Below are 57671 nucleotides of genomic sequence, written 5' to 3'. Positions count from 1 at the left end.
GTGAGCAGGAGGCGTCGGGCCCCGAACAGGTCGGTGGCGCGGCCTCCGAGGAGGAGCAGGCCTCCGAAGGTGAGGGTGTATCCGCTCACCACCCATGTGAGGGTTCCCCGCTGCAGTCCGAGGTCCGCGCCCATGTGTGGCAAGGCGATCGCGACAACGGTGACGTCCAGGATCAGCATCAGCTGTGCGATACCGACGAGCCCCAGGATCTTCCAGCGCTGCGGGTGGGGTTTGCGGGGCGGACTGGCTGCGGTCAAGGACTCGACCACGACGATTAGCTCCTTCAGTAAGTCGAACAGATGTGTTCGAGTTGTGCGCGCTACGATAACTCGTACATGCCTGTTTGACTTGAAGGGGTTGCATGTCTCACCCAGGGACCCGCAGAGCCGACGCCCGCCAGAACGTGGACAAGATCCTTGGCGCAGCCGTGGCCTGCCTGAGCCGAAACGCCGACGCCAGCGTGAGCGAAATCGCTCAGGCGGCCGGGGTGGGCCGGGTGACTCTGTACGGGCACTTCCCGTCACGAGAGGCCCTGGTTGAGGCCGCGGTCATGCGGGTTCTCTCCGAAGGGGAAAAGGTTCTCGGGGGCCTGGACCTTACGGGCGACCCGCGGGAAGCGCTCAACGTCCTGATCAGATCAAGCTGGCTGCTGCTCGCCCAGGCCACCGCTGTCCTCGAAGCGGCTCAGACGTCGCTACCGCCCGGACGGCTGCAGGAACTCCACGCCAAACCCGCACAGCGTGTCGACAACCTGATCCGACGCGGCCAAGCCGAAGGGGTCTTCCGCACCGATCTCCCAGCCGACTGGCTGGTCAACGTCCTGCACCACGTCCTGCACGGCGCAGCCCTCGATGTGGCCGCCGGCCGACTGGACCAGGCAGACGCTCCACACTTCATATCCGAGACGATCCTGGCCGCCTACACACGCAGCGCCAAATAGATGCCGCGGCCAATCACGGTGCAGATCGGTGTACCCGCTATATGGCCGACCCTGCTGGAGCCGGTGGCGGTCCCGTCTGAGCCGGGTGCTGTCACTGGGCGGCATCGGTGCCTCCGATTCGGGCATGGGGTACACCACCTGACCGAGCACATCCCCCGCCGTGTCGATCAGCCAGCCTCCATTCCTCGGTGCGTTGGTGCAAGCGCGGACGGTCCGCTTGGGCTTCGACCTGAGGGTCGGAGGCCCAGCGGGTCGCGGGTTCAGTTGTCGGGGTCGAAGGCGCCGTCGAATTCGAAGACGGGGTTGGGCACGTCGTGGCCGTGGCTGTCGGTCAGGGTGGCCTGGCCGATGAGTTTCGAGGGCCCGCCGGCGACGTAGGTGGCGTCGGCTTTGACCTGCACCTCGAACTTGCCGTCCTGTGGTTGGCCGTGGTCGTCGTTGAAGTGGATCATGCAGATCCAGTCGGGGCCGGGACCGACATCGGCGACCTTGGGGCCGCCACGGTCGCAGGCGGTGGAAGCGCCGATGCTTGTGACGGTGACTCCGCCTCGCGGCCATAAGGGGGCGTTGCTAAGGCCGGCGACCACTCCTGTTCGAGGATGGCGTAGCCGACCGTGTCCAGCCAGCGGCCGGACCGGTGCAGTGACTCGCGGACCGCGTGCAATTCGCGGCGCATGCCGACGCGCTCCATGAGGCGCCAGGAGGTGTCGTTGCCGAGGAAGCAGTTCGCGGTGACCCGGCGCACGCCGAGGTCCTCGAAGCAGTAGCGGAGGAGCTCACGTACGGCTTCGGTGGCGTAGCCGTGGCCGGTGAAGGCGGGATCGAGGACCCAGCCGAGCTCTGCCTGCATGTCGCGCGCCTGGTCGGCGACATCGAGCTGGGCCCAGGCGTCCTCGCGGCGGAGCATGAAGTCGCCGATGGTCGGGGCCTCGGGGTCGTGGCCGAGGGTGACGATGACAGTGGCCGCGAGGCGGGCAGGCTTCGAGAACAGCTCGCGGTAGCCCTCGAGGTCCGCGGGGCAGCCAGTGAGCCACTCGTTGACCGACTCGAGCTGACGGAACGCCCAGGTCGGGTCGGCGTCGTCGGCGGCGGCGGGACGAAGGGTGAGGCGCTCGGTCTGCAATGGGCGCTCGAGCACCGACGGGCAGATGGGAGCCGGCGTACCGGTGGTGCGGAGCTCAGTGAGGACGGCGCCGATGTCGCGCAGTCCGGCGAGTACACCGTGGAGCTGCGCTTGGTCGGCGACCGAGACTGTGACGGTGGTGGTGCCGTCGTCGTCGCGGGTCAGGTCGAGCTGGCCGAGCCAGGCGGACCAGTGGTCGTCGAGGTGGCCGTCGACGCGGATCGCGTACGTCGTGGGGGCGGTGTTCATGAGGGCGCTCCAGCTTGCTGAGGACCTGTGGGGAGTGCGGGGCGCGGACGGGCGGGACTTCGAAGAGCCCACTCGGCGACGGCCAGGTTGATCACCCAGCCGGCGCCCTTGGCGAGATCGGCGGCGAGCACGCCGGCGCCGAAGATCGCGCCGCCGATGCCCTCGGTGAAGGCCTGGGTACCGGCGGCCAGGCCGATCGCGTACGCCCGGATCATCCACGCCCGGTGGGCCGCGATGTCGCGGCGACGTACGGCGGTGAAGCCGAGCACAAGGCAGGCGGCCATCGCGGACCCGAAGACCAGGCGGAGCACGTAGAGCAGGCCGCCGGTGCCGGGCTGCGCCTCGTAGAACAGCGTCATCCAGAGAGCCGAGGTCGCCACCAGCAGGCCGGCCACGGCCAGGACTCGGCCGGCACGGCGGTGCCAGGCCAGGTGTCGGCGGCGGAACCGTGGCACGAGCTGCAGGATCCCGAGGAGGGCGTACATCGTCGCGCCGACGATGTGCACCACGAGCGGGAGCGGGAGGCCGGTGAACCGGTGGTCAGCGGGGATGACGGCCGGGCCGCCGGCCAGCTGGATCAGCCGCAGCGTCCCGGCCGTCAGAGGGATCGCGCTTAGGGCGACCAGCGCCATCGGCACCGGCCAGCTCCGTTTCCGGGTGCTCACCGGACCGCGGCGACGTCGGCGTGGACCGTGGGCCGGGCGTCGACCGCCTCGGCGGCGTCGACCCGCCGGCGCCCGTCACGCCACAGCGAGATGCCGAGGCCGATCAGCGCGACGCCGGTGGGCACCGCGAACGGGCGGTCGAAGGACTCCGGCAGCAAGGACAGCGCCAGCGCGGAGACGGTGCCATAGGCCAGCAGCAGGGAGGCCCAGCGGGGCAAGATGCCCGCTCGGAACAGCGCGATGCCGAAAAGCAGGCCGCCGAGCGAGTAGCCGATGCCGGTGATGCCGAACAGGACGGTCATGCCGCCGATATCGCCGCTCGGGCTGCCACCCATGGCGGCGTCAAGATAGTCCTGGACGTAGCCCGGGCGCGTCTTGGCCACGGTCGGCAGGACGCAGGCGACGATGACCTGGTTGGCGAACATCGCGAGGTATCCGACGGTCAGCAGCACGTAGCCGGCGACCCCGAGGACCCCGAACCGGCGGTGGTTGCGGAGGAACATGCCGGCGAAGCCGGCCAGCGACAGGACGGCCATCACGGCCTTGGCGGTCTCACGGACCGCCATCTCGGTCGTCACGATGTGCGCGACGTCGGCCGGTGGGTGGTTGACCTGGACGCCTGCGTAGATGGCGCCGGCGGCGGCCGCGCACAGACCGGCGGCTGCGGTGATGCGGTGGGTGGTGATGCTCATGTCGGACTCCGTGGCGTTCGATGCCGGGCGGGCTGTCCGGCGATGTCCGCCACGTTAGGAATCGACGTGGTGAGGACACGTCACCATGTGATGTGACCGGGGTGGTGATTCGGCCGCGGTGACGGTCAGAGCAGGCCGAGGTCCGCGGCTCGGCGTACCGCGGCGCGGCGGGTGTTCACGTCGAGCTTGGTGAAGATGTGCTTGGTGTGCGTGCGCAGCGTGTTCACCGATACGAAGAGCTGTCGCGCGATCTCCGGCCCGCTGCGCTCGGTCGCCAGCAGGCGCAGCACCTCGAGCTCACGGCCGCTGAGTCCTTCCTCGCAGGCGGGTCTGGCGGGTGCGGGTGCCGACGGTCTTTGTGCGGCGGCCAGCAGGTGCTCGGCGTGCGTCCTTACGTCGTGCGCCGCGGCGCGGGCGACCTGCTCGAGCAGCTCCGCCATCGGCTGTCCCTCGTCGAGGAAGAGCCGGCAGTAGCCGGCCGGCACCCCGTCGGTGAGGGCGGCAGCGAGGTCGGGCGCCGCCGAGTCCGCGTTGCCGTTCGCGTGGTGGGCGAGCGCCCGCACCAGGCCCGCCTCGACCAGGCTGCCGTCGCGGCCCGCCGCCTGCGCGGCGTCCAGCACGCGGTCGAGCAGGTCGAGCGCCCCGCGCGGGTCGCCCTCGGCGATGAGCAGCCGGGCGAGGGTGAGCTGGTCGTACTCGGCCAGGTAGGTCGGCGGATCCGTCGGGGTCACCCCGCGCTCGCGGGCCCACGCCCGCGTGTCATCGAGGCGGCCCTGGATGATCCGCACCCGTGCTCGGGTCGCGGCGATCGGCCGCACGTCCGGGAAGTAGCCGGGCAGGAAGAGCGGCTCGGCCTGGTCGAGCATCGCGATAGCGCCGTCGAGGTCGCCTTGCGCCTGCAGCAGTGCGGCCATCGCGGTGTACCAGCGGTGCCGGTTCTCCAGCAGCGACGCCCGGTCGCCGAGCTCGCGGGCGACCTCGAGGTGTTCCGCGGCCGCGTCGAGGTCGCCCTGCTCGCGGAGAACGTCGGCGAGGCCGACGTGCAGGTCGCCGGTGGTGGGGAGCACCGGGCCGGGGTGGCTCTCGGCCGCGGCCAGCGCGCGTTCGTAGAGCCGGCGCGCCTCGACCGGGCGTCCGCGCGCCAGCCACATGTTCGCCAGCACGACGGTCGCGCCCAGCTCGTCTGCGGCCATGCCGGCCGCGTGCAGGCTGGCGACCGCCTTGGTGAACGTGTCCACCGCGGTGCCGAGGTCGCCGGCGGCCCATGCCGCCAGGCCGACGAAGCCGGCGGCGGCACCGCGCGGGAAGTGGTCCTCCGGCCCGGACAGTACGAGTGCCCGGCGGGCATGCGAAACCGTACCGTCGACATCGCCCCTGGCCTGGGCGACCGCGGCGCGGTAGACCGCGATCATGGCCGGGAGGGAGCGGAGCTCGCCCTCCCGGTCCCGGGCCGCCTCGGCCAGCGAGCCGGCGGTGGGAACGGTCGATGGCGGCATCGTGTCGAGACCAGCCTCAGCGGCGTCGAGCCACGCCTCCACCCCGTCGAAGTCGCCCGCGGAGAGCCGGCTCCACCCAACGAAGGTGGCCAGCAGCGGTCGGCGACAGACGACGTCGCCGGGCAGCGCAACCAGCCAGTCGCGGAGGGTGCGGTCCTGGCGTCGTCGGCGCATGTCGGCCTCGGCGAGCTCGACGAGGTCGGCAGTGTGCTCGTGGTCGCCGCTCGCGATCGCGTGCCGTACGGCGTCGGCAAGCAGCCCGTTCTCGGCGAGCCATCGGCTGGCCGCGGCGTGCAGCTCACCGACCTGGTCGGCCTGCCGGGCAGCCAGGCGGGCACGCAATGCGTCGGCGAAGAGTTGGTGGTAGCGGTACCACCGGCGCTCGTCATCGAGCGGGACGACGAACAGGTGCGCGCGCTCAAGGGCCTCCAGCATCGGCTGACCGTCGGAGCGACCGGTCAGGGCGTCGCAAAGGCCGCCGGTCAGCTGGTCGAGCACGGAGGTGTCGAGCAGGAACGCACGCACCTCGTCCGGCTGCCGGTCCAGAACCTCCTCAACGAGGTAGTCGAGGACGAACCGATGGCTCCCCGAGAAGGCCTCGACGAACCCAGCGACATCTCCAGGCCAGCCGGCGGCGGCATGGGCCCGGGCCGACAGCGCGGCCAACTGCAGCCCCGCCGCCCACCCCTCGGTGCGCGCCTCGAGCGCGGCCACCAGCGCGGGCTCGAGCTGCAGCCCCATCACCTCGTTGAGGAACACCTCCGCCTCGTCGGTGGTGAACCTGAGGTCAGCGGCCCGCACCTCCACGAGCTCGCCCCGCGCACGCAGACGGGACAGCGGGAGCGGCGGGTCGGCCCGAGTGGTCACCGCCAGCGTGACCTGCGGAGGCAGGTTGTCCAGGAGGAAGGTCACCGCCTCATGGACGGCGGCCGCGTCGATGACGTGGTAGTCGTCGAGCGCCACCACCGTGGGACCGGCGAGGACGTCGAGATCGTTGATCAGGCTGACCAGGACAGCGTCGGTTGGCGTGGCGCCGCCGACCTCCAGCAGGGCGAGCGCGTCGACACCAGCCTCAGGCTCGGCGGTCTGAATCGCGGCCACGAGGTGGGTCAGAAACTGTCGGAGGTCGGCATCGCCTGTGTCGAGAGCCAACCACGCAACTCTGCGCTGCGACTTCTCGGCCCCCGCCAGCCACTGCACCAGAAGTGTGGTCTTGCCGAACCCAGCCGGTGCCGCGACGAGGACCAGCCGCGGCCCTTCGCCTCCGTCCGTGCGCAGTTGGTCGGTGAGGCGGGCGCGCCGCACCAGCCGACGACGCGGCGAAGGCAGGTGCAGCTTGGTGCCCAGCACAGGCATTCGACCATCGTAGGCCCGCTGTGAGGCGGTGTTCAGTCGGTACTGGTCTGCGAGCAGTAGGTCAACATGCCCGCGCCCGAGGCGCAGTCCTGCCCACCGACCGTCTGCTGCGCTACCGCAACGGGCAGGCGATCAACAGCCGCCGCTACGACCACCTGTGGAAACGCATCGGCCGGCAGTTGCCTTGGGTGGCCGCCCAGGGCATCTCCTCCCACTGGCTGCGCCACACCACCCTGACCTGGGTCGAACGGCACTTCGGCTACGGGGTCGCCCGCGCCTATGCCGGGCACACCGACTCCACCGGGCCGGCCACCACCACGTACATCAGAGCGGACCTCCACGCCGTGGCGGCCGCGTTAGCCGCCATGAGCGGCAGACCACACCCGCTCGCCGCCGCCGCGGACCGCGCCTGCGGGCCGTGACGGCCACCGGAACTGCCGCCTACGGCCGGCCGGAGTCGAACGGGTCAGGTCACGCCGGTTGGAGGAACTTCAGCAGTTGGCTTGTGAGTTCGGCGGGGCGTTCCTCGAAGATCCAATGGCCACAGTCCTCGATGACGCCGCCGCTGACGTTGGAGGCGTAATGGGCGGCCTGTTGGGATACGGCGTCCCCTAGGCTCGCCTGGGCGCCGAGGGCGAGCACCGGCATGGTGAGTTTTGTCTTGGCGTACTCGGCGTTGTCGGCGATGTCCTGTGGAAGGGCGCGGAAATACTCGAAGCTTGCCCGCAGGTGGGCATCGTCCTGAAGGTGCCGGGCGTACTCCGCGACCTCGTCCTTGCCGATGCCGGTCTTCTGCACCTCCATCGAGTCGGTGAACCGATCCACCCAGAGTTCCTCCCGGCCGGCCACGATCTGCTCCGGCAGCCCGTTCGGGAGGCTGAAGAACCCGAAATTCCACAGGCCCGGCCCGTTCGGAGTGAGCGACGGAGCCTGATACAGGCCCTGGTCGGGGATGGGCGCCTCGGTGAGGACGAGCTTGCTCACCTGATCGCCGTAGGCGGCGGCGTACGCGTACGCAACCATGGTGCCGATGTCGTGGCCAACCAGGCAGATGTCCCGTTCGAGCCCGAGTTGGGCGAGGAGGTCGTGTACGTCCCGGGCGAGGGTCTTCTTGTCGTATCCGCTTGCCGGGGCGTCGCTCCCGCCAGCGCCGCGCAGGTCGGGCGCGATGACGGTGTACTGCTTGGCGAGCTCCGGCAGAACCTTGCGCCACATGAACCACGTCTGCGGATAGCCGTGCAGCAGGACCAATGTCCCACCCTGACCGCCCCGTACGTAATTGATCGTGATTTCACCGACCCGCGCCGTCTGTTCCGTGAATCCGGGTGGGATCCGTGCGCCGTCCATGCCTCTCCCTCGAGTCGTCAGTCCGTTTCGCGTACCCAAGACCCCCGAATCGCCTCGGCTAGCGGAGCGGCCGGAAACCGGCACGAAGCTCTTCGGCGAAGAGCTGCGGTTGTTCCCAGGCCGCGAAGTGACCGCCCCGGTCGAGCCGGTTGTAGTGGATGAGATTGGGGTACGCCCGCTCCGCCCAACTCCGCGGCGCCTGATAGAGCTCGTCTGGGAAGACGCTCACGGCGGTCGGCACGGACACGCCCTTCGCGGACAAGAAGGACAACTTGTTCTCCGCGTAGAGACGAGCTGCGGAAAGCCCCGTGTTCGTCAACCAGTAGAGGGTGATGTTGTCGAGGATGTCGTCTCGCGTGAGACCGCCGGGTTGGCCGGCGAAGGCCCGGCAGATCAGCTCCAGGCTGGCTGCGTCATGGTCCAGCATGAAGCTCGCCAGTGCGATGGGCGAGTCCGCGAGTCCAGTCAGCGTCTCGGGGCGCGTCCCCATCACGAGGGCGTACGCTCCATGCTTCCAGAAGAAGTCGAGCTGCCCGCATGCGCGCTTCTCCTCTTCTGAGAGGTTGGAGGGCAGCTTGCTGAGTGCCTTGTTTATCCCGGTGATGTCGGACTGGATCAGTGCATCGAGGTCGGGGGGAACCGTCCCAGGCATATTGGTGTGAATGCCGAGCAGTTCCGGGGCCGCCTGCAGACCGATGAGGTCGGTGATGAGCGCGCCCCAGTCGCCGCCCTGGGCGACGAATCGGGTGTAGCCGAGGCGCTTCATCAGTTCGATCCAGGCGCGTGCGATGTGCTCCGGGCCCCAGCCTGGCGTGGTCGGCTTGCCGGAGAACCCGTAGCCCGGCAGGGACGGGATCACCAGATGGAAGGCGTCCGACGCGCTCGCGCCGTGTGCCGTGGGATCGGTGAGCGGGCCGATGAACTTCAGCTGCTCGAGGATCGAGCCGGGCCAGCCGTGTGTGACGATGAGCGGCATGGCGCCTTCGTGTTTCGATCGGACGTGGATGAAGTGGATGTCGAGCCCGTCGATCTCGGTGATGAAGTTCGGTAGTGCATTCAGCCTCGCCTCGACCTTGCGCCAGTCGTACTCCTTCTCCCAATAGCGCGCGAGCGCCTGGCTTGTTTCGAGCGGTACGCCCTGCGACTGATCATCGACGGTCTGCCTCTCAGGCCAGCGCGTCGCCCTGATGCGCGTGCGCAGCGCCTCGAGTTCCGCCTCGGGGACCTCGATCGTGAACGGCCGAACACCTGCAATGCCCACCCGCTCTTCGGTCTTGACAGCCACATGGGCCTCCGCTCCTCGCCAGGCCATCCGCATACCACCTCGATCGCCGTCTACACCTGGCTGTCGCATGAGTTCGGCGATCCGAGCCGAGACGGGTGGGTACCGGATGTATCCGGGCAGGGCGCTGGTTCGAAGCGCTAGCCTCACCCGACGAGGCCTGACTGGTACCTGGGTAACGGCCCATCGGGGTGACGAGAACCGGGGGACTCGTAGCCGGCGGTGGACGACCACGGTCCGATCGGTGACCTGCAGACGCGGCGCTGATGACCCGGGATGGGATGCCACGCCTGCACACCGAAAGCGCCTGCCGGCGCGGCAACGCCGGCCTCGCCGAGCACCTGCACGAACACGCCCGCGTCCGCGGCGCAGTTCTGCCCACCGGCTAGCTGTTGCGCTACGCAACGGCCTGCCCGACCGGCACGTCCTTGCCACGGGGAGTCTCCTTCCGGCCGCCGCACTGGACTACGCCGCCACCGACCCGCCCTGGGCGGTCGCGACGGCAAGTACAACAACGTTCACCGCCTCCGTCGTCGCGCAGACGCTGCACACCGCGGAAACCACTGCCCGTGCCGCGGCCGATGCCCGCAGCGGCGCGATCGGCCTGCTCACCTTCACGATCTTCCTCGGCAAGTCACCGCCACATGGTCGGCAGGACTTTTGATCCACAGCGCTACCGCCTACGGCCTGGTGCACTGGTGGGCGCATACGGCCAGCGCTACGACCGCCTGCTCGCCGGTGATGTCCGCGAGGGCCACCCGCCCGCTTTGCTGGTGGCCCCTGGCAGGCCGGCGACCCTGATGACGACCAGCCAGAAAATCTCTGCTGAATCGGCTAGAAACCCTCGGCAGCACGGGTTACTCTTCTTCAGGTCGAGAACAGAGAGCCACCAAGACGCAGACGTACCGCCCGGCCGTGAGGTCACGACGGGCGGCGGGGGAGCGAAAGTTTCATCACCGCTCCTCCCGAACGGCAGTAGGAGCACGTCAGCCCCGACGTGAAGCGAGACGGGGCACCGCAGGTGGGGCCAAGGCATCTTCAGGGCTCCAGCTGATGTTCGCCGTATGTGTACGGGGCCATGAAGTCGCGTGGGCTCCGACATCGGTGGACGGCACGTCAAGTAAGGGAAAGAGAAGTAGAGGAAAGGGAGGGCCGTACACCGTTGGATCGCCCGCCGTCGGCCGTCAATCCAGGCCGGGCGGACACCGCAGTTTCCATCGAACGAGAGGTGGTCTCCGGTCACGCTTATGCGATCCTCGCACCCGAAGCCTTCACTGACGGCTGGTGCGGATACGACAAGCCGACGTTCCTGTCGGCAGATGGTGTTCTGACCCGTAACCCTGGGCCCCGGCGCGCAAGCGCCGGGGCCCTCGACGTGGAGGTGACATGGGGAAAAACCCCGATGACATGTTCGGCGACGAGGACTACCCCGCCTACACCATTGGCCGAGCCGCGGAGATGCTCGGTACCTCGCAGGACTTCCTGCGCCGACTGGACGAGGCGAAACTGATCGATCCGCACCGCTCCGCCGGTGGGCACCGCCGCTACTCCCGCTACCAGCTGCGCCTGGCCGCCCGGGCCCGGGAGATGGTCGACCAGGGCACCGCCCTGGAGGCCGCCTGCCGGATCATCATCTTGGAAGACCAGCTCGAGGAAGCCCTCCGACAGAACGAGAAGCAGCAGGGGACGCGGCGACAGGGCTGACCGACCCGCCCTCGGGTGAGGCCGTCGGGCGTGGCCGCCGGTGTCGGTAAGCCAGCGGGCGGACCCGTCGTCCCCGCCTCGCCCCCTGGCGGGCCATACCCCGTTTGTGGCGCCTCTCGGCATCCCGGCCGGCCGGCGGTCCGAAGCGCCGCTATCGGGCGTCCGGCCGCCGCACCTGGAAACGGCTGATCGGCGGCGTGCAGCGCACGACCAAGGTCAGCCGCGGAACGAACGACGACGGTACGGGTGGAAACGCCCCTAACGCGGCGGCGTCGGAATCGATCACCGCTGCGAGGGTGACGGAGTTGCGCCACGCGGTCGCCGCGGCGGTCATGGTCACACGCAGCGGTGCGATGTGGTGGTTCGGCCTTGTACGGCGCCCGTAACTTCCGGCAGGCCGCCGACCGGGTGGCCGAGTTGCCGCAGCCGTCGCTGGCCGCGCTCAGCGGCAGGGCGACGCACAGCGAGCCCGCGACCACGGAAACGACGAGGGGTCCCGCAGCGCGGTGCCGGCGCTGCGGGACCCGTCTCCGCTGGGCGTCAGTGGGCGATGGCCGCCTGGGCGGCCTCCTCCTGGGCCCGCCGTTCGTCGCCACTGACGGTGTGCAGCGGCTTCTCCTTGACGAAGAGGACCACCACCATCGCCAGCAGTGCCAGCGGCGCGCCGATCAGGAACAGGTCGGCCGTGGCGGTGCCGTAGACGCTCTGCACGATCCGCAGCACCGGCTCGGGCAGCGCCGACAGGTCGGGGACCTCGCCGGCGGAAGCCCCGCCGGCCGCGGCCGGGCCGAGCTTCTCGGTCATCAGGTCGGTGACCCGGTTGGCCAAAACCGCGCCGAGCACGCTGACACCGATCGCGCCGCCCATGCTGCGGAAGAACGTCAGCACGGAGGTGGCCGCGCCGAGCTCGCTGGCGGGCACGTCGTTCTGCGCCGCCAGCACCAGGTTCTGCATGAGCATGCCGACGCCGATGCCGAGCACGGCCATGTAGATCGACAGGACGACCACGCTGGTCTCCGCGTCGATGGTGCCGAGCAGGACCATGCCGACGGTCATGATGGCGCCACCGGCGATCAGGTACATCTTCCACCGGCCGTACTTCGTGATGAGCTGGCCGGCGACGGTCGACGAGACGAGCAGCCCGAAGATCATCGGAAGGCTCATGAGCCCGGCCACGGTCGGCGACTTGCCGAGGGAGATCTGGAAGTATTGGGAGAGAAAGACCGTGCCGCCGAACATGGCCACGCCGACCAGCACGCTGGCGATGGTGGCCAGCGAGACCGTCCGGTTGCGGAAGATGTCCAACGGAATGATCGGCTCGGCGGCGCGGGACTCGACGAACACCGCCATCGCCAGCAGTGCGACACCGCCGACCACCATCACCGCCGTCCAGCCCGACGCCCACGCGAACTTGTTGCCGGCGAGCGACGACCAGACCAGCAGCAGCGAGACGCCCGTCGTGATCAGCACGGCGCCGAGCCAGTCGATGCGCACCTGGCGACGGACGACGGGCAGATGCAGCGTCTTTTGGAGCAGGACGATCGACAGGATGGTGAACGGCACGCCGATCAGGAAGCACCAGCGCCAGCCGAGCCACGAGGTGTCGACCAGCACGCCGCCGATCAGCGGCCCGGCGATGGTGCCGACGCCGAAGACGGCACCGAAGATGCCGGCATACCGGCCGAGCTCGCGCGGCGGGATCATGGCGGCCATGACGATGGTGGCCAGGGCGGTCATGCCGCCCGCGCCGACACCCTGCACGATCCGGCTGAGCAGCAGAACCTCGACGTTCGGCGTGAAGCCGGCGATCAGCGAGCCGATCACGAACAGCCCGAGGGACAACTGGATGAGCAGCTTCTTGCTGTAGAGGTCGGCCATCTTGCCCCACAGCGGCACGGTAGCCGTCATGGCCAGCAGCTCGGTGGTGACGATCCAGGTGTAGACGGTCTGGCTGCCATTCAGGTCGGCGATGATGCGCGGCAGCGCGTTCGCCACGACCGTGGACGCGAGGATCGACACGAACATGCCGACCATCAGGCCGGAGAGGGCCTGCAGGACCTCACGGCGGGACATGCGTGCCGTGCCGACCTCGACGGCGTCGGCGGGCACAGTGGGTGCGGACATCAGGTTCCTTGTCTCATCGATGAGGGAGCGCCAGGGACGGTGGTCACCGGGTGCATCGGGGGTCGGGCAGGCCGGCGGCGAGCGCGTCGAACGCCTCGTCGGCCAGCTCGGCCAGGGACCGGGCGCCGCCGGCGGCGGCCCAGCGGAGCATCGCGGTGCGGAACGCGGCGCCGGTTACGGCCGTGAGCAGCGCGGGGAAGCCATGGTCCGGGGGTACACCCACCCGGGCGGCGAGGGTCTCGGTCATCGTCCTTTCCGCCTCGACGCCGAGCGCGGCCAGGCGCGGCAGCAGGGCCGGATTACGTGTGACGACCTCCATGCGCAGCAGCCACAGCTCGCGGTCGGCCTGCATCTCGTCGATCACCTCGGCGAGGGCCGTGCGGATGGCCGCGAGCGCGGACACCTCCGGCGGCACCTCGGCGACCCGGGCCACGAGCCGGGCGGTGTCGACGGCGTGGTCGCCGATGAGGGCGTCGTCCTTGCTCGGGAAGTAGTTGAAGAAGGTCCGGGACGAGACATCCGCCGCCTCGCTGATCTCCTCCACCGTGACGTGCTCCAAGCCGCGCTCGGCGACCAGCCGCAGCGCGGCGGTGGCCAGCGCAGCCCGGGTCTGCCGCTTCTTGCGGTCCCGCAGGCCGGCGGTCGCGGGCGAGGTGCTGCCATCGGTCACCGGGCAACACTAGGACCAATCTTTCAGTAACTGCAAACTTTCGTGCTCTGAAGTGATCAGGCTAACGGCGTGACCGGCGAGGGCCGGCACGCGGCAGCCCCTGGCGTTGCTGGCGTTGGCGGACTGGCTGCGGGTTGAACGCGTTGAGTTGGTGGCGATGGAGGCCACGTCGAGTTACTGGAAGCCGCTGTTCTACCTGTTGGAGGCGGAGGGATTCACCTGCTGGCTGCTCAATGCCCGCCACGTGAAGAATGTGCCGGGCCGGCCGAAGACCGACCGGCTGGATGCGGTGTGGCTGGCCAAGGTCGTGGAGCGGGGGCTCTGCCGGCCGAGCCTGGTGCACCCCAAGCCGATCCGGCAGCTGCGGGATGTGACCCGGTACCGGCGCAGCCTGGTTCGTGAGCAGACCAGGGAGAAGCAGCGGCTGGAGAAGACCCTCGAGGACGCGCAGATCAAGCTGGACTCGGTGATCAGTGACCTGCACGGGTGTCGGGGCGGCAAATGCTGCAGGCCCTTATCGGCGGGCAGCGTGCCCCGAAGGTCCTCGCGGAGATGGCCCACGGTTCGATGCGCCGCAAGATTCCCCAGTTGCGTGACGCGTTGACCGGTCACTTCGATGACCATCATGCCTTCATCTGCGCCACGATGCTGCGCCGCATCGACGCCCTGGCCGCGGACATCGCCGAGCTGGATGCCCGGATCGAGGAGCTGATCGCCCCTTTCGCCTGGGCGGTGGAGAAGCTGGATGAGGTCACCGGTATCGGTCTGCGCTCGGCTCAGGAGCTCATCGCCGAGGTCGGGGTGGACATGAGCGTCTTCCCCACTCCCGCACACTTGGTGTTCTGGGCGAAGTTCTGGGCTTGTCAAGTTTTCTGTGGGTGAGGGTGTAGCTGGTTGGTTGTCTGGTGGTGGTTGGTCAGAGAGGTAGCCGGCCGGGGAAGTGGACTTGGACGGAGTCGGCTCTCGTGTCACGGGCAACGCCCCCGACGGACACCGCCACAGCGGCGTAGTTGACCCAGACCGAGAGGTAATCACGGTGGTCAAACACGGGCGTGTACGGTGCGGATGTGGGCAGCCGTAGCCATGCCAGGGCTGGTGGGGCCGATCCGGACAAGGTCCGGGGCGCAGTGACTGCATATGCGCCTCTGAGATACTCGGAGCGATCTTCCCTCTACGTCCGACGTGCCGCCTCGCGCGTCGTGCTATCGAGTTCCGCCACACGCTTCACCCGTGAGCGATGAGTTTGGGCGGCGGATCGGGTCTGCCCTGGCATGACTCGAATCATCGCTGACATCTCGGTCTCTCTCGACGGCTTCGTCACCGGGCCCGACCCCAGCCCCGACCACGGTCTGGGAACCGGCGGCGAGGCCCTGCACACGTGGGCGTTTTCCGACGACCCCGACGACCGCCGGGTCCTGCGCGAGGGGACCGTCCGCTCGGGCGCCGTCGTCCTCGGCCGCCACCTCTTCGACGTGGTCGACGGGCCGAAAGGCTGGGACGACACGTCCGGCTACGGCGCCGGCGAGGTCGGCAAGCCCGCGTTCGTCGTCGTGACGAACTCGCCGCCAGAGTCGGTGCGGACAACCAACCTCGACTGGACGTTCGTCACCACCGGCCTGCCCGACGCCGTCACCGCCGCGCGCGAGCGAGCCGAGGCGGCGTCGTCGGACAGCGGCAAGGACCTCGACGTCATCCTCATGGGCGGCGGCGCCACGATCGGCTCGGCGCTCGACGCCGGGCTGGTCGACGCGCTGACGCTCCACCTCGCGCCCATCGTGCTGGGCGCCGGGACACCACTGTTCACCGGCGGAGCTCCGCGCACGCTGGTACAGCGAACCGTGATCTCGACATCGACCGCGACGCACCTGACCTACGACGTCTCCCGGTGATCCGATGACCACTGTCAACGCCAACAAAATCGCCTTGGGCATTGAGTCGTTCGGTGACGACGACGCGCCACTCGTCCTGCTGACGGGCGGAACGACGATGCTCTCCTGGCCCGACGCGCTGTGCGAGCGCCTCGCCGCCGGCGGGCGCCGTGTGGTGCGCTACGACCTGCGCGACAGCGGGGAGTCGACAACGACGGATCCGGAGGCGCCCGCCTACACCCTGCGCGACCTCGCCGCCGACGCGGCGGCCCTTGCTGACGCGCTCGGCGGGGGACCTGCGCACCTCGCGGGGATCGGCGTCGGCGGGATGGTCGCTCAGGTAGCCGTGCTCGACCATCCGGGCGCGTTCTCGGCGCTCACCCTGGTCGGCACCCGCGCGGTTGCCCCTGGCCCGCCCGACGATGACCTCCCCGACCATGACCAGGCGACGATGAGCCGGCTGTTCGCGCGTCCGATGCCCGATTGGACCAACCGCGAGGCGGTTGCAGAGTTCGCCGCCGCCGGCGCGGAGATCCTCGGCGACGACCCCATCGCCGCGCGCGCAATCGCTGCGCGCATCTGGGACCGCACGCCCGGCACCGCACCACCGATCCAGATGGCCAACCAGATGGGCATGGTGTTTTCCAGGCTCGACTGCACACCACGCTGGCGTGAGCACCTGGCCGAGATCGAGGTCCCCACCCTCGTTGTCCACGGCCGCCGCGACCGGTTCTTCCCCGTCGGCAACGGCGAGGCGATCGCGCGCGAGATCCCCGGGGCGCGGCTGCTCGTCCTCAAGGAGGCTGCCACTGCGATCCCCGATGCGGTGGTCGGCGAGGTCACCGAGGCGATGCTCACGCTCGGATAAAGAAGCGGCGGGGTGCCGCGCGGGTCTGGCCTCCACGCAGCAGTGCCGAGCGGGCTGGGTAGCAGCAGCGACGCTGAGGCTGACGTTGGACAGGAGTTCGCCCATCTGGTCAGGGCCTTGCTCGCGGCGGTGCTGACGGTAAGCCGCCGGCAGAGCTTGGTGGCGACCGATTCGTTGATGTAGCGGCAGCGCGGGAGGTCGTAGGCAGCATGCAGGACCTGGAGGGGGCCATTATCTGCCGGATGCCGACGACATCCGTTTCCTGGTCCAGCACCTGGGTGTTGGCCGCGCTCATGATGAGGTCATAGGCGCTCTCCGCTGTGCTACGTCGGGATGCTGTCGCACGCCTGGTACGACCATCGTCGGATTTGAGGGTGCTGCGATGGTTGCCCCTGCGGCTACGAACGTTCAGACGGGTGCGACGGAGAACTCGGCCATACAGCCGGGGGAACGTTTCATGTTGATGCTTGAATAGTCAACGAATATTCGTCTCAGGGTTATGTTCTGTTGCCGGAGCGACCTAGCCTCCGCACCATGTCTGACATCTCTCGCCGTAGGCTCCTGGGTGCCATCGCCGGTGGCACCGCGCTCTCGTTTCTGCCCCCGTCACTACTGAAGGCGATGGCCGCGCCGCTGCCTCCCGGTGGTATGGATGCGATTGAACACGTCATCATCCTGATGCAGGAGAACCGTTCCTTCGACAACTACTACGGCACCCTCAAGGGCGTGCGCGGCTTCGGCGACCGTACGCCGCTGCGTCTGCCCACCGGGGCCACCGCCTTCGAGCAGCCGCGGTCCGGCGGTGGCAAGGTCCTGCCGTTCTCGGCCCGGCAGGCGGCGGTCGACGCCGGCCGCCCCGCCAGCGACATTCAGTACCTCGGTGCGCTCCCGCACGGCTTCTCTGACGCCAACCAGGCCCGGGCGAACGGCTGGTGGAACGACTGGGTCGCGGCTAAGGGCCAGAGCACCATGGCCTTCTACGACCGGCGCGACATCCCCCTGCAGTACGAGCTGGCCGACCGTTTCACCATCTGCGATGCCTACTTCTGCTCGGTCTACGGCTCGACCAACCCCAACCGCAACTACCTGTGGTCCGGCACGACCGGCTACGAGCCGGACGGCGTCAACCGGGCTGTCACCAACGCCGCCTATTCCTACACCCACGCGGGCTATGACTGGACGACATACCCGGAGCGCCTGGAGGCCGCCGGCGTCTCCTGGCAGATCTACCAGGAGTGGGACAACTTCACCGACAACGCGGTGGAGTACTTCCGGCCCTGGAAGGAGATCGGCCGGAAGATCCTCTCCAAGGTCAGCGGCCGGTACTCCACCACGGAGCAGTTCTACGACGGCCTGTGGGACAAGACCGCGGACCAGCGGAAGGCCGCGCTGGCCCAGTTCCAGCAGGGTGTCGACTCGCTGACCGAGGCGGAACGCCGGCTGTTCATGCGGGGCGCTTACCGCTCCGAGCCGAACACCCTCGTCCACCGGGTCAGGTCCGACATCAACAACGGCAAGCTGCCGAAGGTGAGCTGGCTGGTTCCGACGGCGGCGCTGTCCGAGCACCCCAGCACCTCCACCCCGGTCGGCAGCGCCAACCTCATCTACGACCTCCTCGACGCCATCGCGAGCGACCCGAAGACCTGGTCGAAGACGGCTCTGTTCATCAACTTCGACGAGAACGACGGCTACTTCGACCACGTGCCCGCCCCGGTCGAACCCCGACCGGACTCCGGCAACAGCGACGACTGGTTCAACGGCCTCCCGATCGGCCCCGGCCCACGGGTGCCGATGACAGTCGTCTCGCCGTGGACAGTGGGCGGTTTCGTCTGCTCGGAGACGTTCGACCACACCTCGGTCATCCGGTTCCTGGAGAAGTGGACCGGTGTCCAGGAGCCCAACATCAGCGCTTGGCGCCGCAGCGTCTTCGGCGACCTGACCTCCGCCTTCGACTTCAACCGCGGATACGCGCAGCCCAAACTGGAGCAGCCCGACCCGGTGCCGTCGGCGGTCGGCCGCTGGAACCCCATACCGCCGAAGAACCAGTCGCTCCCGCAGCAGGAGGCCGGCACCCGCCCGACGCGTCCCTCTCCGTACCGGCTGTCCCTGCGGGCTGACGTCACCGGCTCCGGCGTCCGCCTCCGGCTCGACAACGCGGGTACCACGGCCGCAACGTTCACCGCCTACCCCGGTGACGGCACCGCCCCCCGCGCGTGGACCGTCTCCGCCGGCGGGACCGCCGACAACACCATCGAGTACGGCGCCGACGGCTACGACCTGCAGGTCACTGGCCCCGGCTGGTCCGTCTGGGAGCTGCGCGGCACCGGTGTCGGCGCCGAGGCGAACCTGATCGAGCAGGCCGTCCCCGGCCAGGTGAAGGTCCAGTGCGCCAACCCCTCCACCACCACCCGCACACTCCTCGTCGGCGAGTCGGTCTACCCGCGCAACCCCGGTGACCACGTCCAGACCGTCACCCTCGCGCCCGGCGAGACCCAGACCGTACCGATCCGCCTCCCTGACCACGGCTGGTACGACGTCGTGGTCGTCGACCAAGGGGACCCGGCGTTCCTGCGCCGGATGACCGGCCGCCTGGCCGACGGCAGGCCCGGCGTCACCGACCCGGCGACCGGTACCGCCCCGGCGCTGGCCGCGACGATCACCCTGCCGCAGCCGCTGCCCTCCCTCGACACGCCGTTCGTGCATGGCAACCCGACCGAGGTCGTCGTCACCGTGCGGAACCAGACCGACGCCAAGCTCGACCAACTCTCGGTCGCCCTGCTCGCCACCTCCGGCTGGACGGTCGAGCGGACCGCCGCAGCGCCGACCGTGGTCGCCGCCGGCGACTCGGCCGATGTGCGCTTCACCGTCACGCCCGCCCCGAACGCCACCACCGGCACCCTCGTGGTCGCAGCCCACGGCGACGGCAACGGCCTGCTGAGGCTCGCCGACGCACGCGTCCGCTCCGGCGTCGCCCCCGCGATGAGCGTCTCGCTGACCGCTCTGGCGAGCTTGCCCGGCACCGACGGCACCGTGATCTCACCGGGCAAACCGGTCACCGTGACCGCCACGATCACCAATGCCGGCAGCACCCCGCTCACCAGCCTGGCCGCCAGGCTGGCCCTCCCGACGGGCTGGACCGCCACCCCCAGAGGCGGCGCGCCGGTGGACGTTCCCGCCCGCTCCGCCGCCCGCCTGGAATGGGACGTCGTCGCGCCCGCCTCGGCGGCACGCACCTCCGGCAGCCTCAAGGCGACCGCCACGGCGAACCTGAACGGCAGCATCCAGCAGGCGACCGCGTCCCTGTCCGCCAAGACCGGACCCGTCATGACCGGCTACCTGCTCGCGGAGGACTTCGAGTCCGTCGCAACCGCGCTCGCTCCGGCGGCCGACCTCAGCCGGCCCGGCCTGCTCGGCTGGACCCGGACCACCCCCGAGGGCTGGACCATCACCAACGCGCCGGCCATGCCGCAGGGCACCCGGGAGCTGCAGGGCTGGACCTTCCTGTCCAAGCAGTTCTGGTTCCCCGCCGGGCAAAACCGCCCCAACTTCAGCCGGTCCCTCGGCGTCGTCGCGGTCGCCGACCCCGACGACTGGGACGACACCGGCAGCCCGTCCAGCCACGGCCGGTTCGACTCGACCCTGACCACCCCGACAGTGGCCATCCCGTCGGGCACCTCCACCCTCCACCTGGGCTTCGACTCCCACTACCGCCAGGAAAGCCCGCAGGAGGCCGAGGTCACCGTCCAGTTCGACACCGACGACAAGGTCCAACTGCTGCACTATAGCAGCGCCACCTCCGGAAACACCAACCAGGGCCAAGACCAGGAGAACCGGCTCGTCCGACTCTCCTGCCCCGTCCCGGCCGGGGCCACGTCGGCGAAGGTCAACTTCCGGATCTTCAATGCTGGCAACAACTGGTACTGGGCCATCGACAACGTCCGGCTGGACACCAGCCCGATCGCCGACGCCTGACCCGCCCGCGGCCTGACCGCCTCCGACCCGGGATGCACAGACGTCCCGCCCGGAACGGCCGTGATGCGCCAGGAGGCGGGCCGCCGTGCCGGCCGGCCCGCCTCCTGGCGTGACCGCCGCTGCCTACCTCAGGTCGAGCGGCTGCCGCAACGGGACGGACTCCTTCGAACCCTGCCATGCCTGGGGTCCGGGGCGGCGGCCGTCATATCCCGCCCCGGTGACGGCGCTCGACCAAGGCCGCATGCGGCGTCTGTGTGCCGGACAAAACGTCACGGTGTGACGGCGTACTCGGTGAATCCGCCGCACGGCTTGAAACCGAGGCGGCGGTAAACGGGTTCACCGTCCGAGGACGCCTGCAGGACCACCGTGCGATAACCCGCTTCGTAGGCGGTGCGAAGGGCCGCCAGGGTCATGGCGCCGCCGTATCCGCGTCGGCGGTGAGCCGCCAGGGTCGCGATGTTGTAGATCCCAGCGACCTTCCCGTGCAGGAAGACCTCGGCCGAGCTGACCGGGTGGCCGTCAACGTAGCCGACCAGGTAACGGGCGGGGCAGCCGGGGGCGAGTGCCCACGCGGCGGCATCGGCGAAAAAGCGGCGCACAGTGGCGGCTGGCGGATCCCAGCTGGCGGCGAGGACGGTCGCGTAGTCGGAGAGCTGCCTGGGGTTCGTCACAGGATGGATGTCCAGGCCTTGAAGGTGCGGTCGGGGTGGTGCCGCGTTCAGTTCCGTCCACATGCCCGTCTCAGTCTCCGACGCCGTGAGGCCGGCTTCCTCGAGCAATGAGGCCAGTTGTGTCGGTGCGGAGACAGGGCCCACCCACCAGGAGAAGGGCCGGCCCGTGGCGGCAAGGGCCTGGACCGTCTCCCTGACCCGGGTGCGGGCGGTGTCCGTACGCAGCCGCGCCGCCGCGACGATGTTGAACGTGTCGTCGGCCAGTCCGCTGTCGGCGATCAGGAGGTCGTCCGTCTCCGTGACCGTCGGGCCCGGCATGTGACGGTGCAGGTGACACGCGTGTTCGGCAAGGTTCCGTTCCATCTCGGCCAGCAGATCGGGAACAGAGCAGTCGGGGTGCTTTGCTTCTTTCATTGAGGTCATCGCATCATGACGGTAATCGCTGTGCACCGGAATTCTCCCTCGGTGGCCCCACCCGGGAGGTTGTCAGGCGATGTCGTCGGGCGTGATCGCGTTCAACCTCCTGCGAGCCGCAGTCTGCGTATTGCGACCGCGGCGCCCGGCGTGGTGATTGTGGCGGCATCCGGCTGCGGATCGAGTACCAGGGACCACGCCCGCGAGCGTGTATCTGACTTCCTTCGCGCTCTTGGCGGGCGGCGTGCGGCGATTCGACGACCCGGCCGGAAAGGACGTTGACGCGGTTCGGCCGACCCGCGATGAGATCCGTGAGGGTGTCGAGCGCCTCGTCGCCGAGCTCCTACCGTCGGCTTCGACGGCTCACTGACGGCGCCTCGACCACCGCCCAAGGCGTCGTCGACGTGACCGGCCTATGCCAGCTCCGCGCACGAGTTCAGGACGGGTACGCGTCATCGGAGCGACGAGTGACCCAACCGCGCTCGGACGCCTCCCAGCCGAGTTGCATCCGAGTCGTCGATCCCGTGAGGCCCATGAGCGCGCGGATCCGGCGCTGCACGGTCCGTCCGCTCATCCCGAGTTGTTTGCCGACGGCATCGTCGGTGAGCCCGCCGAGCATCAGCGACAAGAGGGCCACGTCGAGCGAGTCCAGCCCCGCGGCGGGACCGTCGACGAGGGAGCCGTCAGGGCTCAGGACAAGGGGGACCCCCGTTGCCCAGACGGACTCGAAGAGCGTCACCAACGAATGGACGAGGCTCGGGGCCCGGATGACGACGGCAGCCGCGTCGTATCCGCGGACTGAGAGCGGCACCATCGCCACGGCCCCGTCGGTCACCAGCAGCTTGGTCGGGACCTTTGCCACGGCCCGGACCTGGGCGTTGGAGCCGAGGGCCGCCCGCGCCTCGGCGACCGTCGCATCATCCTCGAACGCCGCCCGCTCTATGACGACCCGGAACCTGACGCCGCGGTCGAGGGCCTGCTCCTCGGCGCGGTTGTCCTGCGGGTTCAGGGCGACGGGGCGGGCGTCGACGAAGGCACAGACCTCGTCCCTCGCGCTCAGCTCGAGCTGAAGAAACCGTCCCCCGACTGCTGCCGCTCCGAGCACGACCTCGACGAGATCGCCGACGTCGGCATGGTTGAGGTCGCGGCGAAACATCTCGGTCAGCCGAGCCACCGACGTCTCCGCCACGGCCAGGGCGTGCCGACGCGAGTTGAGCAACCCCTGCAGCGAGACCTCCGGGGCCGTGGGACGCCACCGGCACACGCCGGGCTCGAACGCCACCACCTCGACGAGCCCGAGGTCGCGCAGCGACACGAGAACCTCGTCGACCTCCTGGACGGGGCGACGCCATCGTGCCGCGAGTGCTTCCAAGGTCCCGCCACCATCAACGACGAGGGACTGATAGTCGCGCTCCTGTGCCGCTGTCAGGCCAATGGCGCTGAGATCGACCTCCATGGCCATCGGCCTCCCTTCGCGCCGTTCGGCCCGGCCGTCGCGCACGCTGGCCTGTCGAGAACACGCCATGTCGATTCTCCGCCTGCCCGCACCAGTTCCCCGAGGCGGGCGTCGTTGGCACTCTTCTCAACGGTACCGGCCCCACTTCCGGCGCCGGCAGCGGCGAGGACGCGCCCGGCTCCACCCCGTCCCCACCCACTGGGCCTCGTGCCCGGCTCCATCCTCACGGAGGTCCCATGCGCCGCACCTGGCGACGTCATACCCTCGCGTCGGCCGGCATACTCGCCATCGCCGCGACCGCCCTCTCCTCATCAGCCGTCGGCGCTTCGGCCGCAGGCGAGTCACGGCCCATCGTCGGGTCAGCCAACCAGGCACACGGCCAGCAGCCGGCGACTGTCACTCTCATCTCGGGCGACCGGGTCCGGATCACGCGCACGGCGGACGGCCAGCCGCTCGCCCAGATGCTGCCCGGAGTCGACGGCACTGTTCCTGACTACGAGACCCTCCGCGACGGCGACAACCTCTACGTCTTCCCCGCCACGGCTGCCCAGGCTCTCGCGACAGACCTTGTCGACCGCGAGCTCTTCAACGTGACCGGCCTCGTCGCCGAGGGATTCGACGACGCCCACGCCGACGCCATCCGCCTCATCGCCCAGTACGACGAGGGCAACCGGACGATCTCAGACACGACGCCCGCGCCGACGGGGGCCAGCAAGAGCAGCACTCTCGCCTCGGTCAACTCGCTGTCGTATGCCCTGGACAAGTCGGACGTCACGGCGGCGTGGTCAGAACTGACCGACAAGAGCTCAGGCGCCGGAAAGGGCCTCACCAAGCTCTGGCTCGACCGTGCCCTGCGCGCGTCCCTCGCCGACTCGACCGCCCAGGTCGGCGCCCCCGTGGCCTGGACGGCCGGCCTCGACGGCAAGGGCAGCAAGGTCGCCGTCCTCGACACCGGCGTCGACGCCGGTCACCCCGACCTTGCCGGCCGGATCGGTCAGACCAAGGACTTCACCGGATCCAAGTACGGCACCGACGACAAGGTCGGCCACGGCACCCACGTCGCGTCGACGGTCGCCGGCACCGGAGCCGAGAGCGGCGGCAAGGAGCGTGGTGTCGCTCCTGGCGCCCAGCTGCTCATCGGGAAGGTCCTCGACGACTCGGGCGCCGGCTACGAGTCGCAAATCATCGCAGGCATGCAGTGGGCCGTCGCGAACAACGCCGACGTCGTCTCCATGAGCCTCGGTAGCACGCAGCCGACGACAACGTGCGACGACCCGATCGCACAGGCCGTCAACGAGCTCTCGCGCTCCAGTCGCAGCCTGTTCGTCATCGCGGCCGGCAACATCGGCGCCGCCCAGAACACGGTGTCGAGCCCGGGGTGCGCCACGTCGGCGCTCACCGTCGGCGCGGTGGACTCCACCGACACGACCGCGTACTTCTCCAGCCGCGGGCCGGTCGGCGGCACCCACGCGCTCAAGCCGGAGATCGCCGCGCCAGGCGTGGGGATCCTCGCCGCGGCCGCCGGCGGCCGCGGCGTGTACGCCTACCGTTCGATGTCAGGCACCTCGATGGCGACCCCGCACGTCGCAGGGGCGGCCGCCATCGCCAAGGGGGCCAACCCCGCCCTCACCGGTGAGCAGCTGAAAGAACTCCTCACCTCCTCGGCGGACCCGACGGTCGCGGGCGCTGCCCAGGAAGTCGGCGCCGGTCGCCTCGACATCGCGCGGATGCTCTCCCAAACGGTCACCGGACAGTCGAGCGTCTACGGAGGCGAGTTCGCGTACCCGCAGACCAAGGCGTACAACTCTAAGAGCCTCACCTACGCGAACGCCGGCGATGCGCCCGTCGACCTTCGTCTCTCCGTCGAGAAGGTCACCGGCAACGACAACCGCCCGGTCAACACACCGCTCGTCAGGCTCCCCCAGCACGTGGTCGTGCCAGCGCACGGCACCGTCGAGGTCCCGGTGACGGTCCAGCTCGGCGCGAACATCCCCGACAGCTCACTCGGGGACATCACCGCCCGAATCATCGCAACCGGCGGCGGCCAGCGGGTCTCGACCGCGTTCAACCTCTACGCCACCGCCCCCGCGGTGACGCTGAAGCTGACCGTCCTCGACCGCAACGGAAACCCCGCCACCGGCGCCTCGTCGGTCGACGTCGTCAACACGGACACCTCCAAGGGCGAGCGGCGATCCGTCAGCGGCAAGGTGCAGACCTACACCGTCCGCCCCGGCCGCTACTTCCTCACGTCGTTCGCGCTCACGCCGACCTCTGGAGCGGCGAACCCGTCGCCCCCGCAGTCGCTGACCTACCTCGCCCGTCCGGAGGTGACGATCGACAAGGACACCTCGATCGTGCTCGACGCCCGACAGGCGCACCCGCTCACAGTCTCGACCGAGCAGCCGAGCGAGCTCCGCTCGACGACGCTCACCTTCGAGCGGCAGTGGCCGACCTCGTGGCTGCACGCCGGGTCCATGACAACAGGCGCCGGCACCCGCGAGATCTACGCCCAGATCACCGGCAAGGTAGCCAAGGGTGACGGCTCGTTCGAGTTCGGGCACTGGAGCCGCCGGATCACGCCGCTCGTCTCGTCGATGACGACGTCGGCTGGGCTCGCCCTGCACCCGCTCTCGCCGCGCCCCGGTGTCGGCAACCTCGACGGGCAGGGCACCGCCGCGGCCGTCTCGGTCGGTGCAGGCACCGCCGCCGACTTCAAGGCAGTCGACGTCGCGGGCAAGGTTGCCGTGGCCCACATTCCGAGCGGCAGCGACTCCTCGATCCAGACGAGGGCTGCGAGCGCCGGAGCCAAGGCACTGCTCCTCTACCGCGACGACCCCGGAACCTGGCTCGCGTCCGCCGGGCTCACCGCGGCCCCCCTGCCCGTCTACACCCTGCCCGCGGCCGAGGGATCCGCCCTCGGCTCCGAGCTCGCAGCCGGTCCGGTGACGCTCACCTGGTCGGCGCAGGCCAAGAGTCCGTACGCCTACACGCTCGGCTTCTTCTCCGACGGCCAGCTCGTCACGGCCCAGAAGCACGACGTGGCCGACGCCTCCCTCGGTCGCATCCAGGCGACGTACTCCAGCATGGGTGCCACGACCGACTTCGGTGACATGACCGCGGCCCAGCGCCCGAGCACCGTCGCGTTCGCCGTCGGCGGCATCGACGCTCTCGCGGTGCCGAACACCCGAACGGAGTACCTGACCGCCGACGGGACGCAGTGGTTCAAGTCCATCATCTCGAGCTTCCCCTTCGGCGAGGTCATGAACGACCGCTTCCGGACCTTCGCCCCCGGTCAGCTGGTCACGGACTCGTGGTACGGCGGGTCAGTCACCCCCGGCGTCCGCAACGGCAGCGACGGGACGCCGCAGATGATCGCCGAGCGTCAAGGTGACCTCCTCGGGGTCGCCCCGACGATCTGGGCCGACAGCGCCGGTCACTGGGCCGACGGCGGTTCCTTCGGCGACCTCGGCAACATGGTGCTCAAGCGCAACGGTGTCACCATCGCCACGAGCGCGTACCCGTCCGACGTCTTCACGGTGTCGCCCGAAGACGCCACCTACGAGCTGACGCTGAACACGGAGAAGGTCGGGGCTCCGGCCAAGTTCTGGAAGCGCTCGACGGCGATCCGGACCACGTGGACGTTCTCTTCGCACGAGGAGCCCGACGTCTACAGCCGCCCGCTGCCGATGCTCATGCCGCGTCTGGGCATCCCCGCTGACGGGGTCAAGACGGTCGCGGCTGGGTCCGTCACGATCCCGGCACGCGTCCAGGCGAACCCGGGCTACCCGGCCGGCGCCATCGTGGAGGCCCACGTGTGGACCTCGACCGACAACGGCACGACCTGGGCCGAGGGCACGACGAGCCTCACCCCCGGAGGCCCAGAGTTCGCCATTAACCACTCCGGTGACTCCGGCAAGCAGGTCAGCCTGCGCGTCGAGTTCACGGACGCCAAGGGAGCCAAGGTCTCCCAGACCATCACGCGCGCCTACGACGTGCGCTGAGGATCGCCGAACGACCGGGACCCGCCGACCGCCAACCACGCGTCGGCGGGTCCCGATCGCGAGGGTGACCGCCGACCCACGGCCACCCCCTGAACCGTTGGAAAGCGGCTCCCAGCCCTGAGGAAAACCTCATGGGCGTGGCCGCGAGGGAGACCCGGCGACGGGGTCGCGACCTCAGCGTGGCGGTTGTGGGGACGCCAAGGTGCGACAACCGAACCGTAGGGCCGCGACCGGTCCGGCAAGACCTGACCAGCCGGCCGGTCATGCAGTGGGCGAAACCGCTCACAGATGGTCCCGGGCGACGTGATCACCAAGTGTGCTGAACTGCACTACGGGAACCCCGCAGGTCCGCATGGTGTGCAGTACAGCGGCTGCCAGGTCGTCGTCGCAGATCAGTTCCATCATCCCGGCCCGGCGGTTGTAGGGCGGGCCGCCCTCCTGGTCGCGTTTCCTCTCCTGGCCTACGTGTTCGTTGGGTGGCGAATGCAACGGTGTGCCCGGGCTGCAGCAAGAGGTGGCTGTCGACAGCAACGGTGACAGGCAACCAGCCGGGAAAGACAGCCGCCGTTGGCCGAGCGCGGACCGTCGCCCGAGCTCACGAACGCAGACGGACCCTGCCTGTCGAAGCGCCTAGATTTCAGCGGCACAGCCCACCCGTGGCGGTTCGAGACCCGGCGGGACGCCTGCGGCTGGCGGGTGTGGGCAGCGGACCTGCCGCCGTGGCGCGGTGTACACGTCCGGGCGGACGTCTGCCGCTGAGTGCTACCCGTCAGCGGTCGGCTTGGCTTGCGGGTCGGTGTCGGCGGTTGGATTCCTGCCGGATCGCTTTGGTGAGGTTCCGCTACCCGGCCGAGGTATTCATCATCCGGGTCGTGAGGGTAGCGGACCTTTCATACCTCGCCGTTTGTGCCGCGCCAGCGGCGCCAAGCGAGCAAGACCCAGGGAGCGCAGAGGGCACCGAGCCCTCCGCCGAACCCGAACTCCAGGCGAGTTGTTGGGGCAAACGCATGGGCGTCCTTGGCCCATTTGTGGCTTTCGTTGTAGATGACGGTCATGGTCGTACCGACCTTGGGCTCTCCGCTCCAGGCCCACAGGTTCACCTCGTCGCCCGTGTCGGCGAATTGCACGCGGACAAAATCGCCCTTTGAGCCATGTTGTTCGGCCACGACCCGGGCCTGTCTGGTGCTCCCGTTCGCGTTGAGCCAGAGCGCCTGACCGACGGTGAACATGCCGAACAGCACCAGCACAGCTCCGAACACGGTGGCAGCCAACAAGCGACGGCGCTCCGGATTCGGAGGCGGGGTCATGATCGGCTCGTAGCGGGGGTGTAGTGGGGCCATGCCACGAGCATCACATTGACCAGCAGGCCCTTTCGCTTGCGGTTCACCAGCTACGACCAACGCGAGCTGAAGTACCGGTGGCTACACGGGCAAGACGCGCCCGGCTGCCGGCGATGTCGGACTTCAGTTGGTGGATGACTCGGCTTCGCTTGGTCGGTGACACGTCGCGCGGCAGGAAAGTCGCGGAAACCTTGGACCGGACGACCCCTGGACGCCGTGGGCAGCATGTGAGATCGACTGTTCGGTTCAGGCAAGGATCCTGCTCATGGTGTCAATGTCCCCGGTGGCGTGGGCGTGTAGTAGGGCGGCGAACTGGTCAGCGGGCAGGATCCGGATGCCCAGTTGCTCGGCCTTGTCGGCTTTTGTGCCGGCGCCGTCGCCGACGACGACCATGTCGGTACGTTTGGACACCGATCCGGAGGGCTTTCCGCCGAGCGTTTCGACGGCCTCGTTTCCCTCGTTGCGGGTCAGGCCTGGGACGGTGCCGGTCACGACGACGGTCATCGGGGTTCCGTCGGGCCTCTGCAGCGGGAGAGGACGGGCGGCTGCGCCGTCCGAAGCCGGGGCGGCGACGGCCGGGGCGCTGGGTTCGGTCAGGTTCACCCCGCGCGCGGCGAGTTTGTTGATCACGCCGATCAGCTCGACCAGCTCGGCGGCGATGGTGACAGCGCGTTCCGGGCCGACGCCCTCGACCTGTTGGAGGTTGTCGACGCTGGCGTCGAGCAAGGCCTGCATGGTGCCAAAGTGTCGGGCCAGCCGCCGGGACATGGACCGGCCGGTCATCCGTACCCCGAGGCCGGTCAGCACCCGCGACAACGGACGGTCCTTCGATGCCTGAATGTTGGCGACCAGCTTGCCGGCGGAGATCTCACCCATCCTGTCGAGCGCGGCGAGGGTGGGCACGTCGAGGTCGTACAGGTCGGCTGGGTCGGTCACGAGCTTGGCCGCCACCAACACATTAATGATCTTGTCGCCGAGTCCTTCGATGTCCATCGAGTCGCGGGCGGCGTAGTACGCGAGGGACTCGTGCGCACCGCAGGCCCGACCGCGGGTGCAGCGCCACCGCTTCTGCGAGCGGTCGATGTCGCCGCCGCAGCGGGGACAGACCATCGGAGGTTCGAACGGCACGGCGTCGGCCGGCCGGTCATCGAGCTTGGCACCGGTGACCTCGGGGATGACATCGCCGGCGCGGCGCACGAACACGGTGTCACCGGCCCAGACGTTACGGCGGACCATGTCGTCGAAGTTGTGCAGAGTGGCGGAGGCGACGGTGACGCCACCGACGACGACCGGTTCGAGCACAGCGACCGGGGTGATCACGCCGGTGCGGCCGACCTGGACCTCGATGCGCAGAAGTCGCGTCGTGCGGGTGTCGGCGGGAAACTTGTAGGCGATGCCCCACCGCGGTGCCCGGCTGGAGAAGCCCGCCCGTTCCCGGTCGGCGGGCTGGTCGGCCTTGATGACCGCCCCGTCCACCCCGAACCCCAGCTCCCCACGGCGGGAGCGCAGAGCCTCCACCGCGGCGATGACCTCCTCGACGCTCGCGCACAGCGGCATCCCCGCCGCCGAGGTCGCGGTCGTCGCGACGCCGAGCCGCCCGACGCGGGCCATCGCCACCGAGTGCGGCACCGGCTCACCGTCGGCGCCGTCAAGGCCGTGTACGGCGTACGCCAGAAACGACAGCGGCGCGTCGTAGGCGCGGTCCTGCGCGCGCAAAGTACCGGCCGCAGCGCTGCGCGGGTGCGTGAACGCCGGCTCGCCGTGACCGGTACGCAGCACGTTGGCGGCGGCGAAGTCGGCGTCGGTCATGAACACCTCGCCGCGCACTTCTACCGTCAACGGTTCCGCCAGGCGGGCAGGCAACCCGACCGCCCGCCGGGCCTGCCCGGTCACATCCTCACCGGCCCGCCCGTCACCGCGGGTAGCGACCAGGGTCAGCCGCCCGTCGACGTATCGGGCAGCGACCGCCAGACCGTCGATCTTCGGCTCGACCGTGTACCCACCGACCGGCCGGCCCAACAACCGCTCCAGCCGGACGGCCCACTTGCGCAGCGTCTCCTCATCGAACACGTTGTCCAGGCTGAGCATCGGCGAACTGTGCTCGACGTCGCCAATCACACCAGCGCCGGCCGCGACCACCTCCGTCGGAGAGTCGTCGGCCTTCCACTCCGGGCGGGCGGCCTCGGTCGCGGCGACCCGCGCCAACAACGCGTCGTAGGTCGCATCGTCCATGACCATGCCCGGCCCGCTGTAATACGCCGCGGCGGCCGCCCGGACGTCGGCGATCGCTGACCCGTACGCCTGCACCGAATCGAAGGGCTCGGCGCGCGCGGCGTCAACGACCGGGTCGACGGCGTCGACCCGGTCCTCAAGACCCGTAACACCGGGGCTGGCCATCGCCGACCTCCTTGAATTCGCGCTGGCCACCCCCGCGGCGGCGGCGCGGCACAGACTTGCCCGACTTGAGCTGACCTGCTGCACAAACTACTGGCCGGGTACGACATCGATGCCGCCATCAGGCGCGGGATCATGCCTACGCAGTTGGATCGGGATGGGCGCGGCGGTGTGGGCAAGGATCCGATCCCGGTCGGCGGTGGTTAGGGCCGGGCCGAGGACCTATCGGGCGCGGGGATGGCCAGATACAGCTGCGAGACCTCGTCGGCGATACACGCTCACTGCTGCTGACCGAGCGCTGCCGCTCGCCAGCGATCCTCACGCTCCGTACCCGCTCCTTCGTAGCGTGGGCGGCGGCAGGACGGAGTGTGCTGATCTTCTTCGCATCGCGGCGGGTAAGGCCGTCGCTGGCATCATGATCATGGCGCTTGCGATGTAGCGTCTGCGAGGCAGCGGATCCATCCACCATCTGGTTGGACGGGCCTACCGGGCGGCGGGACCCGCACCGCCGCCGATGGCAGGCACGCCTCCGCGCGTTGGCTTGGCGTCGCCCGTCGTTAAGGAGATCCCGGGGACACGGCTGTTGGAGCCGGTGCCAGCGGCTGGGTACTCAGCGCGCCGTCAGGGCCGACCGGCCTCGGCCGACTGGATGCTCGGGCGACGCCGAGCCGTCTCGGAGCTCGGTCGCGGGTCCGCGTCGTCCCGCCGGCGCTGCCGCGGTCGCGACGCTGATCGTTGCTCGGTGGCCCCTTCGGCGGCGTCGGGGACCGCGACGGGTGATGTGGTGCGGCTCGCCGCAGTGTGTACCAGGTCTGGCAGGTCCCGCCCGGCCACCAGGGGTAGCTCTCGCGTGGCTGCTGCGATTGGCTCGTCCGCCGGGTCGTTGGCTCGGGCTACACGTGCCCGTCCTGTTGCGGTTCGCGGTGTTGACGTCGTGTTGCGGGTCGTTGCCGGCGGCGCGGTGTCGGCCGGCTCCGTGGCGGAGCCTGGCGCGTCCGTGGTCGCCGATGCCTCCGCCCGGCTGTTCGCCGACCGGTCTGGTGTGTTGCGCGGCGTTCGGCGCGGTGCGGCTGCGGGCAGGAGCGGGGCGAGTTCCGCGTGCAGCGCCGCCCACTCGGAGGCGCGGGGCGGGTCGGGCTGATTTGTGGTCGAGGTGGGCTGGCCCGTGCTTTCGGAGTGCTCCGACTTCCGATCGGTACGGCCCGGTGCCGCCGCCCGGGATCGCCCCCCTCCCGGTTGCTCGGCACCGTCCCTCGCCTGCTCGGTGGCGTTTGCCTGCTGCGCCGCGTTGTCGGCCGACTCTGGCCCCGTTGAGCCGCCGGAGGCCCCGTCCATCGAAGGAGATGCGGGCGGCCCGCCCGCCGCCGCGGCTGCGCCCGGCGCGGGGGCGACGTCCGGGGCGGGGGCCGTCCCCGTGTCCGGCTCGGGGGTGTCGGCAGGCAGCCACTGCGGGGTGACGGTGAGCAGCCGCGTGGCTGCGGCTAGTGCGGCGGGGTCGGGTTGACGGGCCCGGCGCCACCGTCGGCGGCCGCCGCTGGCCGGCAGGTTCCCGGCTAGCACGCGCGCAGGTGCCAGATCCGCGGCGATCAGCGTGGTGAGCCCGTCATAGTCCGCCTGCTCGGCCAGCCGCCGGGCGATCTCGTCGAGGTCGTACACCGCCAGGGCGATGTTCGCGGTGGTGGCGTCCAGCGCTCGGCGGATCTTGCGGTGCAACACCTTGCTGAGCGCCGCCTGCCGCCGCTCGCCGCGAATCTGCGCGCGGGCCGCGTCGAGCGAGCCGTAGAGCCCGAGCCCAGGGTCGGCCTTGGCCAGCGATTGGGCACGGCGGGTCAGCCACGGGTGTCGCAACCAGTGTCCGACCGGTTCGTACGCCGGCGTCGTGGGTGGCAGCTGCTGCCTGGCGCGCAGCCGGTCCCGCCGCTGGTTCTCGGTGTTCATCAGCCACACCAGATAACCGAGCAGAGACATGCCCGCGTAGAAACCGCCTTCGAGGTGGTTGCTGTGCGCCAGCCAGTTGAAAGCGACCGCCGCGGCGGCGATACAGGCCGACAGCACCCGGGACAGCATCGCCCGTTCGCCCAGTCGACGGCGTACGTCGGCGTTCGCCAGCACCACGACGCCGCCCAACTCCAGCGCCCCAACGGCGGGAAGGGCCACGTACCACGGCATACCGAGCCGTTCCACCGCCCCGGACACCTGCCCGCCGAGCGCGACTAGGAGCACGACAACATAGAAGCCGGTGCGCAGCACAGCGACCTGTCGCACCGCCTTGGCCAGCTCCGCGTCCCACGCCTCCGGCGGGTCGACGCCTTGTACCCCGCCTGCGGCGCCTTGCACCCCGCCAATTGAGCTTCCGCCGGTCCGGGTTCGGTTTGGTTCCTGGAACACGCCGAGCAGTTCCTCTCTCACTCCGGCCCCGACCTGATGGGAGCCGTGGCGGCCCGACTCGGCGGTGCCGCCCGCCGAGTCGTACCGGAGCCACGCTCCGGCTGCCGCCCGTCGTCCGCCGCATGCTACAAGACTGCCGACCGGATTGGAGATCTTAGATACCACGCATCGGGAGGCCCTCCCGGGCATTTCCGGGTTGTCGTCAACGAACGCCGCCAGGTGCTCACGCAGGGCCGGCATGAGAGAAAACAGTCGCCACGGATCAGCGTCGGCTCATGCGACGCCTGTCGTCTGCCGCTCGGGTTCGATGATCGCAACGACTCGCTGTTCGTCTCGCGGATATGGCTGGCCGGTGTACTTGGTGGACAGTTGGTCGACGATCGTCCAGGCCGCGTCGCCTTCGAGCCACTCGATGACGCGGCCGCGGACGATGACCGGCTGGAACGGGTTGTCGGCTGGTGTCAGGGAGAGCGCGACCCGAGGGTCGCGGCGCAGGTTGCGGGCCTTGCGCGAGTGCGGGCCGGTGAGGATCACGACGTGGTCGCCGTGCGTGCCGATCCAGACAGGGACGCAGTGGGGGGCGCCGTCGGGCAGGACGCTTGCGAGGTGGGCGATCGAGGTGCCGTCGAGCACGCGGCGCACATCGGGGTCGAGCATCGTGGTCATCTCCTGTCGTGGGTTCTGGGTGGGCTTCTGGCGGTGGTTGTCGGCGGGTGACGCGACCTTGTCGGTGGCGGGGGTCAGCGCTCGACCTTGTAGTGGAGGTGGGTGACGCCGGGCGCCGGGACGGCGTCGACGAGGCGTAGGCGCACGTGCTCGGGGAGGGACTGGAAGAAGGGCCGGCCGCCGCCGAGCAGGACCGGCACCTGGTGGAGGACCACCTCGTCGACGAGGCCCGCCTTCAGCGCCTCGGTCACGACGCCGCCGCCCATGAGGCCGACGTCCTTGTCGCCGGCGGCCTCGCGGGCCGCGGCGACCGCGTCTTGGATGCCGGTGGTGATGAGGGTCTGCCGCTCGGTGATCTCCGGTGCCGGCCGGTGGCTGAGGACGAACAGTCGGGCGGTCGGGTGGGGGCTGCCGCCTCCAAAATGGTCGGAGTCCTCGTAGGTGTTGCGGCCCGCCACGACGGCGCCCACGCGTGCGGCGAGGGCGTCGAAGACCGGGGCGCTGGGCGCGCTCAGCCTGAATCCGTCGAACACCTGGCTGGGTGTGTCGCCGTCGAAGTACCAGTCGAAGAGCATCGTCCCGTCGCCGAGCCCACGCCCGGCGCCGGGGTCGCGGCCGGTGATGTAACCGTCGACCGACACCGCGTGGGCGCTGATGACCTTGCTCATCTCCGTGATCCTTTCCGGGGTTCCTTCAAGAGACGCTGTGACCATAGCAAGTTCAGTTCCCTAAGGGAACCCCGATTGCTAGACTGCCCCCATGCAACGCACGGACTTCAGCAAAATGGCGTGCTCGATCGCCCGTACGCTCGACGTCATCGGGGAGCCCTGGTCACCGCTGGTCCTGCGTGACGTATGGGTCGGGCTCACCCGGTTCGAGCAGCTCCAAGCCGACCTCGGGATCTCGCGCAAGGTCCTGACTGAGCGGCTGAACCACCTCGTCGACCAGGGCGTGCTCGAGCGCCGCCCCTACGACCGGCGACCGCGCTACGAGTACGTCCTGACGGAGAAGGGCGCCGAGCTGGTCGATCTGCTCATGGTCATGGCCGGTTGGGGAGACAAATGGCTCGCGGGCGAGGCCGGCCCGCCAGTGCTCTACCGTCACCACGCGTGCGGCGAGGTCAGCGGTGTCGACCTGCGCTGCGCCCACTGCGGCGAGCCGATGCACGCAAACGACGTCGACCCGCTGCCAGGCCCCGGCGCAGCCGCCTGACCGAGACGAGCCCAGAGCCCCTGGCCGCCCAAAGGCATCCGCGACCGCCGTCGGACGCGCTCCCAAGCCAAACGCGGCGAGCGTCAGACGACCACCACACGTTTGCCGGGTTTGATGGGTCCTTGCGGCTCTCGGTCGTGAGCGGCCTCATCGTTGTTGGCGTTCGCTGCGGATGCGGGCACGTTTGCGGCGTTGAGCTGCCAGGACGCCGAGGTGACGGGCGTTGGCGTTGCGTCGCACCGTCCGGGCGGGCGCTGCGCGGCGTGTCACCAAGCCGGTGAACGTTCATGGCCAACGCACGGCCGCCATCGCGATGATCGGGCTGATCAGCTCGTGCGGTAGCTAACCCCAGCACGTGGCCAGCCGCCCGCCGAGAGTCAATCGGCGGGCGGCCGCCATGGCGAGACAGCGTGCGAGGAGGGCCTACTCGGGGATTCGTCGGCGGGTACTGTGCAGGCGCTTGTCCGAAGCTGAGGACCTGGAGGGGCGACGTGGGCGCGAAGACAGCCCTGCTGGCATTCGCCGATGGAGATATCCGCGCCGCGTTGCGTGGCGCCGCCCGCGTAGAGCGAGCCGAGACCGAGGCGCTGGTGCGCCGGGTCCACCCCGGCTACGACGTCGAGCCCGCCGACGACGGCACACTGTTCGAGGACATCTACCCGCCAGATGACGTCACGTACGCCACGAAGCTGGCCGGGGTGGAGCTGTACTGCGACCGGCGGCTCGTCCTTGACCGCCCGTCTGAGCTGCCGGAACACCTGCGTCAAGCGGGTGCGGGCAGGCGGATCATCATGCACGGGATGCACTCGGTTTCCGGCTCCCTTGCCTTCGCGGTCTGGGAAGACGGCGAACTCATAAGATCGCTGAGCCTGTCACCCGACGGCGGCATCCAGGAGAATATCGGCAAGCCGTACGACTTCGAGCTGCCCTACTGGGCGGGCGAACACCCCGTCAAACCCGTACCAGGCTGGCCCAACCAGGGCCCATACCCACTGCCGTTCCATCCCCTCAAGCTCGGCGGGGAAGCCTTGCGCGCCCTGTTCGGCTTCGTCATTGAGGGGCGGCCCGAGCCGGACGACGTCGACACCGAAGCTGTTCACCTGCACGGCTTCCGCGTGACCGACCCGTCCGGCGAGGAACAGGCCGCGCGTGAAGCCCTCTACGCGAAGGTGCTACGGGCCATGGGCCCACCACGGACGTTCCGGATGGGACCAGACGGGACGATGCACGAGGTCAGCCCGAACAGCTATTGATCCCGTGCCCTTCGACCGGAGAAGTGCCAGGCAGATCGATTCGGCGACACGGAGGTTCTCGTGCGCGACAACGGCCAGCAATGGAGCGTGGGTACGGGGCGGGGACGCCGTGGAGCGGGTGCGGCGGGTATCACCGGAAAGACGCAGAGCGCCCTGGAAGACTGCCGACATGTCGTCTGAACCGGATTCCTGGACCATCAAACACTTCTCGCAGGCCAACCCCGCCGGCCCCGGTCAGGACAGCGTCCCGGCGCTGCTACGCCGCATCGCAGACAGTATCGAAGAACGGCCTGGCATCGAGATCCAGGACGTCATCCTGCACAGCGAGGTCACCGCCGACGGTGCCTGGTGGTCGGCCACCGTCTACTTCCACGATCAGGCGCCCTGACGGAATCCGGCGCGCCGCTTCCGGAGATTACCGGCGTGGCCATACCCCCGAACCCGCGGTACGGCGCCGTGCACCTGGCGTCGGCCCCACGCACCGTGGCCGCCCTACCGGCAAGGCGGTAGCCCCAGACCGGGAACAGCCCAATTGGCGGAACACGCCTGGCGCTGCCAGGTCTCGGCCGATGATCAAAACATGTGGGTGAAGATCGACGTACCGTGCGTCGGAGGGCCGGTGGACGGCCGCAGTTCTGGTGCCGATCGACGAGGACGGCGTGCCCCCTGCAACGATCGATCAGAACTGGTTGTGGATCGAGTACGGCGGCGAGTTGCTCGACGCCGAGGTGAACGGCGTGTACGCGCTGGAGTCGATCGCCGGCGGCGGCCCGCCGTGGGTATACGTCTGGAGCAGCGCCCTCCCCGTCCAGCAGTCAACCGATCAGCGGCGATAGCAAAAATCTCCTTGAAGCACCGCTACCCCTGGATCGCTAGCTGGGTACCCCCTCAGCTGGGGCAGCCAAGGGCTTCCCCGCCGGGTAGAAAGCTGACCTCAATCTCAATCTTGCCGTAGCTCTGCGGACCTGCCGGAAATCGCCCATGCAACAGGAGCAGACGCACCAGCTGCCCGTTCGTCACCCGGTCGGCGCACAACTGCTCTGCCGGTTCTGGGCCCGGCGCGATCCTCCACTGGCCTGCCGTGAGCAAGGCGCGGTAGTGATCGATAACAGGTTCCATCGGGGTGCCTGGCGGCAAGCCGATCTCCGCGTAAACGCGCCCCCATGAGTCGCTCTCACCTCCGCATGGGGCCTGGTGGCTGCGGTCGAGGGTGGTGCCGGATGGAGGAGACGTCAACACCGGCTCTCGTGCCAACTGCTCGGCCAACCGGTGATCGGCATCCGTGCACTCGAACGCACGCTCGCCCGGGCTCTCGATCGGGTCGCCCCATTGCAGTATGGCCAGGCCACACAGCAGCAGAACACCGACCAGCGCCGAGCCGAGTACGGCGATGCGGGCAAAGACTCGCTGGCGCACCCGCCGAGGGTAGAACAGGTAACCCATCCGGGTGGTCCTGGAGAATCTCCTCGTCGGCAGCCGAAGACGATCCAACCTTCTCGCGCGGCTGGCCTGACTGCCGCGGCACACCACAACTGCGGGTCCCAGGCCGCCATTACGCCCGTGGTCACCGACGAGGCCCGACGCGCCGTCGCGCCGATCGAGCTGCCAGCGGCCTTGACGCCAGCGCGCAGCGAGACTCTGCTCGGTCGATGGGCACCCGCTGATGATCGGCGGAACAGGTTCGAGGCACCGTACGTAGAGTTTCGCGACGACGGCACATGGCGCGGCTCCGACGGCTGCAACGGCCAACGCGGAAATGGATCGCCGGACCGACGGGCACTCTGCTCGCCACCAGCGAGCCCGGCACGCAGATCGGCTGTGACAACGTTCCGGTGGGAGACTGGCTCTAAAGGGTTTCGCGAGCTGGGCTCGACGGCGAAGTGCTGGTGCTGCTGGACGCCGAGGGCAGGGAGACGGGCCGGCTGCAGCGCGACCGCTGAAGTCCCGACTTCCGTCTGCGGGGTAAACCCCGGTTACGCCAGCCAGAAACGAAGCCCGGATTCGTAGTGCGCAGATCGGCTGTGCCAGCTGGGTGACGAAGTGATGCGCAGGTCTAGGCCAGCCGGTCACGCCATGTGTAGATCAACGCTTTTTCCCAAGCTGCCGGGGAGCCACACGTCGCGGCGGGCCACGCGCTTCCACTGCGGCGAAGGGTGGAGTGGGCCGGGGCCTGTTCGTTACACGGTCAAACGGTGAGCCAGGGCGGTGTGCCGGCGGCCCGGCGCTGACGTTGCGTACGGCTGCGGCGAGGGCTCGCGGGGGTTCAGGTCCCCCTCGGACACAAACCATTACCCCATCTCAGCGGCTCGCCTTCGCGACCAGCGGGATGCCCTCGCGGTAGGTCGGCACCGCCGGAGCCCAGCCCAGCTCGCGCTTGGCCTTGGCGTTGGAGACGCGCATCGAGGTGGTCATCATCGCGTGGGCGTACGGGATGGGCCGCAGCATCCAGCTCGGGACCCGCCACGGCGAGCGCGCCCCGAACTCGGCCGCGAGCGTGTCCAGGTAATCCCCCCAGCGCACCGGCTCGTCGTCGACGATGTTGTACGCCTGTCCGGCGCGTCCCTTCTCCAGCGCGGCCACGGTCGCCGCGGCGGCGTCCTCCAGGTAGATGAAGTTGGCGAAGCCAGCGGACGAGGGCACCGGCAACCGGCGCTTGCGCACCAGGTTGACGATCATGTTGGTCATGCTGTCCTGTCCGTAGAAGAACCCGTAGCGCAGCGCGATGCCCTCCATCTCGTCGGCCGAGAACACCTGCTCCTCGGTGGAGCGGATGGCCGCGACGGCCTCTCCGAGCTTGCCGCTCACGGGTTCGGCGAACGGGTCCTTCTCGGTGATCACGTGCGGGCCGTGGTCGCGGTAGCCGTACCCGAGCACGATCGACTGGGTGAGGAATCGGTGGGCGCCGACCGCCCGGGCGGCCACGAGGAGGTTGGCGGTTCCGGTGGTACGCAGGCTGTTCGTGCCCTGAAGCGCGTCCCGCATGCTCGTGGTGCCCAACGCGGTCAACTCGTGGATGACCGCGTCGGCCCGCACGCCCTGCACGGCGGCGAGCAGGTTCTCTCGGTCCATCACGTCGGCCACCACGGCCTCGGCTCCAGCGTTGCGCAGCCGCTCGGCGTTGGTCTGGCTGCGGCTGATGCCGATGACCTGGTGGCCGGCGGCGATGACTTGGCGGGTGAGGGGCGTACCGACGGCGCCCGAGGCACCGGCGAGCAGGACTCTCATGGCGGTTCCTCTCTGCAGGTCTCACCCCGGTAGACGGGGTACCGGTTGGGTGTGTGATGACCTGTCGGTGTGTTGTCTCGCACAGCCGGCGTCGTCCCTGGCTCGTGACGGGCAACCGCGCTCGGACGTGATCTCGTACAGGCAGGCCCCACACCACGGTCTCCCCGCCGCCGGGCACCACCTGGCCGTCACCCGGCCCGCCGCGCAGCAGCACGTCCATTCCCCGACCGTACGTAATCGGCGACGACGGACCCGGCTTACCCGTTGTCAGCGCCAGTTCATCGGCTGGCAGCTCCTACTGGCCTCAAGGACTCAGGCGCAGCGCGGCAATCATGCCCCACCGATCAGAAGGTGACCCGTAGGGGAGTAGTCGATCTTCCAGTCGACGTAGACACCAAGAACGCCATCCCGGATACAGTGTGCAGTCCAGCGCTGACCCACCGGACCTCACCGTCGGCGCGCAGAGCGAACCCGACGGCAACCTGGAAGGCTTCGCCGCCGCACGGGCACGCGCGCTCCTCGGGGTCGGCGTCCTGCCAGTAGTCGGCGCTGTCCGCGACCAAGGCACGGTCGCCGCAGGTCACGCACCGGGTCTGCGCGCATCCGCTCTCGTCGTCGACATGGACCGTGAAGGCCGCACCGGTGGCAGCTCACCTCCTTGACCCGAGCCACGGGGTAGCCACCGGGCTGGCACTCGCGGAGGTAGTCGGCAAGGTCGCTGAAGTCGTCGCCGCGCCAGAACGTGCCGGTGGTGTCGATCGCCACCAGTGCAGCGTGCCTGTGGACAAGACACTGATCAAGACCGAATTTCCGCCCCTTCGCCCCGGGCGAGTGCATGCTTGCCGACTCGGGTTCCACCAGGTGCAGATGGGAGAGCATCGGATGCAGATGGCCGGACGCGCTGCCGCAGGGCGGGACCAAGCTGCCTGGTCGCCACCGCTGAACACACCTGGTTGCTGCCGCACGTGGCCTGGTGGATTCGTTGTCACGGATCTTCACCCGAGAGCGGCGGCCTGCGGCCCACGATGACGTGGGGGCGGGCGATGAGACGTGTTCACGGGCGGGGCTGGCGGTGACTCCCGCCCGCCCGCAGGCCGATCCGGCGGCGAACCCGGTGCTGCGCCGACCGGTTGCGCCGATGCTCGCGGCACCAGTCGACGCCGTGCCAGAGGGTCCGGACCTGATCCATGAGCCGAAGTGGGACGGGTGGCGGGCGATCGCCTTCCGCGGGACCGACGGGGTGTACCTGCAGTCGCGGGCCGGCCGGAACTTGACCACCTACTTCCCGGACATCACCCGCGCGATCCGCGCATCCATTCCAGCAGGCGTCGTGTTCGACGGTGAGCTGATCGTCTTCGAGCGCGGCCGAACGAACTTTGCGCAGCTGCAGCGTCGCGTCACCGCCGGCCGTGACCTGCCGCGTGTGGCGCGCGAGTGCCCTGCCCATTACGTGCTGTTCGATCTGCTCGTGGACGTCGGGGGGCAGGTGATCCTGGACTTGCCGTTGTCGGAGCGGCGGCCCAGCATCCACTCGTCGGCAGAAGCGGATGCAAACGGCTCGGGCTCAGGCGACTATTTGAGGCGTGCTGCAGCGGATCCGGCAGCACACGCTGCTCATCAGCAGACCCACGGACACTCACCCCAGGTCGCCGAAGTAGCCCTCCTCCTCGCCGAGCAGCAGCGGCACGTCGTACACCGACAGGTCCGGCCGGTGCCGCACGTAGCGCACCCGGTGGCGCCACCGCCCGTGTTCGAACGCCACGTCGGCGCCGATCTCCGCCACGACCGTCGGCTCTACCTGCACGTACGGCAGCGGCTCAGGCCGGTCCAACTGGCCCAACCAAGATGCAGGCAGGGGCTGCGGCCATGGGTGGGCCACCATCCCGCGGCGTGGTAGCCGCGGCGCTGAGAGCAGCGCCGCCAGATCCACGGCCTGGCCGGTGGTCAGCGGGTGGGAACGGCCGGTGTACCGCAGCCGCCCCCGCCGGTCGAACCGGCCCAACAACACAGTCTCCGGGCGGCTGATGCTGCCGGTCACCCCGCCGAGGATGGCCTCCGTGACGATCCGGGTCCGGAACTTCGACCAGCCGCGCCGGCCCGGCTCGTACCGACCGCCCAAGCGCTTGCTCACCACGCCCTCGATGTCCGCCGCGACGGTCCAGTTCACCAACCAGTCCGCCACCTGCCGCACGTCCGCCGTCTGCGGCGTCAGGGTCAGCTGCGCCGGCGCGCCGGCGAGCAGCCGCTCCAGCCGGGCAGCGAGTAGGTGTAGCGCACTCGCGGCGGCCGCGAGCGTCAATAGCTTGGCGCACCCTGCCGACGCGAAACGCAACGGTGCGAAATCGGGTTTTGTCGTAGTGCAAGCGGGTCGTATCGTGCCGGCATGATTGATGAGCCGCTTGATCCGGACGATCGCGTCGAGTGGCTGGTCGAGCAGGGGCGGGTGGACGAGGCGATCACGATTCTCGAGGCCCGGACCCGCGGCGGGGACTGGCTGGATGTGGACCTCCTGTCCGACCTGCTGGTGGAGAACGGCCGCGTCGAGGAGGCGGAGGCGCTCTGGCGGGCCGCCATCGAGGCCGGTTTGCCTCGGGCGTACGGTGGCTTCGCGGAAATGCTGGCGGATGCTGGCCGCACCGACGAGGCTATCGCCGGGTGGCGGGCGGCGGTGGAGGTGGGTGAGCCACGAGCCCGGGCCCGTCTCGCCGCGTTGCTCGCCAGGACGGGCCGGGTGGATGAGGCGATCGCCGAGTACTGGACGGCGATCGCGGCTGGTGACGCGGCGGCGGGGGTCCGGCTGGCCAAGGTGTACGCCCGGTCGGGCCAGCTGGACGAAGCGGTCCGCGCCTATCGGTCAGCGATCGGCGCGGAGGGTGTTTCTCGATGGCCTCTGGGTGTCATGTTGGAGAAGCTCGGCCGCGCCGACGAGGCGGTAGCCGCCTACCGGGATGCCGTTGACGCCGGCGAGGGGCACGTTCGCGTGCGGCTGCTGGCGGCACAGGGCCGCCTGGAGGAAGCGGCTCAGCTCGTCCGGGATATTCTCACCGAGCCGGGCCACAATGGTTCCTACCGTCGGCTCGGTTGGCTGCTGACCGAGCAGCGGCGCTTCGAGGAAATCGAGGCCGAGGCACGGCTGCTTAAGGACGACGACAACCTGGTAGGGCTGTCATATCTCCTCTCCGGTGCCCAGCAGTCCGCGAACTTCCACGAGGACTGCCCAGCCGATTGCAAGGGCAGCACCAGGGTGGTCCGATACCTCCCCGGATGCCGATGACGTGCGGCGGGGCCTGCTGAATACGTGGCGGCGGTGCCCGACGCTAGGCTCCGGACGTGTGGGCGCTGATCGAGATTGTGTCCGTCATCGGTGCCTCCCCGAGCGTGGTTTTCGACCTGGAACTTGATGTGGACGTTCACACCGCATCCCTGCACGCCAGCCAGGAGACAGCCGCAACCAGCACCGGTCGAAGCCAACTCGCGCTCGGCGACGAGGTCACCTTCCGCGCCCGCCGTTTCGGTCTGCGATGGCGCATGACCACCCGAATCACCGTCTATGAACGTCCATACCGCTTCGTCGACGAGCAGACGCAGGGTCCCTTCCGCGTTCTGCGCCACGAGCACCAGTTCCAGGACCTCAACGGCGGAGGAACGCAGATGACCGACCGAATGATCATCGTCGCACCCTTGGGGCTGCTGGGCGCGGTTGTGGCTCGGGCGCTGATCGCGCCGTACCTACGCCGACTGTTGAAGCAGCGGGCAGCCCACATCAAGTACCTGGCGGAAGCCGGCGAACCGTAGCGCGTGAGGATCGCGGGATGCGTGCTCATATCGCGATCCGGCGCCACGGACCGTCACGACAGCTTGGCTACGAAGCATCCGGACTTGCCGCTGACCGAGCGGCCCGATAGCCAGGCGTCATGAGCAGCCGCCGGCTTCAGGAGAGCATGCCGGAGCCCCTCATGTTGGGCTGGCGAATACAGCAGGTAACGGATACCGCGCACCGCCAGGCGCCCGGACTGACATGTCGGTCTACGACGTGCCGCTGCTCCTCGGCGAGGGGGAAGACCCGTTTGGGACGCAGGGTGGCTGACCGGCGGACGACCAAGCCCTACGGGCCGACCTCGTCACCCGCCAACCAGTCGCCGCTTGACAGAGGAGCAATCCACCGTCCCCTACCTTGCGAGAGCCCTGGGGTAGGGCCTGTCCCACCGCTGGGGTAGGGCCTGTCCCACCGCTGGGGTAGGGCCTGTCCCACCGCTGGGGTAGGGCCTGCTCCACCGGCAATCTTCACGCTGACCGGCTGTCATCTGGGCAGACCGCTTCATAGCGTCGCAGGAAAGTCATCGAACACGGATTCCTGCTCGTTCTGGAGGTAGTCGCGTGAATTTCTCCATCGAAGACCCGCCCGTCGGGAATCGAGCGTCGTCCGGGATGCTCTCCCGGATCGTCGACGTCGACGCGTTGCGCGCCGTGGCGCTGCTCCTCATCCTGGTCGTCAACATCGCCTTCTTCGCCTCCGGCTATTCCTTCCATCTGGTTTCGGATCCCGCGCACGACTCGTGGGGCGATCAGGCGGTCCGGTGGCTGGTCGAGCTGCTCCTCGCGATGAAGGCGTACCTGCTCTTCTCCGTTCTGTTCGGCTACAGTTTCACGCTCCAGCTCGATTCCGCCGCGCGGCGCGGCGTCGACCTCGCCCCACGGTTCCGGCGACGGCTGGCCGGGCTCTTCGTGTTCGGCATCCTGCACGCGGTGCTGTTGTTCCAGGGCGACATCCTGACCACGTACGCATTGCTCGGTCTGGTCCTGCTCGCCATGCGGGGAGTCGGCGTCCGGACCGCGCTGCGCGCCGCGGTACTGCTGACCGGCGCGATCGGCTTCATCCTCGCGCTCGCCGCCGCGGGCGGGGCCCAGCTGGTCACCGATCCGGCGACGGCACTCGCGGCGGGGCAGCGGTCCACCGAGGCACTACAGGGCGGGATCGGCTCGGTGATCACGGAGCACGTACGCCAGCTGCCGGCGATGTTCGGCACGCTCCTCGTGCAGGGGCCGCTTGCCCTCTCGGCCTTCCTCTTCGGTTACGCGGCCGGGCGGCGCCGGCTACTCACCGACGTCGTCGGGAACCGGCAGCTCCTGCGCCGGGTGCAGCAGCTGGGCTATCCGGTCGGCCTGGCCGGTGCGGTGATCTTCGCGTCGGGCGGGGGCACCGCCAACCTGACCGGGCTGGCGGCGGGCGTGCTCACCGCGCCGCTGCTCGCGGCCGCGTACGCCGCCACCCTGCTCCAGTTCTTCCAAACCGACCGAGGGCGGCGGGTCGTCGCCGTACTCGCGCCGGCCGGACGAATGTCCCTGTCGAACTACCTGGGTCAGTCGCTGCTCTGCGTGCTGGTCTTCACCGGCGTCGGGCTGGGCCTCGCCGGTGCCGTCGCACCCCCGGTCGTCGTACTCATCGCGGTCGCGATCTACTGTGTGCAGCTCGCTGCCAGCGCGGCGTGGATGGCCCGGTTCCGGTACGGACCGTTGGAGTGGCTGTTGCGGGCCTGGACCGAGCAGCGGTGGCCACGGCTGCGGGCCACGGACCAGGCATGACGGGTCCCGGTGGGGCGGATTTCCGCCGGGCCGCACCCAACCGGGCCAGCACCGTATCGGGCAGGTCCGCAGCCCACTCGGCGACCTCGGTGACCGTGCTCTGCCCGGCAGCCACCGCCGCGGCCGCGATCGCCAGCAGGCCCGGTAGCGGATGGATCCGTCCCCGTGGGTCTCGCGGGTCCGGCACCCGCGCCAACGCCCGCAACAGGCCCGACGCCTCCCGTTCCACCTGATCCGACACTCCACCCAGACGTACGGACAACTCACCAATCCAGGCGGCTGACCGGGACTCCGTCTGCGATGGCCGCAGCCACCCTCAGCTACGACGCGGGTCCCGATGACCTCTGGGTGGGAAACGAAGTCCTCAGGACCTACGCCGATGACGGTGCCCGACGAGCGATGACGGACCTGCGGACGTTCATCGGCCGGTGCCCCACCGTCGCGTCGTCCGGCCAGGGCGGCGGCAGCTACCGCCTTGCAGTGGCACCAGGGCCGCGGCTGGGCGATGACAGTGTTCACGTCAGCTGCAGAACGACGTCCGGTTCTGGCGCGCTGGAATGGGACAGCATACTCGTCCGGATCGGCACCACTTTGGTGGTCGTGCAGGAGGAGGGCAACAAACCCGGCGGCGACAAGTACCTCACCCAGCTCGCCGAAGCTGCGCTCCACAGATACCAGACGACCGGACCCTGAAGGGCCTTACGCGTCCCGGAGGCCAGGGCCGCGCTGTCACGGTCTCGTGCCGCCCGGCAGCGTTCCGTGAACATCGGACGGGCGGCCGGCTGGCCGCCCGCCCGATGAACCCGGGTCAGCAGCCGGGCAGGCGGAAGCTGGCGATGCGGGTCTGCCAGCCGTTGCCGTTGGGCGCCTGAGCCGCCCCGGCCTGGGTGTAGTACTCGTTGACGTACCAGAAGGTGCAGTCGTCGACCGGGTCGACGTTCATCGAGCTGTAGTCGCCCCAACGCGAGTTGAGGCTGGTCTGCGCGGCCGTGCCGTTGACAACGGTGGCCTCGCCCAGGGTGAGCTCGCCGCGCCGATCACCGACCAGCCGGCCGGTGTAGCGGATGCCGGGGTAGACATCGGTCCCGTTGACCACGCTGTAACCGAGGGCGATGTTGCCCTTGCGGTCCTGGGCGATGCTGCCCATCCAGCGGTTGACGGTGTCATTGGGAGCGAAGGTGCCTTCCTGGTGGATGGCGTAGTTGCCGCGCTTGTCACGGCGCAGCTCCCACCAGCGGACACCGGCCTGCCCAGGCAACGCCTCAACAGACTGGTTGGTGACCATGGACTCATACGAGCCGAACGTCCGGTAGGCGAGCCGCCAGGTGGGCCGCTGCCGGTACGAGAGCACGTCGAGGTACTGGTCCCGGTTGGTGATGCCAGGTTGGGGCAGGCAGTCACGAGCGGTCGGCTGGCAGGGGAAGACCGAGTCGAACCCGGCGGTCGGCAGCTGGGTCTTGAGCCCGATCGAGGCGGCGGGGGCCGCGTTCCACGTGACCTTGAACTCCCAGACGTTCACGGCGTCGAACGTCGCGCCGTAGCCGGCGCCGTCGTCCTGGGTGCCGACGATCGGCGCGGGCGAACCGGCCGGCGGCGCCTTCGGCCCGTCAGCGTCGGCGGGAAGCAGCCCGTCGCCGATGAGGTTCAACGGAACCTTGCCGTCCTGGAGCAGGAAGCTCACCGCCCGGGCGTTCGGGTCCCCGGCGATCATCCGGTCCCGTTCGAGGCCGTAGACCCCGATCCCGTAGACGGACGGGTCGACGGTGCCGAACTCGCGCGTCGTGATCAGGTAGGAGTCGCCCCAGATCCCGTACTTCGGGTAGTCCGGGAAGTTGTAGCCGGTGTTGAACGCGTACCGATAGTAGGAGCCGGTCGGGTCGCCGGTGGTGGAGATGGCGATGCAGTTGTAGAAGAGGTTGGCCGGCTCGTTCGGGTAGTCGGAGCCGCGGGTGGTGAACTGGGTGAGGATCCAGCGGTCGGCCCGCTGGTCGTAGAGCACGACCGGGTCGCCGGAGTGCTCGGTGCACTCCTCGACCGGGAAGCCGGCCCACAGATCCCCGAGCGCGAGGGGACCGAGCAGCAGCCGGCCGGTCTTGGAGTAGACGCCGAAGACGAGGTTGACCATCTCGACGTAGTGGTTCGGGCCGACGTCGCCGACCGGGTCGGGCGGGTTGACCCGACCGCCCAGCACGTTGAAGTTGTCCTGGTTGCTGAGGCCTTCGAAGTTCGCGGTGGTGCCGCCGATCGTGCGGGCCGGCTTCTTGGCCTGCACCGCCGCGTCGGGGGTGTGGCCGCGGTCGATCAGCCGCGGGCCGCGTTCCTCCGGCAACTGAGGTGGCGTGGGCGCCACCGAGCGCGGGGCGGTGCGGGCGACGTCGCGCAGCGGCGCGGTGACGTCGAAGGCGGCGGGCTTGCTGAAGGTCGGCTTGCCCGCCGCGGGCGCCGGATCCGGTTGCGCCTGGGCGGTGTGGGTGGGCGTGAGCAGGCTGGCCAGGAGTACGCCGACTCCCAGGGCCGCGAGGCGTCGGATCCGTCGTCGTTGACTTCCGTCGATCACGTGGTCCTCCCGTTGATCCACTCTGGTAGATCTTTTGGAGAACCCTATGAGGTGATCGGCGTCAGTCGCTCACGTGAACCGCGTCTGAAGCCTGGTGCGGGAAGTGACATTCCGCCGGTGACCCAGGGTGATCAGCGCGTCCGGTACACCGACAGTGCGTGATCGGCGGGGCAGCCGGCGGGAGGTCCGGCGGCGATCCCGGTGACGGTCGCCGTGGCGCGCCAGCGCGGAGCGCCTGGGCCCGGCGGCCGAGCAGCGCCCAGGTGGCGTCGTCGGCGCGCCGGAGGATCCAGTCGCCGTTGAGTTCGACGGCGCCGATCCACTCCTACATCTGCATCGATCAATCAGCCGGCCGTTCCGGCACGTGATTAGTGCGGTCGATGTCCTATCGGGCCTAGCCTCTGGTGGGGCACCACGCGCGGGCCGATGATGTGCATTTCCCGCAACGGGCGAACGAGGTGAGAGAGATGAGACCAAGGATTGCGCTACTCGCGGCGGCTGTCGTGCTAGCCGCCTTCGGCGCTGCCGCGCCGTCCACATTGGCAGCCGCAACCGAGTCGGACGATCCCGACAACATTGTCGCGTGCGACGCCGACGACCCGGACTTCGGGACCAACTGCGAGGACGCGGAGGAAGAGGAAGAGTCGGAACTGCGCGACGTCTATCTCGACTCCCGGCAGGTACCGGGCGACATCATCACACCCGGCGACCTCGAACTGGCCGCGCAGCAGGCCGCGGCAATCCCGTCGGAGCTGCACGGGCTCGTCGACCCGAACTGGTCCCCCGTCGGACCGTCGAACGTCGGCGGGCGGGTGACCGACATCGCACCCGACCCGACGCAGCCCGGCCGCGTCTACGTGGCCGTGTCCACGGCCGGGGTCTGGCGCAGCGACGACGCCGGCGTCAGCATGACCAACGCATGGCCGGACGACTTCCCGCAATCGATCGGCGCGGTGACAGTCGCACCGAACGGCGACGTCTGGGTCGGAACAGGCGAGGTCAACCCCGGCGGCGGCAGCCTGAGCTACGGCGGCGACGGGCTCTACCGGTCGACCGACCACGGAGCCACCTGGACCCGCATCGGGCTGCACGGGTCCAGCACCATCGGCGCCATCCGCTTCAACCCGCAGAACCCGAACATCGTGTACGCCGCGGCCGGCGGCTCGCTGTTCGCGCCAGGCGGCGTACGCGGGCTGTACAAGTCGACGGACTACGGCGCGACCTGGACCCGAGCCCTGCAAGGCCTCAACGACTTCACCGGCGCCACCGACATCGCCATGGACCCGAGGAACCCGGACAAGCTCTTCGTGCCGATGTGGGACCACCACCGCGAAGCGCTCTGCCGCTGCTACACCGGACCGGGCACCGGCATCTACCTCACCACCAATGGTGGCGCCACCTGGACCCGGTTGGAGAACGACCGCATCACCTCGTTCACCCCCGGCGACACGATCGGGCTCGCGTCGACTGACAACCAGACGACAACAGCGCAGGCCCGGATGGCGGTCACGATCGCGCCAAGCGACCCGAACCGCGTCTACATCACGACCGGCAACTGGAACCAGACCGCAAATGGCGGGGGACAGACGCAACGCGGCTTCCGCGGCTTCTACCGTTCCGACGACGGCGGAGCGACGTTCCGAACCATGACGAACGCCAACCCGGGCGGCGACACCGTATGGACATCGAAGACCTGGGTCGACCCGGTCAACCCCGACCGGCTGTTCATCGCCGGCGTCAGCCTGCGGCTCTCCCAGAACGGCGGGTCCACCTGGGCCAACGTCGGCAACCTCCACGCCGACCACCACGCGATGGCCTGGGACCCGACAACACCGAACCGAGCCTACGAAGGCAACGACGGCGGCTTCTACTGGTCGGCCGGAAACGGCGCCAACGGCACCTGGACCGAGGCATTGAACGAGCCCTGGACCCAGTTCTACACCACCGACGTCAGCGAGCAGGACCCCAGCCGGATCGTCGGTGGCGCCCAGGACAACGGCTGCCTCCGCTCGTGGAACTCCGCCGGCGTCGTCACCGGAGACTGGGGGTCGTACGGCGGATGCGGCGACGGCCTCTACACGCTGATCGACCCGAGCAACCACAACTTCGTCTACGCGTGCTCGCAGTTCGGCAACTGCTCGCGCTCGGTGAACGCGGGAAACAACAGCTCAAGTTTCACCAACCAGACAGTCTCGCAGCGCCGCAACTGGCAGACCGCCGTCCAGCTGGACCCGACTGACCCGGCGGTCGTCTACTACGGCGGCAACATCCTCAACCGGTCGACCAACCGGGCGCAGGCAGGGACATGGTCGGCGATCAGCCCGAGCCTCAGCAACCCCGAATCGGGCACCGACCCGTCGTACCCGTTCGGCGCGATCACCACGGTGGCTGCCGCCCCGTCGAACCCGAACGTCATCTACGCCGGCACCGACGATGGCTGGCTGTGGGGCAGCAAGGACCTCGGCCAGACCTGGACCCGCTTCACCGACCCTGACCTGCCGGATCGTTGGATCACCCGGGTGGCCGTCGACCCGACGGACGCGAACGTGGCGTACGTGACGTACTCCGGGCTGCGCAACGCCGACAACGACGCCCACGTCCTGCGGACCACCGACGGCGGCGCCAACTGGGTCGACATCAGCGGCAACCTGCCGATGGCGCCCACCCAGGACGTCGTCGTCGACCCGCTCAACCGCAACCGGGTCTTCGTCGCCACGGACCTCGGCGTCTTCACCGCGAACGTGGCCAAGGCGAAGAGCCAGAACCCGGACGTGCGGTGGTACCGCCTCGGGCGGGGTCTGCCCCGGGTTCCGGTCAACGACCTCGAATACCAGGCGTCGACCAACACGCTCTACGCGGCGACCTACGGGCGCGGCATCTTGAAGCTGCGGCTCGACCGCAACGACTGACAGCCGGGCGACCACCCGGCGCCCACGCCACGACCAGGGCGGACCGCCGCCACCACAAGAAGTCTCAGAGGAGTCTCGGCGCCGCCGAGACTCCTCTGACACTTCGCGACCGCCCATCATTCGCCCGCAGTCACACCGTCACCGCCTCTGCCGGCCGCACCGCCTCGTCACCGGTCGCCGAGTCACCCGCAGCCGAGCAATCGGCCACCGGGACGGTCGCCGGACCGGCTTCCCCAAGGCGAACCCTGGGCAACGCCCGATCGAGCCAGCCCGGCAGCCACCAGTTGAACCGGCCGACCAGTTCCATCGTGGCCGGCAGCAGGACCAGCCGCACGATCGTGGCGTCCACGAACACCGCGACGGCCAGACCGAGGCCGAACTGCTTGACCCCGACGTCGACGCCGAGCATCACGGACAGGAACACCGCGATCATGATGGCCGCTGCGGCCGTGATCACCCGGGCGGTGCCAGCGAGCCCCTCGCGTACCGCCAGCCGGGTGTCGCCCATCGCGGCGCGTCGGCGAAGTCGTTGAGGCCGGTGGGGCCGAACTTGTCCACCACAGCCTGAACCGCGCTGGACTGGTCAGCGTACGGGCCGGACCCCCCGCCGACCGGTCAGACCCAGCATCGACGAAAGCCAACCACCGCCACTGGCACCCCACACACCGATGCGGAATGGGTCGATGCCGAGGTCGGCGGCGTGCGTCCGGAGGAACCGCATCGCACATTTGGCATCCTCGAGTGGGGCGGGCCATGGGGCGGCGGGGGTCAGCCGGTAATCGATCGAGGCGACGAGGTAGCCATTGACATTCAGCCGCTCCCGCAGCGGGGTGAACAGCGCAGCGTCCCTGATCAGCTTAGTGATCCTGAGTCGGATTGGGTTTCCGGGATCGTTTCCCACCGTGGTGGGGTCGCGTGGGCGTGGAAGTGGAATCCTGCGCCCAGGGCGGCTCCGCGTGGCTGGTGGCCGGGGGTGGGTGTGCTGGTCGTGTTCACGTCCTGGTGTCGGTGGGCTGCGCGGGGCAGCCTCCGGGCCGTTGGTGCGTGTCCCTCCGGACGCTTGCCCGCTCGGCTGTGGGGCCGGGTGGGGGAGGGTGCCCTGCGTCGCCTGGGCGCGGGGCGTGGTGGCTTGCGCCGGGTGGGGCCAGTCTTCGACCGGTCCCCCCGGCGGGTCTTCGTGGTCGGCTTGACGACGGCTGCGGCTTCGAGTTTGTCGACCACGGCGCGGATGGCCATGTGCCCGCTGGTCTTGTCGATGACGGTCTTGGCCTGATGGGTCAGGCCGCGGGCGGCGATGCGCCGCCAGGCGCCCTGGTCGCGGTCGCCCTGCCACCGGCAGGACTGGTGGGGACAGACAGCCCACTTCCAGCCCGCCACCGTCGGCTTGTCGGGGGCCTTGCGATGCCGAAGCGGGGTCAAGCACTGCGGGCAGTGCTTCGAGGTGTTCCGAGCGGGGACGGTGACAACGGCGATACCCGCCTCGGCGGCGAGGTGCCGCATCCGGTCGACGATCTGCCCACGCACCTGCTGCGACAGCCGGGTGTTCATGGTGGCGCCCATGCCCTTGGCTTCCAACGACCGCAGGTCTTCGACGTAGATGACGGTCGCTCGGGCGGCGATCGCTTGATCCACGGCCCAGCGGGCGGCGGCCCACGCGAGCGCGGCGTTCAGGTTGGAGCGGCGCTGGGACACGTGGCGGATCTCGGCGCCCAGCACCTCATGTTTCGCGCTCAGGTGCGCGTCGGGGCGGCCGCCGATCAGCCGCAGGTACTGGTCGGCTTTGGCGTGCAGCCGCTCACTGTGCCGGCGCAGGCGGTGCTGTTTGGCGAGGATCCCGGCGGCTCGGAACTGGCCACCCGCCCCCAACGCGGTGATCCGCCCGTCCCCATGCAGTCGCAGCGCCCCCGCGCTGAGAAGGGTGTTCAGACCCCAGTCCACCCCGACCGCGACCGTGTGACCGGTCCGCCGGGCCTTCGGCACCGGGTGGCTGTATGCCAGGTCGGCGCGCACCTGTCTGCCGGTGAGGCGCAGGGTGGGCAGGTGCACCACCGCACCCGCGGGGACCGTGGGCGGCAGGATGATCGGACAGGCCACCCACGTCCAATCCCGATACGACCGCGGATCCGGACGGGCGGGCAGCTGCAACCGCAGCAACACCCTCCTGGGGTCGGTGTCGCTGCGTTCAATGGTCGCCTGCTGCCGGTCACACGCGGCCAACAGCAGCATCCGCGCCACCCTCGGGACGCCTTCCAACTCGAACACATCCACCGGCAGCCGCCCATTGACGGCAAGGAACCTGGCAGCCTGCCGCGTGCGGGACTTGATGACACCCGACGACAGATGCTCCCCGCCCGGAACCGCCCGGCGCACCTGCTCCCACTCCTGCGCGGTGCGCTTACGCGGATCGGCCGGCCACGTCGCCAGCACCCCGGCGGTAAGGTCAGCACGCCACGACGCCGAGCGAAGTGCTCGCCCGGCCTGCTCCTGCGCCATGCGCACGATCCGGTCGTTGACCTTCACACCCTCGGCCGTGGTGGCGGTCCAGCCCAGACGCCGCAGCGCCATCCACGCGTTCGAAGGAAGCTTCCGGCCGCCGGCGTCCACGCCGGAGGCGAGCACCTCCACATCGCCCGCGTTCCAGCGCTCCGCCAACAACGCGCAGACCATCCCCGCCACCAGATCGGCGCACCAGCCGACGCGTTGCGCAAGCACCGCCTGGGACAGGACCTCACCGGTCTCCTCGTCCACCCCCGTCCGCAACATGGCGCGGGCACACGCGGTCCGGGAGGCCTCGCCCGTAGCGAGCGGCAGCCTTCGGCTCACCGGCCCGCCGTCTCGACAGCCATCAAGGAAAACCCGCGCTCACGACCGACCCACGCCACCAGAATCCACCCCGAGCCAACCCAAAGACGAAACACCATGGGAGGAACACCGAACGCTTCTCGGCCATTTGAGAGCCGAAGACGTTCCACCCGACCAATCTATGATCACTGACGATTCCTAATCAAATTGGTCAGCCTGGTGGTTGGACAGTGACGCGCCCAGCCCGGAGAGTTTCCGGTCGCCGAGTACCAGGCCACCACCGTGGATGTACATCGCCACCGGGGCGCCCCGGCCCGGCGTCGCGGCACCGGCCGGCGGGGTGTAGACATCCATGGCCAGCGGGACTCCGTCGATCCGGCAGTACTCCACCGTGCTGCGCTGCCCGGCGGGCAGGTGCCGTGGAGCCACGGTGCCGCCGGGGAACCCGGCTCCCGCGAACCCGTCGCTGGCCCCGCTGAACCCCACGAACGTGGCCAGGAGCACGACCAGCGCCACCGGCACGACAGCGACCGCCCCCGCCACTCGGCGCAGCCGCAGCCAGCGCGCGGCCCGCGCCTCGGAGCCGCGGGAGGGGCCACCGCGCGCCGAGCCCACACGATGCCGAATCCCGCTACGCCGATGACCTGTAACCCCGCGCAGATGTAGTCGACGAACCCGATCACCGAGTCGGCCGGTATCCACGGCGAGGGACCGGGCAGGACCGGCGTGCCGCGGGTCAGCAGCCACATGACGAGTGCGGCCAGCGCCGCTGCGGCAGCCAACACCACCCGACGCGACGTCGGGCGGGCCAGCACGCGGGCAGCCGCACCCAACTGTGCGGCGCCGAGTGCGGCGAACAGCAGCGCGTACGGCCACGCGGTGCGCCACACGGCGGCCAGCGGAGCGAGGTAGATCAGGACACCGGCCGTCACGGCCAGCAGCGACGTGATCAGTAGAGGGCCCCGGCGCAGCGGCCGGTGCTCCGCCGCGGGGCGCAGGACCGCGTTTGGCGCGGGTGCAGACAGCAACGGTTCTGGCCTGCCACCGATCGTCGCGGCCCGGGCGCACGGCATCGTCCGCCTGCCGTAGGCAACCACCGCACGCCGCTACTACTGCCGCCTACTCCGCCCGTAGTAGAGGGTGTCGGGCGGCGCCTCGCAGCAGGCCTATTCCGGGTGGTTGGCGGTGCCGCGCCCGGTCTGGAAGGGCGTGATGACGCCTGTGTAGCCCAGGTGCAGGATCATGCCGTTGGCCGCGTGTTCGAGGTTGTGGCAGTGGTCCATCCAGATTCCGGGGTTGTCCGCCCGGAACGCCACCTGGTAGGTCTCGCCTGGCCCGACGTCGAGGGTGTCGACCCACCAGGGGCTTCCGGTGGTGGCCTGGCCGTTGTGGTTCAGCACCAGCATGTGGTGGCCGTGCAGGTGCATGGGGTGGTGCTGGCCGCTGCGGTTGACGTAGGTGACCTCGACGAGGTCGCCGGGGGTGACCATGAGCATCGGCACATCCGGGAACGACCGGTTGTTGAACGTGTACCGCACCGCCGGGCGGCCGTCGTAGAAGCCCAGCCGCTCGTCGACGCGGAGCGTGAAGCGCCGGTCGACGTGGCTGGCCGACCCGAACGGGGTGGCGGCGGGGGTGCCGTAGCGGGCGGGGTCCAGCAACGCCGGCGGTGGACTTTCGCGGCCGGGGCCGGCGTTCCCGTCGGGGCTGTAGACGATCGTCGGACCGTCCGCGCGGAGGACCACCGGCTGGTCGGGCATGGTGAACGCCAGATCGTAGCGGGCCCCACCGCCGACCAGGATCCGCACCCCGTTGAGAATGCTCGGTTCGTGCACGTCGGTGCCGTCGATCGCGACGACCCGCAGCGGGGCTCCGGTCAGGGTGAAGGTGGCGGGGTTTCCGTCGGTGTTGACCAGCCGTAGCCGTACCTGCCGACCGGCTGGCACCAGTCGCCGCTGCACGCCGGTGGTTACGCCGAGGGTCGCGACGCCGTCCTCGTCGACCCACGTGTGCCGCAGCACCGTCTCATCGACAGCGTCGCTCTGCTCGGGCGCGTCGGCGGGCAGGACCACGAGCGCCCCGAACAGGCCCCGACGGACCTGGACGGAGGACATCTCGTGGGAGTGGTACCAGTACGTGCCGACCTGCGTGGCCCGGAACCGGTACACGAAACGGCCGCCCGGCGCGACCGCGTCCTGAGTCACCCCGGCCACGCCGTCCATCGCGTTGGGCACATCCACGCCGTGCCAGTGCAGGGTCACGCCCACGCCGGGCAGCCGGTTGACCAGAGTCACCTCCACCAGGTCCCCCTGCCGGACCCGCAGCTGCGGGCCCGGGGTGATGCCGTTGAACGTCCATGCCTGCACCTGCTGGCCCGAGTCCAGCCGGATCGTGGCGGGCTGCGCGGTCAAGGTGAACCGGCGTGCCGGCACGCCGGCGGTGTCGGTGCCGGTCAACGTGGTCACACTGACACCACCGTGGTGGCTGTGGGCTGTCATGCCGGCGCCGCCGAGGTCGACCGGGCCGCCAGTCATGCTGCTGCGCGCCGGTAACTGGCTGACGGTGGACCATCCCACGAATACCGCAGCGGCGACCGCGACGCCGAGTGTCCCTTTCGCCGCTGTACGCCACCACCGGCCGGCCGACCGCCGACTCCACCGGGTCCGCCGCCACACCCAACCCACCGCGGCAGCGCCGAGGACACCCACACCGGTCACCACAGCGGCGCCCGTGCCGGCCAACTCCGCCGCGCTGGCCACCAGCACCGCACCTACCGCGACCGTCACCGCCCAGTAGTCGCCGGGCCACGTGGCTACCCGCCACTTATCACCGGGCGACCCCAGCATCGGGCGTACCCACACCGCGTAAACCGTCGCGATCACCGCCAGCGCCGGGGCGACGAACACCAACCTCGGCCCCGCGAAGTCCCACCCGTTCGGCAGCAGAAGCAGAGCCGCAACCACCCGCAGGGCAGCCCCGCCGAGCAGCAGCCCGAACAGAAGGCGCCAGATCCGCGAAGGCCCGGAGCCGGTCGAGGCCGGGAGGCACATCACGACCCAGCCCGCTGCCACGGCGATGGGCACAGCCAGCAGCGCGATCACCATGTCGGTGTAATGCACCCAGAGGAACACCGGTCACCCCTGCTCAACCTCGATGATCTACCCGCCGCCACCGGACCATACCGGCGGCGTCGCTCAGCGAGTAGAGCAACGGCCTAGCTCTCGTTCCGCTCCTCTGGCGCTGGCGCCGCCGGGCCGCACACTACTCAGGCCGCTGACATCGGCCAGGGGTGCGGATTGCTGGGAGTGACTTCGTAGGTCAAGCAGCGAGTTGGTAGCGGCCTGGTGGTTGCGCTGGTGCTCTTGGCCCAGATGGTAGGTCCAGTAGCGGTCGAAGTCGCCGTTGGCGAGCAGTGCGCGGAGTTTCAGGACGGCTTCGGCGCCGGCGCTCCGCCCGGCCGTCGACGCGTTCGTCCGACAAATTCGCTACCCGGCGGCCGGAGCGCAGTGATACACAACCGACGTGCAAAACATCTTGGAGTTCCCCGAGGTCCTGCGGCTGATCGAAGACCGCTCGGCCGCGTTCCGCGCCGCGATCGCGTCCGCCCCCGACCTTGACGTCCAGGTCCCGACCTGCCCGGACTGGACGCTGCGCGAACTGGCGCAGCACCTCGGCGACGGCCGCCGCCGCCAGGCCGCCATCATCGCGGCGGGCCCGGGCGCTGAGCCCCCGGCGAAGACGGACCCGAAGGGCGCCCCGACCGCGCCCCGCGACCGCGAAGCCCTGGACGCCTGGCTCGCCGAGTCGACCGAGCTCATGCTCGACGCGATGCGCGAGGCCGGCCCGGACCGCGGCTGCTGGACCTGGTGGGGCCGCTCGCAGGCTCCGGAGACCAGCGGAGCCGTGGCCCGGCACCAGATCCAGGAGATCGCCGTCCACACCTACGACGCCCAGCTCACCCAGGGGGCCGCACAGCCGCTGCCGACGGACGTCGCGGTCGAGGGCGTCGACGAGTTCCTGACGACCGTCTCGGCGACGACCGTCCCCTGGCCGTTCAAGCCGGCGACCATCGACCTGCACACGACCGAGGGCCGCTCCTGGCGCCTGACCCTCAACGCCGACGGCGTCCGCTGCGACGACCTCGCCGCCGACGCGGAGCCGGGCGACATGGCGATGCGAGGCGCAGCGAGCGAACTGGTCCTCTACTTCTACGATCGCGTTTCGCTCGACGGCCTGGAGACCACCGGCGACACCGAGCCGATGGAGCAGCTCGCAGACTGGGACCCGAACGCGTAAAACGTGCACTTGTGACGCATCTGTCGGTTGTGCGCGCGCTCCTGCGGGCGCCACTGGGCCCGGGGTTAGCGCAGGGCCTCGCGGCCGATGCGGATCACCCGGCCGTGCACCTTGCGCAGCCGCCAACCCGGTAACGTTCCCGGTCAGA

The 57671-nt window shown here is 69.6% G+C and carries 46 protein-coding genes and 4 pseudogenes (1 of these 50 running past the window's edge); 21 read left to right on the top strand and 29 right to left on the bottom strand.

Translation table 11 applies throughout. The annotated features are described in order from the left end of the window. Window positions 1–269, bottom strand: partial view of an MFS transporter gene (locus tag ACY34I_RS25755; RefSeq protein WP_462757592.1) — the start only. The gene continues 1123 nt to the left of window position 1, outside the view; 269 of the gene's 1392 nt are visible here — the first part of the coding sequence; its start codon is at window positions 267–269; its stop codon lies off the left edge, out of view. 134 nt (window positions 270–403) lie between these two features. Between ACY34I_RS25755 and ACY34I_RS25750 the strand changes: the two genes are divergently transcribed. After that, entirely contained in the window at window positions 404–940 is a 537-nt protein-coding gene (locus ACY34I_RS25750) for a TetR/AcrR family transcriptional regulator (RefSeq protein ID WP_462757591.1), read from the top strand. A gap of 260 nt (window positions 941–1200) precedes the next feature. Here the strand turns inward: ACY34I_RS25750 and ACY34I_RS25745 are convergent, their stop codons facing one another. The 5 genes from ACY34I_RS25745 to ACY34I_RS25725 all read right to left on the bottom strand — a co-directional run bounded on the left by ACY34I_RS25745 (window position 1201) and on the right by ACY34I_RS25725 (window position 6521). Continuing rightward, window positions 1201–1392, bottom strand: coding sequence for a hypothetical protein (locus ACY34I_RS25745; RefSeq protein ID WP_462757590.1), 192 nt, complete (start codon window positions 1390–1392; stop codon window positions 1201–1203). Next, window positions 1389–2312 (bottom strand): GNAT family N-acetyltransferase, encoded by a 924-nt coding sequence (locus ACY34I_RS25740; RefSeq protein WP_462757589.1) that lies wholly within the window; start codon window positions 2310–2312, stop codon window positions 1389–1391. Before ACY34I_RS25740 ends, ACY34I_RS25745 begins: the two co-directional genes overlap by 4 nt. Then, on the bottom strand, window positions 2309–2977 hold the full coding sequence (locus tag ACY34I_RS25735; RefSeq protein WP_462757588.1) for a DUF2306 domain-containing protein: 669 nt from the start codon (window positions 2975–2977) through the stop codon (window positions 2309–2311). The genes ACY34I_RS25740 and ACY34I_RS25735 overlap by 4 nt, the downstream gene beginning before the upstream one ends. Further along, entirely contained in the window at window positions 2974–3669 is a 696-nt protein-coding gene (locus ACY34I_RS25730) for a hypothetical protein (protein ID WP_462757587.1), read from the bottom strand. The genes ACY34I_RS25735 and ACY34I_RS25730 overlap by 4 nt, the downstream gene beginning before the upstream one ends. A 125-nt stretch (window positions 3670–3794) precedes the next feature. Further along, window positions 3795–6521, bottom strand: a complete 2727-nt coding sequence (locus ACY34I_RS25725) for a tetratricopeptide repeat protein (protein ID WP_462757586.1) — start codon at window positions 6519–6521, stop codon at window positions 3795–3797. 20 nt (window positions 6522–6541) lie between these two features. Between ACY34I_RS25725 and ACY34I_RS25720 the strand changes: the two genes are divergently transcribed. After that, the gene (locus ACY34I_RS25720; RefSeq protein ID WP_462757585.1) at window positions 6542–6943 is read left to right on the top strand and encodes a site-specific integrase; all 402 of its coding nucleotides are present in this window, start codon (window positions 6542–6544) and stop codon (window positions 6941–6943) included. 49 nt (window positions 6944–6992) lie between these two features. On the opposite strand, the gene ACY34I_RS25715 is transcribed toward ACY34I_RS25720, so the two are convergent. Both ACY34I_RS25715 and ACY34I_RS25710 read right to left on the bottom strand, forming a co-directional pair. After that, window positions 6993–7772: an alpha/beta fold hydrolase gene (locus tag ACY34I_RS25715; protein WP_462757584.1), complete on the bottom strand. Its 780-nt coding sequence runs from the start codon at window positions 7770–7772 to the stop codon at window positions 6993–6995. A 154-nt stretch (window positions 7773–7926) separates the two neighbouring features. Continuing rightward, on the bottom strand, window positions 7927–9153 hold the full coding sequence (locus tag ACY34I_RS25710) for an epoxide hydrolase family protein (protein WP_462757583.1): 1227 nt from the start codon (window positions 9151–9153) through the stop codon (window positions 7927–7929). Between the two features lie 241 nt (window positions 9154–9394). Between ACY34I_RS25710 and ACY34I_RS25705 the strand changes: the two genes are divergently transcribed. After that, the gene (locus ACY34I_RS25705) at window positions 9395–9814 is read left to right on the top strand and encodes a hypothetical protein (RefSeq protein ID WP_462757582.1); all 420 of its coding nucleotides are present in this window, start codon (window positions 9395–9397) and stop codon (window positions 9812–9814) included. 722 nt (window positions 9815–10536) lie between these two features. Continuing rightward, complete coding sequence (locus tag ACY34I_RS25700) at window positions 10537–10854, top strand: helix-turn-helix domain-containing protein (protein ID WP_148803724.1); 318 nt, start codon at window positions 10537–10539, stop codon at window positions 10852–10854. Window positions 10855–11005: 151 nt separating this feature from the next. Here the strand turns inward: ACY34I_RS25700 and ACY34I_RS25695 are convergent, their stop codons facing one another. The 3 genes from ACY34I_RS25695 to ACY34I_RS25685 form a co-directional block, all read right to left on the bottom strand. Then, window positions 11006–11188, bottom strand: a complete 183-nt coding sequence (locus ACY34I_RS25695) for a hypothetical protein (RefSeq protein ID WP_462757581.1) — start codon at window positions 11186–11188, stop codon at window positions 11006–11008. A gap of 206 nt (window positions 11189–11394) precedes the next feature. Beyond that, entirely contained in the window at window positions 11395–12978 is a 1584-nt protein-coding gene (locus ACY34I_RS25690; protein WP_462757580.1) for an MDR family MFS transporter, read from the bottom strand. A gap of 43 nt (window positions 12979–13021) precedes the next feature. After that, complete coding sequence (locus tag ACY34I_RS25685; RefSeq protein WP_462757579.1) at window positions 13022–13648, bottom strand: acyl-CoA-like ligand-binding transcription factor; 627 nt, start codon at window positions 13646–13648, stop codon at window positions 13022–13024. Window positions 13649–13763: 115 nt separating this feature from the next. Here ACY34I_RS25685 and ACY34I_RS25680 point away from each other — a divergent pair, with 115 nt between their 5' ends. The 5 genes from ACY34I_RS25680 (at window position 13764) to ACY34I_RS25660 (ending at window position 20356) form a co-directional block, all read left to right on the top strand. Beyond that, window positions 13764–14252 (top strand): IS110 family transposase, encoded by a 489-nt coding sequence (locus tag ACY34I_RS25680; RefSeq protein WP_462757578.1) that lies wholly within the window; start codon window positions 13764–13766, stop codon window positions 14250–14252. Then, a complete protein-coding gene (locus ACY34I_RS25675) occupies window positions 14237–14530 on the top strand; it encodes a hypothetical protein (RefSeq protein ID WP_462757577.1) in 294 nt (97 codons plus the stop codon). The genes ACY34I_RS25680 and ACY34I_RS25675 overlap by 16 nt, the downstream gene beginning before the upstream one ends. Before the next feature lie 389 nt (window positions 14531–14919). Then, a complete protein-coding gene (locus tag ACY34I_RS25670) occupies window positions 14920–15537 on the top strand; it encodes a dihydrofolate reductase family protein (protein ID WP_462757576.1) in 618 nt (205 codons plus the stop codon). A gap of 4 nt (window positions 15538–15541) precedes the next feature. Continuing rightward, on the top strand, window positions 15542–16384 hold the full coding sequence (locus ACY34I_RS25665; protein WP_462757575.1) for an alpha/beta fold hydrolase: 843 nt from the start codon (window positions 15542–15544) through the stop codon (window positions 16382–16384). Between the two features lie 534 nt (window positions 16385–16918). After that, window positions 16919–20356, top strand: a complete 3438-nt coding sequence (locus ACY34I_RS25660) for a phosphocholine-specific phospholipase C (protein ID WP_462757574.1) — start codon at window positions 16919–16921, stop codon at window positions 20354–20356. Between the two features lie 269 nt (window positions 20357–20625). Here ACY34I_RS25660 and ACY34I_RS25655 read toward each other — a convergent pair whose 3' ends face one another. Beyond that, window positions 20626–21477 (bottom strand): GNAT family N-acetyltransferase, encoded by an 852-nt coding sequence (locus ACY34I_RS25655; RefSeq protein ID WP_462757573.1) that lies wholly within the window; start codon window positions 21475–21477, stop codon window positions 20626–20628. Window positions 21478–21877: 400 nt separating this feature from the next. Further along, entirely contained in the window at window positions 21878–22903 is a 1026-nt protein-coding gene (locus ACY34I_RS25650) for a helix-turn-helix domain-containing protein (protein ID WP_462757572.1), read from the bottom strand. A 230-nt stretch (window positions 22904–23133) separates the two neighbouring features. On the opposite strand from ACY34I_RS25650, the gene ACY34I_RS25645 reads away from it, so the two are divergent. After that, entirely contained in the window at window positions 23134–26898 is a 3765-nt protein-coding gene (locus ACY34I_RS25645; RefSeq protein ID WP_462757571.1) for a S8 family serine peptidase, read from the top strand. A gap of 890 nt (window positions 26899–27788) precedes the next feature. On the opposite strand, the gene ACY34I_RS25640 is transcribed toward ACY34I_RS25645, so the two are convergent. From ACY34I_RS25640 to ACY34I_RS25620, 5 genes are all read right to left on the bottom strand, one after another. Next, window positions 27789–28238, bottom strand: coding sequence for a hypothetical protein (locus tag ACY34I_RS25640; protein ID WP_462757570.1), 450 nt, complete (start codon window positions 28236–28238; stop codon window positions 27789–27791). 246 nt (window positions 28239–28484) lie between these two features. Further along, window positions 28485–30635: an NAD-dependent DNA ligase LigA gene (gene ligA, locus ACY34I_RS25635; RefSeq protein WP_462757569.1), complete on the bottom strand. Its 2151-nt coding sequence runs from the start codon at window positions 30633–30635 to the stop codon at window positions 28485–28487. Window positions 30636–31253: 618 nt separating this feature from the next. After that, a complete protein-coding gene (locus tag ACY34I_RS25630; protein WP_462757568.1) occupies window positions 31254–32969 on the bottom strand; it encodes a hypothetical protein in 1716 nt (571 codons plus the stop codon). 324 nt (window positions 32970–33293) lie between these two features. Then, window positions 33294–33677, bottom strand: coding sequence for a PPOX class F420-dependent oxidoreductase (locus tag ACY34I_RS25625; RefSeq protein WP_462757567.1), 384 nt, complete (start codon window positions 33675–33677; stop codon window positions 33294–33296). Window positions 33678–33760: 83 nt separating this feature from the next. Beyond that, a complete protein-coding gene (locus tag ACY34I_RS25620) occupies window positions 33761–34354 on the bottom strand; it encodes a dihydrofolate reductase family protein (RefSeq protein ID WP_462757566.1) in 594 nt (197 codons plus the stop codon). 91 nt (window positions 34355–34445) lie between these two features. On the opposite strand from ACY34I_RS25620, the gene ACY34I_RS25615 reads away from it, so the two are divergent. Next, window positions 34446–34898 carry a winged helix-turn-helix transcriptional regulator gene (locus ACY34I_RS25615; RefSeq protein ID WP_462757565.1) on the top strand — a complete coding sequence of 151 codons (453 nt, stop codon included), beginning with the start codon at window positions 34446–34448 and terminating at the stop codon, window positions 34896–34898. Window positions 34899–35045: 147 nt separating this feature from the next. Here the strand turns inward: ACY34I_RS25615 and ACY34I_RS25610 are convergent. Beyond that, window positions 35046–35132 (bottom strand): annotated as a pseudogene (locus ACY34I_RS25610) (integrase); the annotation flags it as partial. Window positions 35133–35389: 257 nt separating this feature from the next. Between ACY34I_RS25610 and ACY34I_RS25605 the strand changes: the two are divergent. The 3 genes from ACY34I_RS25605 (at window position 35390) to ACY34I_RS25595 (ending at window position 36987) form a co-directional block, all read left to right on the top strand. Beyond that, a complete protein-coding gene (locus ACY34I_RS25605) occupies window positions 35390–36151 on the top strand; it encodes a DUF6928 family protein (RefSeq protein ID WP_462757564.1) in 762 nt (253 codons plus the stop codon). Between the two features lie 169 nt (window positions 36152–36320). Next, complete coding sequence (locus ACY34I_RS25600) at window positions 36321–36539, top strand: hypothetical protein (protein WP_462757563.1); 219 nt, start codon at window positions 36321–36323, stop codon at window positions 36537–36539. A gap of 250 nt (window positions 36540–36789) precedes the next feature. Then, a complete protein-coding gene (locus ACY34I_RS25595) occupies window positions 36790–36987 on the top strand; it encodes a hypothetical protein (protein WP_462757562.1) in 198 nt (65 codons plus the stop codon). Between the two features lie 52 nt (window positions 36988–37039). Here ACY34I_RS25595 and ACY34I_RS25590 read toward each other — a convergent pair whose 3' ends face one another. Beyond that, complete coding sequence (locus ACY34I_RS25590) at window positions 37040–37594, bottom strand: hypothetical protein (RefSeq protein ID WP_462757561.1); 555 nt, start codon at window positions 37592–37594, stop codon at window positions 37040–37042. A gap of 855 nt (window positions 37595–38449) precedes the next feature. Beyond that, window positions 38450–39376, bottom strand: a complete 927-nt coding sequence (locus ACY34I_RS25585) for an NAD-dependent epimerase/dehydratase family protein (protein WP_462757560.1) — start codon at window positions 39374–39376, stop codon at window positions 38450–38452. 1138 nt (window positions 39377–40514) lie between these two features. On the opposite strand from ACY34I_RS25585, the pseudogene ACY34I_RS25580 reads away from it, so the two are divergent. Then, window positions 40515–40904, top strand: a pseudogene (locus tag ACY34I_RS25580) (ATP-dependent DNA ligase); the annotation flags it as partial. A 108-nt stretch (window positions 40905–41012) separates the two neighbouring features. Here ACY34I_RS25580 and ACY34I_RS25575 read toward each other — a convergent pair. Continuing rightward, window positions 41013–41675 carry a hypothetical protein gene (locus ACY34I_RS25575; protein WP_462757602.1) on the bottom strand — a complete coding sequence of 221 codons (663 nt, stop codon included), beginning with the start codon at window positions 41673–41675 and terminating at the stop codon, window positions 41013–41015. 84 nt (window positions 41676–41759) lie between these two features. Between ACY34I_RS25575 and ACY34I_RS25570 the strand changes: the two genes are divergently transcribed. The 3 genes from ACY34I_RS25570 to ACY34I_RS25560 all read left to right on the top strand — a co-directional run bounded on the left by ACY34I_RS25570 (window position 41760) and on the right by ACY34I_RS25560 (window position 44959). Continuing rightward, on the top strand, window positions 41760–42650 hold the full coding sequence (locus ACY34I_RS25570) for a tetratricopeptide repeat protein (protein WP_462757559.1): 891 nt from the start codon (window positions 41760–41762) through the stop codon (window positions 42648–42650). A 56-nt stretch (window positions 42651–42706) separates the two neighbouring features. After that, a complete protein-coding gene (locus ACY34I_RS25565; protein WP_462757558.1) occupies window positions 42707–43171 on the top strand; it encodes an SRPBCC family protein in 465 nt (154 codons plus the stop codon). Between the two features lie 582 nt (window positions 43172–43753). Continuing rightward, complete coding sequence (locus ACY34I_RS25560) at window positions 43754–44959, top strand: DUF418 domain-containing protein (protein ID WP_462757557.1); 1206 nt, start codon at window positions 43754–43756, stop codon at window positions 44957–44959. Window positions 44960–44981: 22 nt separating this feature from the next. On the opposite strand, the pseudogene ACY34I_RS25555 reads toward ACY34I_RS25560, so the two are convergent. Beyond that, window positions 44982–45188, bottom strand: a pseudogene (locus ACY34I_RS25555) (transposase family protein); the annotation flags it as partial. A gap of 71 nt (window positions 45189–45259) precedes the next feature. On the opposite strand from ACY34I_RS25555, the gene ACY34I_RS25550 reads away from it, so the two are divergent. Then, window positions 45260–45652 (top strand): hypothetical protein, encoded by a 393-nt coding sequence (locus ACY34I_RS25550; protein WP_462757556.1) that lies wholly within the window; start codon window positions 45260–45262, stop codon window positions 45650–45652. 115 nt (window positions 45653–45767) lie between these two features. On the opposite strand, the gene ACY34I_RS25545 is transcribed toward ACY34I_RS25550, so the two are convergent. Then, window positions 45768–47516, bottom strand: coding sequence for a hypothetical protein (locus tag ACY34I_RS25545; protein ID WP_462757555.1), 1749 nt, complete (start codon window positions 47514–47516; stop codon window positions 45768–45770). A 467-nt stretch (window positions 47517–47983) separates the two neighbouring features. Between ACY34I_RS25545 and ACY34I_RS25540 the strand changes: the two genes are divergently transcribed. Next, the gene (locus tag ACY34I_RS25540; RefSeq protein WP_462757554.1) at window positions 47984–50425 is read left to right on the top strand and encodes a WD40/YVTN/BNR-like repeat-containing protein; all 2442 of its coding nucleotides are present in this window, start codon (window positions 47984–47986) and stop codon (window positions 50423–50425) included. Between the two features lie 130 nt (window positions 50426–50555). On the opposite strand, the pseudogene ACY34I_RS25535 reads toward ACY34I_RS25540, so the two are convergent. The 5 genes and pseudogenes from ACY34I_RS25535 to ACY34I_RS25515 all read right to left on the bottom strand — a co-directional run. After that, window positions 50556–50942, bottom strand: a pseudogene (locus ACY34I_RS25535) (MMPL family transporter); the annotation flags it as partial. A gap of 66 nt (window positions 50943–51008) precedes the next feature. After that, window positions 51009–51326 (bottom strand): alpha/beta hydrolase fold domain-containing protein, encoded by a 318-nt coding sequence (locus ACY34I_RS25530; protein WP_462757553.1) that lies wholly within the window; start codon window positions 51324–51326, stop codon window positions 51009–51011. After that, window positions 51278–53188, bottom strand: coding sequence for a zinc ribbon domain-containing protein (locus ACY34I_RS25525; protein WP_462757552.1), 1911 nt, complete (start codon window positions 53186–53188; stop codon window positions 51278–51280). Before ACY34I_RS25525 ends, ACY34I_RS25530 begins: the two co-directional genes overlap by 49 nt. Before the next feature lie 237 nt (window positions 53189–53425). After that, window positions 53426–53842, bottom strand: coding sequence for a hypothetical protein (locus tag ACY34I_RS25520; RefSeq protein WP_462757551.1), 417 nt, complete (start codon window positions 53840–53842; stop codon window positions 53426–53428). A 551-nt stretch (window positions 53843–54393) separates the two neighbouring features. Beyond that, window positions 54394–56358: a multicopper oxidase family protein gene (locus ACY34I_RS25515; RefSeq protein ID WP_462757550.1), complete on the bottom strand. Its 1965-nt coding sequence runs from the start codon at window positions 56356–56358 to the stop codon at window positions 54394–54396. 391 nt (window positions 56359–56749) lie between these two features. Between ACY34I_RS25515 and ACY34I_RS25510 the strand changes: the two genes are divergently transcribed. Further along, a complete protein-coding gene (locus ACY34I_RS25510; RefSeq protein ID WP_462757549.1) occupies window positions 56750–57523 on the top strand; it encodes a maleylpyruvate isomerase N-terminal domain-containing protein in 774 nt (257 codons plus the stop codon). The last annotated feature ends 148 nt before the right edge of the window (window positions 57524–57671 follow it).

The sequence above is a fragment of the Micromonospora sp. RTBAU3-60 genome (assembly GCF_054963695.1).
Note: the sequence above shows the minus strand (reverse complement) of the source record. Positions and strands in the feature narration are given on the sequence as shown.

What these genes read in the sequence shown, in the direction of transcription:
- ACY34I_RS25570 (WP_462757559.1), top strand. Translation starts at nt 41,760, where the DNA reads ATGATTGATGAGCCGCTTGATCCGGACGATCGCGTCGAGTGGCTGGTC.
- ACY34I_RS25620 (WP_462757566.1), bottom strand. Translation starts at nt 34,354, where the DNA reads ATGAGCAAGGTCATCAGCGCCCACGCGGTGTCGGTCGACGGTTACATC.
- ACY34I_RS25690 (WP_462757580.1), bottom strand. Translation starts at nt 12,978, where the DNA reads ATGTCCGCACCCACTGTGCCCGCCGACGCCGTCGAGGTCGGCACGGCA.
- ACY34I_RS25695 (WP_462757581.1), bottom strand. Translation starts at nt 11,188, where the DNA reads ATGACCGCCGCGGCGACCGCGTGGCGCAACTCCGTCACCCTCGCAGCG.
- ACY34I_RS25590 (WP_462757561.1), bottom strand. Translation starts at nt 37,594, where the DNA reads ATGGGTTACCTGTTCTACCCTCGGCGGGTGCGCCAGCGAGTCTTTGCC.
- ACY34I_RS25740 (WP_462757589.1), bottom strand. Translation starts at nt 2,312, where the DNA reads ATGAACACCGCCCCCACGACGTACGCGATCCGCGTCGACGGCCACCTC.
- ACY34I_RS25665 (WP_462757575.1), top strand. Translation starts at nt 15,542, where the DNA reads ATGACCACTGTCAACGCCAACAAAATCGCCTTGGGCATTGAGTCGTTC.
- ACY34I_RS25745 (WP_462757590.1), bottom strand. Translation starts at nt 1,392, where the DNA reads ATGATCCACTTCAACGACGACCACGGCCAACCACAGGACGGCAAGTTC.
- ACY34I_RS25615 (WP_462757565.1), top strand. Translation starts at nt 34,446, where the DNA reads ATGCAACGCACGGACTTCAGCAAAATGGCGTGCTCGATCGCCCGTACG.
- ACY34I_RS25700 (WP_148803724.1), top strand. Translation starts at nt 10,537, where the DNA reads ATGGGGAAAAACCCCGATGACATGTTCGGCGACGAGGACTACCCCGCC.
- ACY34I_RS25645 (WP_462757571.1), top strand. Translation starts at nt 23,134, where the DNA reads ATGCGCCGCACCTGGCGACGTCATACCCTCGCGTCGGCCGGCATACTC.
- ACY34I_RS25525 (WP_462757552.1), bottom strand. Translation starts at nt 53,188, where the DNA reads ATGTTGCGGACGGGGGTGGACGAGGAGACCGGTGAGGTCCTGTCCCAG.
- ligA (WP_462757569.1), bottom strand. Translation starts at nt 30,635, where the DNA reads ATGGCCAGCCCCGGTGTTACGGGTCTTGAGGACCGGGTCGACGCCGTC.
- ACY34I_RS25730 (WP_462757587.1), bottom strand. Translation starts at nt 3,669, where the DNA reads ATGAGCATCACCACCCACCGCATCACCGCAGCCGCCGGTCTGTGCGCG.
- ACY34I_RS25650 (WP_462757572.1), bottom strand. Translation starts at nt 22,903, where the DNA reads ATGGCCATGGAGGTCGATCTCAGCGCCATTGGCCTGACAGCGGCACAG.
- ACY34I_RS25725 (WP_462757586.1), bottom strand. Translation starts at nt 6,521, where the DNA reads ATGCCTGTGCTGGGCACCAAGCTGCACCTGCCTTCGCCGCGTCGTCGG.
- ACY34I_RS25625 (WP_462757567.1), bottom strand. Translation starts at nt 33,677, where the DNA reads ATGCTCGACCCCGATGTGCGCCGCGTGCTCGACGGCACCTCGATCGCC.
- ACY34I_RS25670 (WP_462757576.1), top strand. Translation starts at nt 14,920, where the DNA reads ATGACTCGAATCATCGCTGACATCTCGGTCTCTCTCGACGGCTTCGTC.
- ACY34I_RS25585 (WP_462757560.1), bottom strand. Translation starts at nt 39,376, where the DNA reads ATGAGAGTCCTGCTCGCCGGTGCCTCGGGCGCCGTCGGTACGCCCCTC.
- ACY34I_RS25600 (WP_462757563.1), top strand. Translation starts at nt 36,321, where the DNA reads ATGTCGTCTGAACCGGATTCCTGGACCATCAAACACTTCTCGCAGGCC.
- ACY34I_RS25640 (WP_462757570.1), bottom strand. Translation starts at nt 28,238, where the DNA reads ATGGCCCCACTACACCCCCGCTACGAGCCGATCATGACCCCGCCTCCG.
- ACY34I_RS25660 (WP_462757574.1), top strand. Translation starts at nt 16,919, where the DNA reads ATGTCTGACATCTCTCGCCGTAGGCTCCTGGGTGCCATCGCCGGTGGC.
- ACY34I_RS25540 (WP_462757554.1), top strand. Translation starts at nt 47,984, where the DNA reads ATGAGACCAAGGATTGCGCTACTCGCGGCGGCTGTCGTGCTAGCCGCC.
- ACY34I_RS25550 (WP_462757556.1), top strand. Translation starts at nt 45,260, where the DNA reads ATGGCCGCAGCCACCCTCAGCTACGACGCGGGTCCCGATGACCTCTGG.